Annotated in this window: 46 protein-coding genes and 3 pseudogenes (1 of these 49 running past the window's edge); 29 read left to right on the top strand and 20 right to left on the bottom strand. The window is 61.5% G+C overall.

Annotated features, from left to right (window positions below):
* Both KHO31_RS39710 and KHO31_RS17470 read right to left on the bottom strand, forming a co-directional pair.
* Positions 1-466 (bottom strand): hypothetical protein (locus KHO31_RS39710; protein ID WP_268963809.1); only part of this gene is annotated, 466 nt, incomplete at its 3' end.
* A gap of 18 nt (positions 467-484) precedes the next feature.
* A complete protein-coding gene (locus KHO31_RS17470) occupies positions 485-715 on the bottom strand; it encodes a hypothetical protein (RefSeq protein WP_201075668.1) in 231 nt (76 codons plus the stop codon).
* Between the two features lie 92 nt (positions 716-807).
* Here KHO31_RS17470 and KHO31_RS17465 point away from each other — a divergent pair, with 92 nt between their 5' ends.
* Positions 808-1,416, top strand: coding sequence for a carbon-nitrogen hydrolase family protein (locus KHO31_RS17465; protein ID WP_201075670.1), 609 nt, complete (start codon positions 808-810; stop codon positions 1,414-1,416).
* A 17-nt stretch (positions 1,417-1,433) separates the two neighbouring features.
* Here KHO31_RS17465 and KHO31_RS17460 read toward each other — a convergent pair whose 3' ends face one another.
* Together KHO31_RS17460 and KHO31_RS17455 are read right to left on the bottom strand one after the other, a co-directional pair.
* Complete coding sequence (locus KHO31_RS17460) at positions 1,434-2,768, bottom strand: MFS transporter (RefSeq protein ID WP_201075672.1); 1,335 nt, start codon at positions 2,766-2,768, stop codon at positions 1,434-1,436.
* Between the two features lie 162 nt (positions 2,769-2,930).
* Positions 2,931-4,502 carry a sulfatase-like hydrolase/transferase gene (locus tag KHO31_RS17455; protein WP_201075674.1) on the bottom strand — a complete coding sequence of 524 codons (1,572 nt, stop codon included), beginning with the start codon at positions 4,500-4,502 and terminating at the stop codon, positions 2,931-2,933.
* A gap of 183 nt (positions 4,503-4,685) precedes the next feature.
* Here KHO31_RS17455 and KHO31_RS17450 point away from each other — a divergent pair, with 183 nt between their 5' ends.
* Positions 4,686-5,216, top strand: coding sequence for a MarR family winged helix-turn-helix transcriptional regulator (locus KHO31_RS17450; RefSeq protein WP_236060766.1), 531 nt, complete (start codon positions 4,686-4,688; stop codon positions 5,214-5,216).
* Between the two features lie 14 nt (positions 5,217-5,230).
* Here KHO31_RS17450 and KHO31_RS17445 read toward each other — a convergent pair whose 3' ends face one another.
* Positions 5,231-6,520, bottom strand: coding sequence for an NRAMP family divalent metal transporter (locus tag KHO31_RS17445; protein WP_201075676.1), 1,290 nt, complete (start codon positions 6,518-6,520; stop codon positions 5,231-5,233).
* Positions 6,521-6,795: 275 nt separating this feature from the next.
* Between KHO31_RS17445 and KHO31_RS17440 the strand changes: the two genes are divergently transcribed.
* On the top strand, positions 6,796-7,143 hold the full coding sequence (locus KHO31_RS17440) for an FKBP-type peptidyl-prolyl cis-trans isomerase (RefSeq protein ID WP_236071290.1): 348 nt from the start codon (positions 6,796-6,798) through the stop codon (positions 7,141-7,143).
* Positions 7,144-7,334: 191 nt separating this feature from the next.
* On the opposite strand, the gene KHO31_RS17435 is transcribed toward KHO31_RS17440, so the two are convergent.
* Positions 7,335-7,565, bottom strand: a complete 231-nt coding sequence (locus KHO31_RS17435; RefSeq protein WP_201075680.1) for a DUF2964 family protein — start codon at positions 7,563-7,565, stop codon at positions 7,335-7,337.
* A gap of 379 nt (positions 7,566-7,944) precedes the next feature.
* Here KHO31_RS17435 and KHO31_RS17430 point away from each other — a divergent pair, with 379 nt between their 5' ends.
* Complete coding sequence (locus KHO31_RS17430; RefSeq protein WP_201076088.1) at positions 7,945-9,018, top strand: DUF6765 family protein; 1,074 nt, start codon at positions 7,945-7,947, stop codon at positions 9,016-9,018.
* A gap of 10 nt (positions 9,019-9,028) precedes the next feature.
* Here KHO31_RS17430 and KHO31_RS17425 read toward each other — a convergent pair whose 3' ends face one another.
* Both KHO31_RS17425 and KHO31_RS17420 read right to left on the bottom strand, forming a co-directional pair.
* Complete coding sequence (locus KHO31_RS17425) at positions 9,029-9,265, bottom strand: hypothetical protein (RefSeq protein ID WP_201075682.1); 237 nt, start codon at positions 9,263-9,265, stop codon at positions 9,029-9,031.
* Between the two features lie 113 nt (positions 9,266-9,378).
* Entirely contained in the window at positions 9,379-9,627 is a 249-nt protein-coding gene (locus KHO31_RS17420) for a hypothetical protein (protein ID WP_201085756.1), read from the bottom strand.
* A 171-nt stretch (positions 9,628-9,798) separates the two neighbouring features.
* Here KHO31_RS17420 and KHO31_RS17415 point away from each other — a divergent pair, with 171 nt between their 5' ends.
* The 10 genes and pseudogenes from KHO31_RS17415 (at position 9,799) to KHO31_RS17370 (ending at position 20,565) form a co-directional block, all read left to right on the top strand.
* Positions 9,799-10,230, top strand: coding sequence for a hypothetical protein (locus KHO31_RS17415; protein WP_236071287.1), 432 nt, complete (start codon positions 9,799-9,801; stop codon positions 10,228-10,230).
* A 179-nt stretch (positions 10,231-10,409) separates the two neighbouring features.
* On the top strand, positions 10,410-11,222 hold the full coding sequence (locus tag KHO31_RS17410) for an H-NS family nucleoid-associated regulatory protein (RefSeq protein WP_201075686.1): 813 nt from the start codon (positions 10,410-10,412) through the stop codon (positions 11,220-11,222).
* Positions 11,223-11,244: 22 nt separating this feature from the next.
* On the top strand, positions 11,245-11,730 hold the full coding sequence (locus KHO31_RS17405; protein WP_201075688.1) for a hypothetical protein: 486 nt from the start codon (positions 11,245-11,247) through the stop codon (positions 11,728-11,730).
* A 524-nt stretch (positions 11,731-12,254) separates the two neighbouring features.
* Positions 12,255-13,094, top strand: a pseudogene (locus KHO31_RS17400) (alpha/beta fold hydrolase); the annotation flags it as partial.
* A gap of 137 nt (positions 13,095-13,231) precedes the next feature.
* Positions 13,232-13,801: a methyltransferase family protein gene (locus KHO31_RS17395; protein WP_201075692.1), complete on the top strand. Its 570-nt coding sequence runs from the start codon at positions 13,232-13,234 to the stop codon at positions 13,799-13,801.
* A gap of 9 nt (positions 13,802-13,810) precedes the next feature.
* Entirely contained in the window at positions 13,811-15,151 is a 1,341-nt protein-coding gene (locus tag KHO31_RS17390) for a glycosyltransferase (RefSeq protein WP_201075694.1), read from the top strand.
* A gap of 98 nt (positions 15,152-15,249) precedes the next feature.
* Positions 15,250-16,761 carry a DHA2 family efflux MFS transporter permease subunit gene (locus KHO31_RS17385; protein ID WP_236060830.1) on the top strand — a complete coding sequence of 504 codons (1,512 nt, stop codon included), beginning with the start codon at positions 15,250-15,252 and terminating at the stop codon, positions 16,759-16,761.
* Between the two features lie 13 nt (positions 16,762-16,774).
* Positions 16,775-17,746: a glycosyltransferase family 2 protein gene (locus tag KHO31_RS17380; protein ID WP_201075707.1), complete on the top strand. Its 972-nt coding sequence runs from the start codon at positions 16,775-16,777 to the stop codon at positions 17,744-17,746.
* Positions 17,747-17,787: 41 nt separating this feature from the next.
* Positions 17,788-19,326: an efflux transporter outer membrane subunit gene (locus tag KHO31_RS17375; RefSeq protein WP_236071285.1), complete on the top strand. Its 1,539-nt coding sequence runs from the start codon at positions 17,788-17,790 to the stop codon at positions 19,324-19,326.
* 75 nt (positions 19,327-19,401) lie between these two features.
* On the top strand, positions 19,402-20,565 hold the full coding sequence (locus tag KHO31_RS17370; protein WP_236060839.1) for an HlyD family secretion protein: 1,164 nt from the start codon (positions 19,402-19,404) through the stop codon (positions 20,563-20,565).
* Positions 20,566-20,596: 31 nt separating this feature from the next.
* Here the strand turns inward: KHO31_RS17370 and KHO31_RS17365 are convergent, their stop codons facing one another.
* From KHO31_RS17365 to KHO31_RS17355, 3 genes are all read right to left on the bottom strand, one after another.
* Positions 20,597-21,139, bottom strand: a complete 543-nt coding sequence (locus KHO31_RS17365) for a hypothetical protein (protein ID WP_201075713.1) — start codon at positions 21,137-21,139, stop codon at positions 20,597-20,599.
* 95 nt (positions 21,140-21,234) lie between these two features.
* Positions 21,235-21,882 (bottom strand): response regulator, encoded by a 648-nt coding sequence (locus KHO31_RS17360; protein WP_201075714.1) that lies wholly within the window; start codon positions 21,880-21,882, stop codon positions 21,235-21,237.
* Between the two features lie 2 nt (positions 21,883-21,884).
* On the bottom strand, positions 21,885-23,294 hold the full coding sequence (locus tag KHO31_RS17355; protein WP_201075717.1) for a cache domain-containing protein: 1,410 nt from the start codon (positions 23,292-23,294) through the stop codon (positions 21,885-21,887).
* A gap of 284 nt (positions 23,295-23,578) precedes the next feature.
* Between KHO31_RS17355 and KHO31_RS17350 the strand changes: the two genes are divergently transcribed.
* Together KHO31_RS17350 and mctP are read left to right on the top strand one after the other, a co-directional pair.
* Positions 23,579-23,776 (top strand): DUF3311 domain-containing protein, encoded by a 198-nt coding sequence (locus tag KHO31_RS17350; RefSeq protein WP_093634922.1) that lies wholly within the window; start codon positions 23,579-23,581, stop codon positions 23,774-23,776.
* Positions 23,773-25,254 (top strand): monocarboxylate uptake permease MctP, encoded by a 1,482-nt coding sequence (gene mctP, locus KHO31_RS17345; protein ID WP_201075718.1) that lies wholly within the window; start codon positions 23,773-23,775, stop codon positions 25,252-25,254. Before KHO31_RS17350 ends, mctP begins: the two co-directional genes overlap by 4 nt.
* A gap of 352 nt (positions 25,255-25,606) precedes the next feature.
* Here mctP and KHO31_RS17340 read toward each other — a convergent pair whose 3' ends face one another.
* Both KHO31_RS17340 and KHO31_RS17335 read right to left on the bottom strand, forming a co-directional pair.
* On the bottom strand, positions 25,607-26,290 hold the full coding sequence (locus KHO31_RS17340; RefSeq protein WP_201075720.1) for a Pr6Pr family membrane protein: 684 nt from the start codon (positions 26,288-26,290) through the stop codon (positions 25,607-25,609).
* A gap of 99 nt (positions 26,291-26,389) precedes the next feature.
* Positions 26,390-26,923, bottom strand: a pseudogene (locus tag KHO31_RS17335) (OmpA family protein); the annotation flags it as partial.
* Between the two features lie 320 nt (positions 26,924-27,243).
* On the opposite strand from KHO31_RS17335, the gene KHO31_RS17330 reads away from it, so the two are divergent.
* Together KHO31_RS17330 and KHO31_RS17325 are read left to right on the top strand one after the other, a co-directional pair.
* Positions 27,244-28,257 carry a hypothetical protein gene (locus KHO31_RS17330; protein WP_201075722.1) on the top strand — a complete coding sequence of 338 codons (1,014 nt, stop codon included), beginning with the start codon at positions 27,244-27,246 and terminating at the stop codon, positions 28,255-28,257.
* Between the two features lie 72 nt (positions 28,258-28,329).
* Entirely contained in the window at positions 28,330-29,742 is a 1,413-nt protein-coding gene (locus KHO31_RS17325; RefSeq protein WP_201075724.1) for a DUF2252 domain-containing protein, read from the top strand.
* Positions 29,743-29,826: 84 nt separating this feature from the next.
* Here the strand turns inward: KHO31_RS17325 and KHO31_RS17320 are convergent, their stop codons facing one another.
* Positions 29,827-30,684 (bottom strand): polysaccharide deacetylase family protein, encoded by an 858-nt coding sequence (locus KHO31_RS17320; RefSeq protein WP_201075726.1) that lies wholly within the window; start codon positions 30,682-30,684, stop codon positions 29,827-29,829.
* A gap of 144 nt (positions 30,685-30,828) precedes the next feature.
* On the opposite strand from KHO31_RS17320, the pseudogene KHO31_RS17315 reads away from it, so the two are divergent.
* The 7 genes and pseudogenes from KHO31_RS17315 to KHO31_RS17285 all read left to right on the top strand — a co-directional run.
* Positions 30,829-30,951, top strand: a pseudogene (locus tag KHO31_RS17315) (3-oxoacyl-ACP reductase); the annotation flags it as partial.
* A 152-nt stretch (positions 30,952-31,103) separates the two neighbouring features.
* Positions 31,104-31,316 carry an oxidoreductase-like domain-containing protein gene (locus tag KHO31_RS17310; RefSeq protein WP_201075728.1) on the top strand — a complete coding sequence of 71 codons (213 nt, stop codon included), beginning with the start codon at positions 31,104-31,106 and terminating at the stop codon, positions 31,314-31,316.
* A gap of 49 nt (positions 31,317-31,365) precedes the next feature.
* Positions 31,366-32,235, top strand: a complete 870-nt coding sequence (locus KHO31_RS17305) for an NAD-dependent protein deacetylase (RefSeq protein ID WP_201108129.1) — start codon at positions 31,366-31,368, stop codon at positions 32,233-32,235.
* A 103-nt stretch (positions 32,236-32,338) separates the two neighbouring features.
* The gene (locus tag KHO31_RS17300) at positions 32,339-32,944 is read left to right on the top strand and encodes a pyridoxamine 5'-phosphate oxidase family protein (RefSeq protein ID WP_201075730.1); all 606 of its coding nucleotides are present in this window, start codon (positions 32,339-32,341) and stop codon (positions 32,942-32,944) included.
* Positions 32,945-32,956: 12 nt separating this feature from the next.
* Positions 32,957-33,598 carry a DUF938 domain-containing protein gene (locus tag KHO31_RS17295; protein WP_201075731.1) on the top strand — a complete coding sequence of 214 codons (642 nt, stop codon included), beginning with the start codon at positions 32,957-32,959 and terminating at the stop codon, positions 33,596-33,598.
* Between the two features lie 251 nt (positions 33,599-33,849).
* Entirely contained in the window at positions 33,850-35,259 is a 1,410-nt protein-coding gene (gene gndA, locus KHO31_RS17290; protein ID WP_201075732.1) for an NADP-dependent phosphogluconate dehydrogenase, read from the top strand.
* Between the two features lie 276 nt (positions 35,260-35,535).
* Positions 35,536-35,853 carry a DUF4148 domain-containing protein gene (locus KHO31_RS17285; RefSeq protein WP_201075733.1) on the top strand — a complete coding sequence of 106 codons (318 nt, stop codon included), beginning with the start codon at positions 35,536-35,538 and terminating at the stop codon, positions 35,851-35,853.
* A 292-nt stretch (positions 35,854-36,145) separates the two neighbouring features.
* On the opposite strand, the gene KHO31_RS17280 is transcribed toward KHO31_RS17285, so the two are convergent.
* Positions 36,146-36,466, bottom strand: a complete 321-nt coding sequence (locus KHO31_RS17280; RefSeq protein ID WP_201075734.1) for a hypothetical protein — start codon at positions 36,464-36,466, stop codon at positions 36,146-36,148.
* A gap of 248 nt (positions 36,467-36,714) precedes the next feature.
* Between KHO31_RS17280 and KHO31_RS17275 the strand changes: the two genes are divergently transcribed.
* The 3 genes from KHO31_RS17275 to ltaE all read left to right on the top strand — a co-directional run bounded on the left by KHO31_RS17275 (position 36,715) and on the right by ltaE (position 38,992).
* Positions 36,715-37,026, top strand: coding sequence for a cupin domain-containing protein (locus KHO31_RS17275; RefSeq protein ID WP_054041883.1), 312 nt, complete (start codon positions 36,715-36,717; stop codon positions 37,024-37,026).
* A gap of 144 nt (positions 37,027-37,170) precedes the next feature.
* Positions 37,171-37,944: a peptidoglycan DD-metalloendopeptidase family protein gene (locus tag KHO31_RS17270; RefSeq protein WP_201075735.1), complete on the top strand. Its 774-nt coding sequence runs from the start codon at positions 37,171-37,173 to the stop codon at positions 37,942-37,944.
* Between the two features lie 40 nt (positions 37,945-37,984).
* Positions 37,985-38,992, top strand: a complete 1,008-nt coding sequence (gene ltaE, locus KHO31_RS17265; protein WP_201075737.1) for a low-specificity L-threonine aldolase — start codon at positions 37,985-37,987, stop codon at positions 38,990-38,992.
* A gap of 69 nt (positions 38,993-39,061) precedes the next feature.
* On the opposite strand, the gene KHO31_RS17260 is transcribed toward ltaE, so the two are convergent.
* The gene (locus KHO31_RS17260) at positions 39,062-40,429 is read right to left on the bottom strand and encodes an MFS transporter (protein WP_201076090.1); all 1,368 of its coding nucleotides are present in this window, start codon (positions 40,427-40,429) and stop codon (positions 39,062-39,064) included.
* 746 nt (positions 40,430-41,175) lie between these two features.
* On the opposite strand from KHO31_RS17260, the gene KHO31_RS17255 reads away from it, so the two are divergent.
* Entirely contained in the window at positions 41,176-43,629 is a 2,454-nt protein-coding gene (locus tag KHO31_RS17255; protein ID WP_201075739.1) for a glycogen/starch/alpha-glucan phosphorylase, read from the top strand.
* 84 nt (positions 43,630-43,713) lie between these two features.
* Here KHO31_RS17255 and KHO31_RS17250 read toward each other — a convergent pair whose 3' ends face one another.
* The 4 genes from KHO31_RS17250 to KHO31_RS17235 form a co-directional block, all read right to left on the bottom strand.
* The gene (locus tag KHO31_RS17250) at positions 43,714-44,817 is read right to left on the bottom strand and encodes a hypothetical protein (protein ID WP_201075742.1); all 1,104 of its coding nucleotides are present in this window, start codon (positions 44,815-44,817) and stop codon (positions 43,714-43,716) included.
* 264 nt (positions 44,818-45,081) lie between these two features.
* Entirely contained in the window at positions 45,082-45,426 is a 345-nt protein-coding gene (locus KHO31_RS17245) for a hypothetical protein (RefSeq protein WP_201075743.1), read from the bottom strand.
* Positions 45,427-45,572: 146 nt separating this feature from the next.
* Positions 45,573-45,962 carry a DUF6232 family protein gene (locus KHO31_RS17240; protein ID WP_201075744.1) on the bottom strand — a complete coding sequence of 130 codons (390 nt, stop codon included), beginning with the start codon at positions 45,960-45,962 and terminating at the stop codon, positions 45,573-45,575.
* Positions 45,963-46,096: 134 nt separating this feature from the next.
* A protein-coding gene (locus KHO31_RS17235; protein WP_211623787.1) for an AraC family transcriptional regulator crosses the window boundary here: on the bottom strand, positions 46,097-46,746 show its 3' portion. 334 nt of this gene lie beyond the right edge of the window; the window shows 650 of its 984 coding nt (coding positions 335-984); the start codon falls outside the window, past its right edge — the gene reads right to left on this strand; its stop codon occupies positions 46,097-46,099.

Below are 46,746 nucleotides of genomic sequence, written 5' to 3'. Positions count from 1 at the left end.
TGGCCATGGCGACGGCGGTCACGGTGATGGTGGCCATGGCGACGGCGGTCACGGTGATGGTGGCCATGGCGACGGCGGTCACGGTGATGGTGGCCATGGCGACGGCGGTCATGGCGATGGAGGTCGCGGCGACGGCGGTCATGGCGACGGCGGTCACGGTGATGGTGGTCATGGCGACGGCGGTCATGGCGATGGCGGCCACGGAGATGGAGGCCATGGCGACGGCGGTCATGGCGATGGCGGTCGCGGCGATGGCGGTCACGGCGACGGCGGCCACGGCGACGGCGGCCACGGCGCTGGTGGTCACGGCGCTGGCGGCCATGGCGACGGCGGTCATGGCGATGGCGGTCACGGCGATGGTGGTCACGGCGCTGGCGGCCACGGCGACGGCGGCAAAGGCAGCAGCGGGCAAGGCCACGGCGGCGGCAGCGGCGGCCAAGGCGGCGGTTACGGCGGCCACGGCCACTGACGCAGCGGGCTCTCCTCAGCGCGCGGCGGCCAGCAAACGGCCTCCCGCGCTGAAGTCCCGGCCGGGATCACGCGAGCGGATAGCCGACCATCCGCTCACCCTCGCGCCCACACATTCCGCGCAAACATAAAATAGAAAAGCCGCAAAAACCCAACGCGCGATAATCCCAAAAGCAAAAAATCCCATCGACAGATTCGCCTTCAACCCAAAGGCAATTCCGTCGATGGGATGACGCATGCCATCCATGTTTAAATGCCGAGGCCTCGCTCGCCGATGAAAACGCCAAAGCTATAGCCCGGCGGGCATACCGCAACGTTCCATTTACAACGGAGTTCGCGTTGAACAACAAACAGGCCCCGCTACCGCAAGCACCATTGCGAATCGCGGCTGCACAAGCGCAACCGGTTTCCGGCGACGTAACGGCAAACATTGCCAGAACGGTCGAACTGACCTGCCTTGCCGCCGATCGTGGCGCGAAACTGGTGGTCTTCCCCGAGAAATTCATAAGCGGCTATGAGCCCGATCTGATTGCCGGCGACCCCGCGAAATACGCCTTCGACGAACACGACGCCCGGCTCGAGCCGATTCGGGACGTCTGCCGTCAGCGCGAGATTGCCGTGATCGTCGGTGCGGCAACACGTTGTGCGGATGGCGTGAGCGGCCTCCATATTTCCTCGCTGGTGTTCAATCGTTCCGGCGAGCTGATCGAGCCGTATCACAAGCAGCATCTCTACAGCAGCGAGACGAAAATTTACCGGCCGGGTACGCAAGGCTGCATGTATGGCAACGTGGTGGAGGATGCCAGCCGCGAACGGGAAGAAGTGATTACCGCGCTACTCGATCCGGCCGTACTTGCCGATGTTCGCGAACGCGAGACGGTGCTTGCGGACTTCAAGGCGCACGCCGATACGACGGCGGGTGGTTACGTGGTACATCGCCTCGACTGACAGCGCGTTGCCGCTGCTTACTTCAACGCAGCGGGCCGCACCGCGCCCACTTTATCGCGGTGCGGCGCGGGCACGGCCCATAGCAGCGCAACCATTCCCGCGATCAGGAGCACTGCAATCACGGCAAAGCCGGCGTAGACGCTGCCAGTTTCGGCCCTCAGCATCCCGACTAACGAAGGGCTCACTGCGCCGCCGATTGCACCGATCGCGGTAATCGTCGCGATACCGGCTGCAGCGGCGCCGCCATCCAGATAGGCGGTGGGAATCGTCCAGAAGATGCTCAGCGTTGCGTAGATGCAGATCGACGCGACCACCAGCAGCGCGACGGTGAAGGGAACGCTATGCGCGGCGAGCGGTAGCAGCAGGAAACTGCCGGCCACCGCGAAGCCGCAGCCCGCCACATGCCAGCGCCGTTCGGCGTGACGATCCGAGCTGCGTCCGATCGCCACGATCCCTATTGCCGTGCAAACCGAAATCGCGCCGCTCAGCCAGCCGATATTGCCGATCTGTTGCACGCCGACGTACCGCAGCAGCGTCGGGATCCAGAAGCCGACCGCATTGAGTCCCATGAATACGCAGAAATAGATCGCCGACAGCAGGTAAATGCGCGGGTTGCGCAACACGTCGGCGAGGCGCATGGGCGGCGCAAGGTGTGCGCCGCGCTGTTTTTGATCCGCTTCGAGCGCGGCTGCGACGTGGGCCTTTTCCGCTTCGCTCAGCCATTTTGCATGCGTCGGACGATCGTCCAGATAGAGCATTGCCATGACACCGAGCACGATGGCCGGTACGCCTTCGACCAGAAACAGCCACTGCCAGCCGTGCAAGCCGAGCATGTCATGGAAATGCACCATGATCCAGCCGGAGAGAGGGCCGCCTATGATGCCCGCCAACGGCACGGCCATGATGAACAGGCTCGTGATGCGCCCACGTTGTCGATTGGGAAACCAGTAGGTGAGATACAGAATGATGCCGGGGAAAAAGCCGGCTTCGGCGGCGCCCAGCAGAAAACGCAGCAGATACAGCATGCTCGCGCTTTTGACGAACATCAGCAGCACCGTCAAGCCACCCCATAGCACCATAATTCGCAAGAGCGTCTTGCGCACGCCGATGCGCTCCAGCAGCAGATTGCTCGGCAACTCGAACACCAGATAGCCGACGAAGAACATCCCGGCCGCGAGACCGAACACGGCGTCGTCGAGCTTCAGATCTTGCAGGAACTGCAGCTTTGCAAAGCCGATGTTGACGCGGTCGATAAAATTGACCACATAGCAGATGAACAGAAACGGCACGATACGCCGCGCGATCTTGCGATAAATCGCGTCATCGGGCGTAAGGGCTGACGAGCGCTGCATGGTGTCTCCTGGCGGCCTGGCACGTTGCACCGGGCGCATATGATGATTTTGTGAGGCGCTGAGTCAGACTCTGCTTGAGGTTCTGCTTGAGGTTCTGCTTGATGCTCTGCTTGAGGCCCTGTTAGAGACTGCATCCGCGCCTTTACCGCCAATTCCCTTGTACTACCACTCCCCGAAAAAGACCCCCCAGTCCTTGTGCGTGTCGGTCTTGCTTTCGACAGTCGGGTTATCGATCGTGACGCGCTGTTTCAGTGAGCCGTACCAGTCGGCGAGCTTTGCATGCATTTGCGCGTGAACGATGGCGTGACCGGCATCGGCGCCGAGATCGACGTATTCGTCCGGATCGTTCGCCAGATCGAAGAGTTGCGGACGGTAGCCCTGCCAGTGTATGTATTTCCAGCGCGTATCGCGCACCATCCAGCCGCGGCATTCATCGGGCTTGCGTTCCAGTGCAAGACGCGCGCCGCGGAAACTGTAGTCGAGTTCGGAGACAACGTAATCGCGCCAGGCTTCGGCGCGGTCCGCTTCGCCACGCGTGAGCGCCAGAACCGAGCTTCCTTCGACACGTTCTTCATGGGCCGGCAGGCCGAGTGCGTCGAGCACCGTCGGCACCACGTCGATGCCCGACACGAAGCGCGTCTCGGCGCTGCCGCGGGTGGCGTCGGCACGCGTCGACGGATCGTAGACGATCATCGGCACGCGTTGCACGGTGTCGTAGAACAGTTCCTTCTCGCCGAGCCAATGATCGCCGAGGAAGTCGCCGTGGTCGGCGGTGAACACGATCAAGGTGTCTTGCCAGCGACCGAGCCGTTCGAGCGTGTCCCATAGTTGGCCGAGATGGTCGTCGATCTGCTGGATCAAGCCTTGATAAACCGGCCGCACGGTGTTCGACACTTCTTCACGCGCGAAATTCGCGCACTCTTCATGAGCGCGATACGCGGCCACAACCGGATGTGCATTGTCGAGTTCGGCGGGCTTGCGCGCGAGCGGCAGGCATTGGTCGAGCGAATACAGGTTGTGATAAGGGCGCGGCGCGACATAGGGCCAATGCGGCTTTACGTACGACAAATGCAATGCCCACGGCGTGTCGCCTTGCTGCTCGATGTAGCGGATCGCCTGATTCGTCATGTACGCCGTTTCGGAATGCGGTTCGGCTACCCGCGCCGGCCAACGCACATTGCGCATTTTCCAACCGGAATGCACTGTGCCGCTCTCGTCTTCCACGCTGATCGCGAAGTCGCTCCACGGTTTGTCGCTGACGTAGCCGTGTTTGCGCAAAAAGGCCGGATAGCCGCTCTCCTTGCCGGGTTCGTGGTGACCGTCATAGCGGTCGAGTTCGTCGAACGAACCGGTCGAGAGGCGCTGCCCGAGCGGACTTTGACGCGCGATGTCCAGCCGCTGCATGCCGTTGCCGTCGGCCATCACGTGCGTTTTTCCGGCCAGCGCGAGCGAGCGGCCATTCAGGCGCAGGTATTCGCCAAGCGTCATTTCGCCGATCGAGAGCGGCACGCGGTTCCAGTTGGCGCCGTGACTGCTCATCGTGCGGCCGGTGTAATACGACATACGCGATGGACCGCACACGCCGGAACTGACGAAGGCATTGTCGAAACGCACGCCGCGCGCGGCCAGCGCGTCGATATGACGGGTTCGAAGGTAGGGATGTCCGTAGCAGCCGAGATGATCGCGGCGAAGCTGGTCGCACATGATGAAGAGAACGTTGCGGGTGTCCGCCATCTATAAGCACCGTCTGCGGCCTTGCGGCCTGAAGTAGAAGAAACCGGGGAGATGCGTCGATGCTAGAAACGAACCCGACGATTGACCTAATCAAATATATGTGCGGACGCACAATGCGCTGAGGCCGTTGCCGCCAAAGGGCGTCATAATGGCCGCCAACCTCTTATTAGACGTACGCTCACCGTGCCCGCGACCGACCCTCAATCGACACCCGTACTGAAGCATCCCGAGCACATCGACGAATTTCTGCTCTACCGGCTTCACAACCTGGCGCGTCTGGCGACTCAGGGTGTCGGTCTGATGTTCCGGCGGGAGCTCGGCATCAGCCGGCGCGATTGGCGCATTCTCGCGTTCGTCGGCAAGTACCCGGACGCGAGTCTGACCCGGCTCGCCGAATTGGCCGCGCTCGACATGGTGGTGGCGAGCCGCTGCGTCGCCAATATGGTGAAGAAGGGTTTGATTGCAAAAACGCGCTTGCCGGAAAACAAGCGGGTGACCGTGCTCGCGCTCACCGAAGCCGGCCGTATCGCCTATGAACAGGCACGCCTGAGCGGGCAACGCTACAACACGGAGTTCGCGGCCTGCCTGAGCGATGAGGAAGCGGTTTTACTCGACGCTTTGCTCAAACGGATGGAGCTGCAAGCCGCGCAACTGACGCAACGCGAGATTGCCAGAAGCGGGCCATTGCCGTTGCTCAGCGAGGACGTCGAATAACGCTACACGCGCAATCATGTCGGCCAGAACATGCCGACTGCCGCGAGCCCCATTGCGGCGGTGGCGATCCAACCGAGCCAGCGTAGCCAGCCGGTTACGGCGAACTGGCCCATGACTTTGGGGCTGGCCGCCATCACCATCACCAGCACCATGATCGGCACGGCCGCGATGCCGTTGATCACCGCACTCCAATACAGTGCTTTGATCGGGTCGAGGCGAATGAACGTGAGCGCAATGCCGCCGAGAATCGCCACGGCGACCACGCCATAGAACTGCTTCGCCAGATTCACCTGCAACGCGAGGCTGTTACGCCATTTCATCGTGCCCGCGGCCGCGTAAGCTGCCGAACCTGCGAGCACCGGCAACGCTAGCAGACCCGTGCCGATGATGCCGAGACTGAACAGCGCAAACGCCATGTTGCCGGCAATCGGCTTGAGCGCACTGGCGGCATCGGCGGTGGTTTTTACTTCGATGTGGTGCGCGTGCAGCGTGGCGGCGGCGGTGAGCATGATGAAAAACGCCACGCCGTTCGAAACGGCCATGCCGACCCACGTATCGACGTTGATCCGCTTCAGTTGCGCGCACGCCTGCATTGGCGCGCGTAATAGCGCTCGCTGCGCCGGTTCCGAGCGGATTTCCTCGACTTCCTGCGACGCTTGCCAGAAGAAGAGATAGGGGCTAATCGTCGTCCCGAGCACCGCGACCACGGTGGTCAGATAGTCGCCGGACAATTGAACTGGCGGCTTCACAATGCTCAGGCCGACTGCTTTCCAATCGATCGGAATCACGAAGATAATAGCGACGTAGGCGAATAACGAGAGTGTCAGCCATTTCAGAATGCTCGCGTAGCGTTCGTAGGGAATGAATACCTGCATCAGCAGGGACGCCGTGCCGAACAACGCGACATAGAGTTGGACCGGGCCGCCGATCACCAGTTTGGCGGCCGCGCCCATAGCCGCGAGATCGGCGGCGATATTCATCGTGTTGGCCGCGAGCAGCAGCAGTACCGCGAAATACAAAAGCGGAGCGGGGTAGTGACGGCGCAGATTGGTTGCGAGCCCGCGCCCTGTCACCCGTCCCATGCGCGCACTGACCAGCTGTATCGACACCATCAGCGGGTAAGTGATCAACAACGTCCATAGCAATCCGAAGCCGAATTGCGCGCCGGCCTGCGAATAGGTGGCGATGCCGCTCGGGTCGTCGTCCGCTGCGCCGGTGATCAGGCCGGGGCCCAGCCGCTTCATCCATGAGCGTTCGGCGACATCTTCAACGACAAGTTCCGGTTCCAGGTTTTCAGTGGTCATTGTCATCCGCCTGCAAAGGAACCCGTGTTGAGTCGCATATATAGACAGCGCGCGTGCGCGCCGGGTGGCGGCGGTACGCGTCGCTCGTCAGCAAGCAGCATTCTTTGTGCCACAAGCCTGGCCGCCTAATTGCCATTGCGTCCGTGACTGGCCGAATCGCCGGGCGGCGGCACGCAACATGTCATCCGCTACAATGACACGCACTACCCACCTGGAGACTCGCTTTGAAATCTATCGTTGCTTTGGTCGCCGCGGCTGTTCTTTCTTCAACGGCAATGGCCGCCTCCACCACTGAAAAATTGCCTTCCGGCGTGATTGTTGAACATCTTACGCAGGGCACGGGTGCGCAGCCGGCCGCTAACGACGTCGTAAAGGTCAACTATCGCGGCACGCTCGCCAACGGCACCGAGTTCGATAGTTCGGAGAAGCATGGCGGCCCGGCAACCTTCCCGCTCAATCGCGTGATTCCGTGCTGGACGCAGGGCGTGCAAAAGATGAAGGTCGGCGAGAAGGCCAAGCTGACCTGCCCGGCGGCGACCGCCTATGGCGAGCGCGGCGTCGGCCCGATTCCGCCGAATAGCGACCTGACGTTTGAAGTCGAGCTCGTTGGTATCGTCAAGTAATACGGCGCGAAGCGCGCTGCGACTGAACCCCGCTCCGGAGATCGAAGCGGGGTTTTTTGGGGGCGCACGGCATTGGCTCACTGAAATCTATCCGTGAGAAATCTTCCCAACCGTCTTTTCTAAAGCGCTATCTGGCAAGCTTGACGTATATTCGATAGCCGGGTTTTTCTAAAAGAAGCGAAGTTCTGGTCTTACTCGGCCGGCGTAAATAGCATCGACACATACACAAAAGTGGAAACGACGATAATGCCGACGCCGACGAACACTTTGGTGCGATTGAATTCAAGGCCGCCGTCGAGGGCCACGCCGATACCGGCGACAGAAGAAAGCGTTCCGATAGTGGCCAGCAATACGTGAAGTTTGCTGCGTATCAAGCTACGCCGCTCTGGACTTGCGCCCTCTCTCCATTCTTTGAGTTTCATTGCAGTATCCTCTTCCGCTAATGTGCAAGTGGTCAGAAAATTCAAATTAGCGGCAATGCGACAAAGTATGCCGTTTCGCATTGTGGGTGGTTGTCCAATTAGACAAAGCATATATGAGCCGCCAGACCGTGCAAACAATTGACCTGAAAATTCAGCATCTGATTGTCGCCGCGCTATTCGGTAGCACAACGTACATCGCATGGGCAGCGGGAATCGACCTGCCGAATTCACTGCTCAATATGATCGGCGGGCGGCGTCTTTTTTAAAGTTCCGCCGTACTCGGTCGTTTACCTTCTACGCGTGCGCCGGCGCTACAACAGCCGCTTCGCGCATTCCGGAAGAACGGGCTGTCATTTGTTGCGCGTCGGGAGCGCCTGCCATGAACATCGACTTTCACTACGGTGTGGTCTATATCGTCGCCCGCATCGGCGGCATGACGGCCAGCGATGCACTCACCGTGGCGCATGCCTGCCAGTATGTCGACGACGCGACCACGTCAGGAATACTGCGTTTTTCGGGCGGAGAGACTTTCGAGCGTTTTGCCACCGCGCACAAGCTATTTGACTATACCAACACGGAGAACGACCAGAACCGGCTGGTGTGGACACCCTTTCATTTTCTGCCCGCGGGTATAGGGGAGACGCTCGAAGATAAGGCGGTGTGCCGGGCGGATAGCGCCGTTGCTCGCGAGGTGGTCCGCCGGGCGATCCGGCAACGGGGCACTGACACGGCGTTATACCGTCTGGGTGTGACGCTTCACACATACGTCGATACATGGGCCCACCAGGGCTTCGCCGGTATCGAAAGCCAGACGAACCGCGTTAGCCTGCTGGAGGCGGAAGATTGCACGCGTGAAGGCTGGCTTGCCCACCTTACCCGCGCCACGCGGCATCTGGTTCAGCGCATCGAGGAAGATGTGCTGACGCTCGCACTGCCGGTCGGTCACGGTGCCGCCTTGCACTATCCCGATCAGCCGTGGGCGAAGTGGCATTACGTCGACGGCAGAAATGTACGTGTAAAAAGGCACAATCTGCCGGAGTTCGTGCAGGCGGCCGAGATGACTTGCCGTGCGGTGCGTGCCTACATTGCGGGGCGGGAAGATTTTGAATCCCTGCCCGGTTTGCCTGAAGATGTAAAAGCCGCGCTCACGAAGCTTCTCGACACCAATCGGAACCTGGATGACAACAAGCGCCTGCAGACCGTTTGCGAAGCGGTGAAAACCGGCGTCATTCCTGGCCTGGAAGAGTCGATTCCCGACTATGTCCCCAAGGGACTCGGCTCCTGGAAATACAACGCCACCGGTTTGCGATCCGACGACGACAGTGGGGACCGCCCCGAGTGGAGCGACGTCTTTGAGAAAAGTGATTACCGGCGCTTTCACGACGCGGTCAAAGAGCACCGTTTCGTGATTACACAGGAGATTCTGCCGTCGCGCGGACTGCGGATCGCTTGAAGACTCCTGGCTATTCCGCCCTCACTTGCTGACGTTGCGCGGCACGTTCTTCCGCTTCTTTCTTCGCAATATGTCGTCCCACCAGGCAGCCGCCCACCGCGCCCACTACCGCATGGTGCCCGGCATAGTGGCCGGCGACCCCGCCCACAACCGCGCCTTTCATACAGCCGGCCGCGTTCGCCGTGCCGACTGCGACTGAAGTCAGTGCGACCGCCACGAGGGCGGCCTTGATAAAACCAGCTTTCATCTGAAAGTACCCTGCTATTGAGTTTTTCGAAAGTGGCGCTTTTGCGCGCTATTTCAATAGCCGCCCCAGCGGCCGCGTTCATGCCATTCGTGTTCGCGCCATTGCTCGCGGCGCTACTCGTGTTCGCGCCATTCGCGGCGTTCGCGCCACTCCCGCGCGCGCCAGTCGTCGTAGCCGCCATAGGCGACCGCGACCGGGGCCGGACCGTAGGCGACCGGCCGCGCAACATAGACCGGAGGAGGCGGAGCATAGACGCCGACCGGAATACCAACTCCGACGGCCACATCCACGTGCGCCGATGCCACTGACGATGCCGCCAGAATTGCCAGACCAAGTGCCGCGCCAACGATCTTCTTGTTCATTTCCCTTCTCCTTGCACATCCAGGTGGGATGCATCCGATGCTACTGGGTTGCCACTGCTTTGCTTCTGACTACGGTTCGGAGTGTAGAAGGGTGGTCCGGACACAGGTGAAACAGCGCTGCGAGATTGGTAACGCGGGGTTACCAGCCAAAAATAAATGAACTGCCACCCTTTGAATCTCGAGATGCTTGCCTATAGTAGAAGCAACTATTGCCGCATTGCACAGCGGCCGGCTTTTCTTGACGTGGGTGACGGGGAAACAGAAATGACGCAATCGAACGCTGCGATCTATCAGACCCAGACTTGCACGCCGGATTCATTACGAACGCTTGCCAGCTATCTCGAGCTGGCGCTCGATAAAGGAGAAAGCGTGGTGCTGATGCGGATCGGCTCGCAGGTGCGCAGTGTTTATGTCGGCAATCCGTCCGGTGCTCTGGAGGATCTGGCGGACCACGGCGTAGTGGCCGCTTTTCAGGCCGAGGAGATGCTGGCATTGACGCAGTTGGGACTCAACCGGATAAGCGCCGACGATCAACAGTACCGGTTCATGCGCAGCGTGAGGTATATCGCCGACCGTCAGGTTGTCGTTTTTACTCCAACTTGAGCAGCTGGCCAGTAAACGAAAGGACTAAAGAATGCGGCTATCGAGTAGTGGATCCGAACGCTTCGTACTCCACTGGATGCATTCCGGTGTAAACCTGATGTCTTTATAGCCACATAGATCTGCCTTTCTCGCGCTATTCATGGCATAGTTCGATCGATTACCACATAAGGAGCAATCAAATGCCCACGTTAGAGCAAATCCAAGCAAAGCTTAAGAAGCTCCAGGCGCAAGCTGACGTCCTTATTGCCAGGAAAGCACAAGCCGCAGTCGATCAGATTCGGGAGTTGATGCTCAAGCACGGCCTGACTACTGCGGATATCGAAGCAAAGGCAAAGGCGAGACGCGCCGCGCACGCCTTGAATGGGCGTACTGCGGGTGGCAAGGCAAAAGCCGCCGGCGCAGGGAAGTCGATTCCGAAATACCGCGACAATAAAACCGGCGCGACATGGACGGGCCACGGGCGCGCACCGGCCTGGATTGCCGCCGTGAAAGACCGGACGCAATTCCTGATTGAAGGTGCAAGCGAACTGGGCTCCGTGGCAAAGGCGGCGGTCACTCACGCCAAAGCCGCAAGCAAAGGTCAGCCTAAAGGCGCGCAGCCGCCCAAGTACCTCAATCCGAAAACCGGCGCCACGTGGAGCGGACGTGGTCCGGCGCCGGCATGGCTCGCAACGGTTAAAGACCGCACCAAATTTCTGATCGATAGCGCCGCGGCGACCAGCAATGTCGCCGCCAAGAAAACAGTGACGGCGAAAAAGGCAGTAGCGTCCAAAACGGCTGCGAAGAAGGGCACTGCGGCGAGTAAAAAAGCAGTGGCAAAGAAAAGCACTGCCAAGCCTGCCGCGAAGAAAACCGCTGCAAAGAAGGCTGCTGTGAAGAAAACCGCTGTGGCGAAGAAAGCGCCAGGTCGCAAGACAGGTAGCAAAGGCAAAGCCGGTGCGACGGGCGCCGCCGCAGCGCCGCAAACCTCGTCGGTGCAAGCCGGCGCGTGAGCGCAACGGAGTCGCGAAGTAGATGACTAGTACGTTCGACTCAACCCAGCAGGAAGACCACGTCGTCCTGCTGGACACTGTTCCTCATCCGGCCGCCGACGCCGCCGAACCATTCATCGTCGCCAGTGATCGCCGGGTGATTCTGGCTTATCCGATTGCTGAATCCGATTTCGAGCGGTTTGGGCCATTCGATTCCGACGACGATCCATTTTGCACCGTGCTGTTTCCGGACACCGTGTTTCATCGGCTGGGGCCGCCTGGCGATGTCGATCTCGAGATCCATCCACTCGCTTCGCTTGGGCTCAGTGGGTACTCGGTTCACGAAGTGATGAATTCGTCGCTGGCCGCCGAGATTTCGGCCGTCACCCCGCACGGGTCCGCGCAGCGTCATTTTGTCATCACGTTTCAAGGCTCTACGTTCGAATGCGTGGCGTCGGACTATACGGTGGTCGGCGTGTATGGCGCGGGCGAGATCGCCATGCGAGAGGCGTTCTCACTCGTCCGTTAGTGCTGCCAGTAGTTTGCGCGGTCCTGGCAACGGGTACGCACACACGCAGCGTGATGCAATGCTTGCGCAACGCGATACCGTTTCCTTTCAATAAGATTTTCCCCGCCCATTTCGAACATATGCTCGATGATTTTTTTTGGCTTTTATTTTTGAAACATGTTAAAAAGCATCCCGTCATCGTATATTGACATCAAGCCTTCACGCAGTGAGGGCAGACTGGCGTCAACGAATGGCGTGCTGCAGAGATTGAAGCAACGTTTTCGCAATTACATATAAATATATTACGAGGCATCGAACGCTCGATTGAAGCGGACCTGAGTTCAGGCACGCGCCAGGGAGAGTCGGCAGGTATCACATCGAGTGATGCGTGTTTTCGGTGCAGCAGCGGTCGTCGCGGATCGGATTTGCCGGCGCAAAGGCAAATCGCATGGGCCTGATCCCCGGTAGTACGGCCGCAAGGCGTCCGCGAGTGCGGGCGCGGTATCGGTACGCATTTGCTACGCGCAAGTGCATGCGAATACGCCATGCCCATCGAAAAACTCCTTGTTCCGCTACCGGCGGGCCTGAAAGTCTACGTTGAACGTCACGTATTCGATCCGGCCTTCGAGAGTGTCATTCTGATCAACGGCGCGCTGGCCACCACGGCGTCGTTCGGACAGACAATCAAATACCTCGGCGAACGCTATAACCCAATTTGTTTCGATTTACCTTATGCGGGTCAATCGAAAGCGCATAACGTGTGCGACTTCGTTCTTACAAAAGACGATGAAGTCGACATTCTGCTGCATCTAATAGGCTTATTCGAGCCGAGCTTCCTGTTGTCGGTGTCGTGGGGCGGGGTGGCGTCGCTGCTGGCGCTCTCGCGAGCACGCACCAGCGTGAGGCGCGCGGTGATTGCGTCGTTCTCGCCGCGCCTCAACGAGGCGATGACCGCCTACGTGACCGCGGCACGCGACCATATCGCCGCCGGCGAAAATCTGAAGGCCGCGCAGCTGCTCAACGATACCGTTGGCCGGCATCTGCCGCGCATCATGAAGCTCTACAACTATCGCTACCTCTCGACGCTGCCGCGCGACGAGCAGGATCAGGTGGCGTTTCACGTCGACCAGATTCTGGCCATCCGTCCAGAGGACTATCTGCATGAGTTCCGCAACATCGAATGCGGACTGAAATTCCTCAACGGCGAGCTCGACGAATACACCACGCCTGAGGACGCCCGCTCGCTCAGCGCGCATCTGAAGCGCGCCGAGTTTCTCACGATCGAGCAGGCCGGGCATTTTCTCGATCTCGAAGGCCGACCCGCGTTGCGCCAGGTCAGGACGGCGATTCTCGATTACTTCGGCGCCGCGCCGGTGCAGGCGGCAGCCCGTGCGCTCGACTGCTTCGATGCGTTCGCCGCCCGCTCGCCCATCATGCCGGTGCAGCAACCCGTCATCGCGAGCGTCGCGAACATCGCGTTGCAGGCTGCCGCCGATCACTCGTTCCAACAGGTCGAACTACCGTGAATATCGCTCAGAGCATCGCCATTGTCGTACCGTGGGCGCTGTGGCTGCTGTATTGGGTCGCGACGTCGAACCGCGTCAAGGAGACCGCGCGTAAGGAGGCATCGCGATCGCGCACGTTACAGTCGATTCCGTTAATCGGCGGTGGCGCGCTGATTGTGCTGCCGGACTTCAATACAGCGGCGTTGTCCGTCAATCCGCATTCGATCGGGCCGCTGCAGGTTGCCGGCTTCGCCGTGCTGCTGGCTGGTCTCGCGTTTTCCGTATGGGCGAGGCTGCATCTCGGCACCAACTGGAGCGTGTCGGTCACGCTGAAGGAAGGCCATGAACTGGTGCGCAGTGGACCGTATGGACTGGTTCGTCATCCGATCTATACCGGTTGCCTGCTGGCGCTCCTGGGCGCCGTGCTGATTGGCGCGCAATGGCGGGGCGTGGCTGGGCTGCTGATGATTTTCGCGTCGCTGGCGTACAAGGTGCGGGTCGAAGAGAGCTGGTTGACGGGCTACTTCGGTCGCGCGTATTCGCAGTATCGTCGCGACGTCGCCGCGCTGATTCCCGGTCTCTTCTGAGCCATAGGCATGACGAAAGTCATCATTACCGCGATCGGCTCGGCGGGCGACGTGCATCCTTTGCTCGGTATCGGCGCGGCGTTGGCTGCGCGCGGCCATGAGATTGTCTTCTGTACGCATCCGCCGTTCGCGGAAGCGGTTACGCGGCAGGGCTTCGCGTTCGTGCCGATCGGCACCGCAGCCGAATATGAGGCCGCGATGGCGAACCCGGCGCTGTGGCATCCGCGTACGTCGTTTCGTACCTTGTGGGCGGTGATTGCACCGACGCTGCGTCCGCATTTCGACACGCTGGCTGCGCTGGTCGACAACGACACCGTGCTGGTCGGCACGTTATGGGCCTTTTCCGCACGGCTCATGCAGGAGTTGTATCGCGTGCCGTTCGTGTCGGTGCAGGTGTCGCCGTCGACCTTGCTCTCCGCGCATGCGCCGCCGACACATCCCCGGCTGACCATTCCGCGTGGCTTGCCGCTGGCAATAAAAGCGCCGCTGCTGCGGCTGATCGAGCGGCAGGCGCTCGACAAGGTTTGCGGCCCCGCATTGAATGCATTGCGTGCGGAACTGGCGCTCGCACCGGCGCGTCGCATTTTCGGCCAGTGGCTGCATTCGACCGAAGGCGTGCTGTGTCTCTTTCCGGAATGGTTCGCGCAAGCTCAGCCGGATTGGCCAGAGCCGCGCTGTCTCAGTGGTTTTCCGCTATTCAACGACACGAGCGCGCATGCATCCGATCCGCAACTCGATGCTTTTCTCGCCAGCGGCGAGCGGCCCGTGGTTTTCACGGCGGGTTCGACCTTGATCGATCACGATCGCTACGCGAATGCAGTGAACGCGGCGCTGATGGAAAGCGGGCTCCGGGGCATTCTTTTGACGCCGGATGCGCTGCCAGCCGACGCGGCCGCCGCACAGGCGGATTTGCGGGCACATGCGCGGGGTGTACTGCTCAAGCGGCGTTACGTGCCGCTGCAGAAGCTGTTGCCGCGCTGCCGGGCGCTGGTGCATCACGGCGGCATCGGCACGGCAGCGCTGGCGTATGCTGCCGGCATCCCGCAAGTGGTGACGCCATTCGCGCACGACCAGTTCGATAACGCGCAGCGCGTCGTCGTGAGCGGTTGCGGTGTTCGGCTCGATAGGCCGCTGCAGCCACACGCTCTCGCGCGCGCATTGAAGGATGTGCTCGGCAGCCCGGCGATCGCGACGCAGTGTGGGCGCATGCACGACCGGCTCGCATCGTCGCCGGATGGTGGCGAGGCGGCCGCACGCTATATCGAAGGTCTCATGCCGACCGGTGTGCGCACCCAAACCGTCGGCAACACGTCTTCGCTGGCATTGGCCTGCAGTGGACATAGCGCATGAGCGCCGCTACGCCGCTGCCGAAGCGCGCCGCGTCGGCTCACGAGGCGCATAGCGTCGGCCCTGGCCCTGGCCTCGGCGACGAGCGTAGCGTACCCGGCATGCGCGGCGCGCGACTTGCCTTGCTGACGTTCGCGCTGTCGCTGGCCACATTCATCGAAGTCCTGGATTCGACGGTCACGAACGTCGCGGTGCCGGCTATTTCCGGCGGCCTCGGCGTATCCAACAGTCAGGGCACCTGGGTGATCAGCTCGTACTCCGTAGCCGCCGCCATCGCCGTGCCTTTGACGGGCTGGCTCTCGCGGCGGCTCGGCGAAACCCGGTTGTTCCTCGGGGCAGTGATCCTTTTCACCTTGACGTCGCTGCTGTGCGGTGTGGCCGGCGACTTTCACCTGCTGGTGGTATGCCGGGCGTTGCAGGGGCTCTTTTCCGGGCCGATGGTGCCGCTTTCCCAAACTATCCTGCTGCGTACCTTTCCGCCGGATAAGCGCGTTGTGGCACTGGCGCTGTGGGCGATGACGGTGCTGCTCGCGCCGATCTTCGGCCCGGTGGTCGGCGGCTGGATCATCGACAATTTCTCGTGGCCGTGGATCTTCCTGATCAATCTGCCGATCGGCATTTTCTCGTTCGGCGTGTGCATGACGCTGCTGCGCCGCGATGCATCCGCTGCCAGGGCGGCACCGATCGATCTCCCTGGCATTCTCCTGCTGGTCATCGGCGTCGGCTCGCTGCAGACTGTGCTGGATCTCGGTCACGATCGCGGCTGGTTCGATTCGCCTTTGATCCTGACGCTCGCGATTGTCGCCGGGCTGGCGATCGTGTCGCTGTTGATCTGGGAGGCGGGCGAACGGCACCCGGTGATCGATCTGAGCCTGTTTCGCGACCGCACGTTTTCGTTTTGTGTGCTGATCATTGCGCTCGGCATGATGAGCTTCTCGGTGGTCGGCGTGATCTTTCCGCTCTGGCTACAGGCTGTGATGGGCTACACCGCGTACCAGGCTGGACTCGCCACCGCGCCACTAGGCGTGCTCGCGCTGGTGTTCTCGATTCTGGTCGGCATTTATGCGGCGCGGTTCGACGCGCGTGTGCTCGCAACTTTCGGCTTTCTCGTGTTCGCGGCGGTGTTGTGGTGGGACGCGCATTTCACGTTGACCATGACCTTCACGCAGATCATCACGCCGGGTCTGATCCAGGGCATTGGCTTGCCGTGCTTCTTCATTCCGTTGACCGCGGCGACGCTCTCGCGCGTATCCGACGACAAGCTCGCCGCGGCTTCCAGCCTGTCGAATTTTTTGCGCACGCTATCGGCGGCGTTCGGCACGGCGATGAGCGTCACGCTATGGGATAACCGCGCGCTGTATCACTACGACGTCGTTGCGCAGTCCGTGACGAAATCGTCCGGCAACACGCAGCGCTTCGTGCAGAGTCTGCACGGCATGGGCATCGACGGCGCGCGCGAACTCACCACCTTGCATCACGTCGTGCAGCAACAGGCTTACATGATGGCAACTGGCGACATGTTCTACATGGCAAGCATCACCTGTCTCGTGCTCGCCGCGATGATGTGGCTCACGCGCCCGAAGCGCAGCGCGGCGATGGCTTTAGGTCACTGAGGAGCAGCTTCCAATGACAATCCTGGGTGCAGTGATCATCCTGTTTCATCCGAGCGAGGAGCAGCTTGCGCGTGCGGTGGCGATGCGTTCGGCGTGCGACCGGTTACTGGTGGTCGACAACTCGCCAGTGCCGGATGCGCGTGCCGCGATGATGCTGGGCGAAGCGGGCGTCGCGCTGCTGCATCACGGCAATCGCAACGGCATTGCCGGCGCCTTCAACTGCGGTTTGAGCGTGCTGTTCGAAGCAGGCGTGGATGCGGTTGCGCTGTTCGACCAGGATTCCGAGTCGCCTGCCGAGTATTTCACGGTAATGCGCGATCGGTGTGCGTCGATGAGTGGCCGGGCATTTTTAGCCGGTCCGCGTATCTTCGACGAAAACGATCAACGTTTTCTGCCGGAACTCGCGACGAGCGGTTTGACGGTGGAGAGGCTGCCGATACACGCAGACGCCGCACTGCAGCGCTGTGCCTTTCTGATTTCGTCTGGCTGCGTCATCTCGCGCGAGGCGTTCGCACGGCTCGGCCGTTTCGACGAAGCGCTTTTTATCGACCACGTCGATACCGAGTACTGCTTGCGCGCATTGCTGGCCAATGTACCCGTGTACGTGGTGCCGTCACTCGTACTACTGCATCGGATTGGCTCGCGGCGCCGTCACACACTGGGCTCCCTGGAATTGACGACGATGAATCACCCCGGTTTCCGCCGCTATTACAGCGCGCGAAACGCGATGCAGCTGGCGCTGCAATACGGACTACGGTTGCCGGTGGCGATCGTGCCGAACGTGCTGACGCTCTGGCAAGTCGTGCAGATCGTGCTGCTGGAACAGGACAAGCTGGCTAAGCTCAATGCGATCGTGCTGGGCTTTTTCGATGGACTCTTCGGACGAATGGGGCCGCTTGAGCGGACGCGTCCGCGACTCGCGGCCAAAATGGCTAAGGCGGCCAACACGGCGAGCCATGGCGTGATGAACACGCCCGCGGCATGAGCGCGCGCGATGCATCGTACCTGGCACTCGTGAGGCAACCTATGCGATTTCCCATGCCGCGCGCCTTGATGCTGCCTTCGCTGCTGATTGCAGCGGCGCTGACGGGTTGCGTGAGCGATTCGGGTCTGCACGCAAACGTCAAGCCGATCAAACCCTCCGCCGATGCACTTCTCCAGACCATCGGACCAGGCGCCAACGGCGCATGGCCCACGCCCGACTGGGTCAAGCGCTACCGCGATCCGCAACTGGATGAACTGACCGCCGAGGCGTTACAGAACAATCCCGACCTGCAGATCGCCAAGGCGAGGGTGGGCGCCGCGCAGGCGCAGCTCGAACAGTTTGCTTCACTCACCGGCCTCACCGGCACAGCGGGCGCGACGGTTAGCAAGGCCCGTTTGCCGCAACCGGACGACGTGGCCAACGTATCCGTCGGCGGCCAGCAGATTCCGGTGCAGTTGTTCAATGATCCGGTGGTCTCGCCGGCTGCGTTGTTCGCAGGCTTGAGCTACCAGCTCGACTTGTGGGGCAAGAATGCCGCGCTGACGGGCAGCCTGCTGTCCACGCGCGATGCAGCGCGAATCGATGCGGAGCAGGCGCGGCTCACGTTGACGGTCGCGCTCGTGACGCTTTATTGCGAGCTCGACCGCGCCTTTGCGATGCAGGACATTCTGCTGCAAAAGCAACAGGCCGCGGAGAGCGTCGATGCGGTGTTGCGGGAGCGCGGTGCACGCGGCCTCGATAACGCGTACGACGCCGCCGACGCCGCACTCAAGCGAAGCCGTCTCGCTTCGCAGCAGGCGCTCAACGATGAACGCATCAAGTTGACCGAGTTGCAGATCGGCGTGCTGACGGGGCGCGGCGCGGAGCGAGGTTTATCGCTGCATCGTCCACAACTGGCTGCGGCTGCCGATGCACCGATGCCCGCGCAACTGCCGGTCGATCTGCTGGGCCGCCGGCCCGACATCGTGGCGGCGCGTTTGCGGGCCGAAGCGGCGCTCGCCAGCATCGACGCCACGCGGGCGCAGTTCTATCCCGACGTGAACCTGGTCGCCTTTGCCGGGCTGACAGCATTGACGCCCGCTGCGCTGTTCTCGCGTGCTGCGATGGCCGGCTCGGTAGGGCCGGCGATCTCCTTGCCGATTTTCGACCGGACCCGGTTGCGCGCGCAACTCGGAGGCGACTACGCCAATGTCGACGCCGCGGTGAGCCTCTACAACAAAACCGTCGACGAGGCGCTCGGCGAGGTCGCGCGCCAGCTGACTTCCTTGCGCACGGTCGACACGCTTGCTACCGAGCAGACTCGTGCGGTGGACGCAGCCTCACGCATCGTCGCGATCGCCGAGGAGCGGCATCGGCGCGGTATCGGCATGCAGAAGGACGTGACCTTGGCTGACCTTTCCTTGCTCGACGAACGCGCGCAGCAGGTCGATTTGCAGGGCCGCCGCCGAATGCTGCAGGTCGCGCTGGTCGGCGCGCTCGGTGGCGGCTTCGACGTACACAAGGTGGCCGGCGTACCGATTTCTCACTATCAAACCACCTTTCCCTCTCACGCACGCATCACGGACACGCACTTCGATTGAATGCACAACGATAAACAGGCACAGCATGCCGCCGGCTGGATCGAGGGGCAGGCAAATGCGGCAAACGCGGCGGGCATGACGAACGACGCGTACGATTCGAAACGGGCAGCGCGGCGGCGCCGTTTTGCCCTTTTCTTCGGCGTGGTGGCGCTCGCCGGCGTGGCGTGGCTGACGTACTGGGGTTTGAGCGCGCGCTTCTACGAAGAGACCGACGACGCCTACGTGGCGGGCAACATCGTGCAGATCGCCGCGCAGATACCCGGCACGGTCACCGATATCCTGGTGGACAACACGCGACAGGTACGCTCGGGCCAGCCGCTTGTCAAACTCGACGATGCCGAAGCGGCCGCCGCGTTCGCGCAGGCCAAAGCGCAACTGACACTCGCCGTGCGCCAGGTGGCGAACGCGACGATCTCTCGCAAGCTCTACGTGCAATCAATCGACGCGCGCCGCGCCGAACTCGCGTTGGCGCAGCGTGCGCTGGCGGCGCGTGATCATGCATCGGTCGAAGTCGTGTCGCCGGAAGAATTGGCGCGTGCCCGCGAAGCTGTAGCAGTCGCGCAAGCGAACCTCGCCTCAGCGCAAGTGCAACTCGACGCCGCCCGTGCGCTCGGCGGAAAATTTCCGGTCGAAGCCAGCCCGCCGGTTCTGCAAGCCGCCGCGCAATTGCGGCTCGCTTATCGGAATCTGCAGCGCACCACCGTCGTTTCTCCCGTCGACGGCACGGTCGGGCAGCGTTCGGTGCAGATCGGCCAGCAGGTCGGACCCGGGCTGGCACTCATGTCGATCATTCCGCTCGAGCGTCTGTGGGTCGAGGCGAACTTCAAGGAAGGCCAGATTCGCAGCATGCGCGTGGGGCAGCCGGTGCGCATCGTGTCGGATGTATACGGCTCACAAGTGGTGTATCGCGGCCGTGTGGAAGGCTTTTCGGCGGGCACAGGCAGTGCGTTTTCGATGCTGCCTTCGCAGAACGCAGCCGGTAACTGGATCAAGGTCGTCCAGCGCGTGCCGATCGTGATTTCGCTCGACCCGGCCGAACTCGCGGTGCATCCGTTGCGGCTGGGCCTGTCGATGCAGGTGTCGGTGGATACGCATGTGCGCAGCGGTCAACTGATCGGCAACGATACGCCGGCCGCGACGCAAAGCACCCGCGTTCACGATAACGTCTCGCGCGATGCGGATGCGCTGATCGCACAAATCATTCGGGACAATAGTGACCGTGGCGGTGCTGCTGATTAGATTAGCGGTTGGCGCCGCTGAGATACTGTTGCTAGTTGCCCGGATCGATCACAGGTTTGTCCGGATCTGCCAGCGTTTTATAGGGTGGCGATGCTGCGTGCGGGTTGGTTGTGGTGTCGTCGATCACGCGATCGACGTCCGCGGTTTTCGCGAGTTCCGCGAGGAACGTCTGTTTGTCGAAACCGGGCGCGACGCAGCCTTGCACATAGATGAAGCGGCGTTGCAGGGTGAGCCACAGCGTCGACTGTTCGCGCCAGTGGGTGGCGTAGTTGATATTGGTGAGACGCCGTTGGACAGCGTCGGCGATTTCTGCATCGTAAAGGTACGCGTTCGACAGCCGACAACGGCCCTCCACCCAGCAGCTATTGCCGCGCTCGATCCGGTAATGACTGTCGTCGAGCCATTCCTGCTCGGTCTCGAGGGGGCCTAAAGGCACGGGGCATTCGCTGATTGCCTTGGATATCTGAAAGAACGGGTCGTGGCCGCGATTGACGCGTTGCGCTTCGGCGTGGGCGTGCGTTGCCGCCACGCAGAGCAGCAAGCTGACCAGACGCTGTTGGATCAGGCGTTTCATCGTCTTTGGCTCCGGGAGGTTGAGCGGGGAGAGACGGATCGACGGTTTTGATTCTCGACTACGTAATGGAGATCATGCCGCGGTGGCTCATGACCTCACTGGCCCTTACGACGATTCTCGACAGCGAACTTGATCAACTCGGCCTGACCTTCGATATCGAGCTTGCGTTTCAGATTCAGCCGATGCGTCTCTACGGTGCGCACCGATAGCTCGTTGCGTTGAGCGATCTGCTTGCTCGAGAGACCTTCCGCGAGCGCATCGAGAATATCGCGCTCGCGTGGCGTGAGCCGCTCAATAGGCGATTGCATCGCCGATGCCTGAATCAGGCGCGCGCCCAGCCCCGCGCTGAAAAACGTCCTGCCTTCCAGTACCGCGCCGATTGCCTGGATGATTTCAGTGGCGGGCGAGTCCTTGAGCACGTAACCGCTGGCTCCGGCGCGCACTGCCTGGGTCACGTACTCGAGGTTGTCATGCATGGACAGCATCAGCACGCGTATCGCCGGGAATCGCTCATGGAACAGACTGGCCAGCGCGATGCCGTTCATGCCGTTCATGCCGACGTCCATCAGCACCAGATGAGGTTCCTGGCTGGCGGCGAGATCGAGCGCTTCCTGCGCATTGCCCGCTTCACCGACGATTTCGATGTTGCGCACGGCTTCGAGCCGGGCGCGCAAACCGTCGCGCACAAGCGGGTGGTCGTCGATCAGAATCAAACGTGCAATGGCGAAGGATGTTTCGTTCATGGTCAGATTTCCTGCAAGGCCGGCGATCGAGGCGCAGCCGCTACCACCGGCACGCGCGCGGTAACGATCGTATGACCGGCTTGCGAGCTGAGCGACAGCTTGCCGCCCAGTGCGTCCAGCCGTTCGCGCATATTGCGCAGACCCACGCCCGCGCGTGGACTGACGAGTGCGTGCGCGACGTCGAAACCGCGCCCGTTGTCCGAGATCGTCAGCGTGACGGCATCGTTTGATATTTCCAGCGCCAGTGCCGCGCTGGACGCGTGGGCGTGCCGCACGATATTGGTGAGCGCTTCCTGGGCGATACGGAACAGCACCGTGTTTACCGCTTCCGTCAAAGACGCCGCATGGGTGTGTGCGATCTGCGTGAAACCGATCTGGATGCCCGACTCGTCGCTCAACTCACGTGTGAGTTGCTCCAGTGCGGCCGCCACCCCGAGGACATCGAGCATCGAAGGCCGCAGTGCGTGGGAAATGCGGCGCACCTCACGCAAGGTATCGCCGATGCGCGCCACGCTGGTCGATAGCGCGGCTTCCGCTGCAGGCACACGCACGTCGCTGCGTTCGAAACGCGCCAACGCCGATTCGAGCAGCAGCTTCACGGAGACCATCATCTGACTGATGCCGTCGTGCAATTCACGCGACAGACGCGCGCGTTCGTTTTCCTGCGAGTCGACCACCTGTTGCGCGAGCCGCTTCAGTTTTGCATCGGCGCTGCGGTATTCGGTAACGTTGAGCACCAGCGCACACAATGCGATCACGGCGAGTCCGGCGAGCGCGATGGCATCGATCCATTGCATCGTGCGGTCGATGTTGGCCGCCGCGCCCTGATCGATATGCGCTAGCGTGGCGTCGACATCGTCGAGGTAGATACCGGTGCCGATCATCCAGCCCCAGCGCTCGAGCGGCACCACATAGCCGAGTTTCGACGCGAGCTTGCCCGTCGACGGACGCTGCCACACGTAACGCACATAACCACCGCCGCGCGAGGCCGCGGCGAGCAGCTGCTGGATCGTCGGCGTGCCTTGCGGATCGCGCAGCGCCCATAGATCACGTCCGACGAGATCGGGCTCGCGCGGATGCATCAGCGAACGGCCGTGCATGTCGTAGACGAAGAAGTAGCCGTCCTTGCCGAAATCCATTTTCTGGAGGACGTCGAGTGCGCGGGTGCGCAGCATCGCATCGTCGCGCGCGTTGTCGCCGCCGGCGTTGTAGAGCGGGGCGATCGCCGTGGTCGCGAGCTCGACGTAGTGTTTGAGTTCGATTTCCTTGCTGGCCATGTACGCGGCCTGGGTGGTCGCATGCTGCGTTTCGGCGAGCGCCGTGGCTTCCTGGCGCACGCCGATTTCAATGCTGGCGATGGCCGCCAGAAAGGGCACGATGGCCAGCAGGACAATCTTTGCTTTGAGTTTCATCGTTGAAAGGGCGGCCGACGGGCTACGTGGTATTACGTAGCCGGCTTACGTAGTTGCGCGCTTGTGAGGACGCTCACGAAAGCGAATACTACATCCCCACGACGTACCGTGCCTCACGGCGTGCGTTGTTGCGGTGCGCATTGGTGGGGTGTTCACGCCGGCCCTGCATTTGTCGCACAAAAAGCAAACTCTGGTTTTGCCGTCTAATATCAGGTAACCGGTTTTCCGCGTACCCGGCCACAAGTCATGGCGCGCGGTTTCAATAATAGACTCAGGAGAAGTTTGTGGAGACCTCCCAATCCGCCGGCCGTTCATGGCTATGGCTTATCTTGCTGATCCCGTACATCGCGTTGCTGTGGTTGCCGTTTTATAACGACACGCGTCCCTCGTTCGCCGGCTTTCCGTTTTTCTACTGGTATCAGTTCTTGTGGGTTCCGTTGACCTCGCTACTGATTTACGTTGTGTACCGAGGTGTCAAATGAGCGACGTGAATCCTGTGAACCCGGTCGCGATGACCGTCTTTATCGCCTTTTTTGTTCTTGTCACGGTGATTGGTTTCTTTGCCGCGCGTTGGAAGCGGGGCGACCTGACGCAATTGCACGAGTGGGGCCTGGGCGGTCGCCAGTTCGGCACGGTGATTTCGTGGTTCCTCGTGGGCGGCGACTTCTACACCGCCTATACCGTGATCGCGGTGCCCGCGCTGGTGTATTCGGTGGGTGCGTATGGCTTTTTTGCGCTGCCGTACACGATCATCGTCTATCCGTTCGTGTTCGCGGTGATGCCGAAGCTGTGGAAGATCGCCCAAGCGAAGAATCACATCACGGCCGCCGACTACGTGCAAGGGGAATACGGCGGCAAGTGGTTCCCCGCTGCGGTCGCGATCACGGGCATTGTTGCGACGATGCCGTATATCGCGCTGCAGCTGGTGGGTATGCAAGTGGTGATCAAGGGGCTCGGCGTGACCGGCGAAATGCCGCTGATCGTCGCCTTCGTGATTCTTGCGCTGTACACGTATGCAAGCGGCTTACGGGCGCCGGCGATGATCGCGTTCGTCAAGGACATCATGATCTACATCGTCGTGATCGCGGCGGTCTGGCTGATTCCGGCGAAGCTCGGCGGCTACGCGCATGTGTTCGATGCCGCCGATACGTATTTCAAGGCCAAGGGCGGCGCAACGGGGATCATTCTGAAGCCCGCGCAGTTTACCGCTTATGCGTCGCTTGCTTTGGGCTCGGCATTGGCGGCGTTCATGTACCCGCATACGATGACGGCGGTGTTGTCGTCCGCGTCGGCGAACACCGTGCGCAAGAATGCGATTTTTCTGCCGGCGTATACGCTGTTGCTGGGGTTGATTGCGTTGCTCGGTTATATGGCGATTGCGGCCGGCGTGCATGTGAAGTCGGCGTCCGATATGGTGCCTGCGCTGTTCAACACGCTGTTCCCGTCGTGGTTCGTCGGCTTTGCGGCCGCGGCCATTGCAATCAGCGCGTTGGTGCCCGCTGCGATCATGTCGATTGGCGCGGCTAATCTGTTCACGCGGAATTTGTGGCGTCCACTTGTCTCGCCGAATATTACGCCTGAGGCGGAGGCTTCTACCGCGAAGATCGTTTCGCTGGTTGTGAAGTTCGGCGCGCTGTTGTTTATCGTGTTCTTGCCTACGCAGTATGCGATCGATTTGCAGTTGCTGGGCGGGGTCTGGATTTTGCAGATTTTCCCGGCTATTGTGTTTTCTTTGTACACGCGGCGGCTGAATACGCCGGGGTTGTTCCTTGGGTGGCTTGTGGGGATTGTCCTCGGGACCGGGTTGGCTATTTCGCAAGGGCTTAAGCCGGTGTTTGCTTTGCATATCGGTGATGCGACTTATCCGCTTTATATTGGACTGATCGCGTTGGCGGCTAATGTTGTGGTTAGTTTTGTTGTGTCGGTTTTGTCGCCGCGGAGGGTTGTGGCAGCTGTTTGAAGTTGGGGTGTTTGGCTGGCGCTGTTGGGGGGGGTATTCGGCGGCGCTGGCCTTTCCTTGAATTGGTAGTGGTCTATTAGTGTTGCCCCTGTGCGGGGCGGCACTTACTTTCTTTGCCGCCGCAAAGAAAGATAAGCAAAGAAAGCGGCTCAACCCGCCAATTCTTAAGCGGGTCCCCCGCGCAGTTGCGGTAGTGGTGCATCTGGAATCCGTGCTCTCGCACATTCCGCCCCGGTGACAAGGCAGTCATACTTCCGGCGGCGCTGCGCGCGCCGATGAGTGCTTCATAAAACCATGGGTTGTTCAGTGCCTATGTCTGTGACGTGCGATGGCTAGCCGGCGGCGTACTTTTTTAGCGTCTACGCCGAAAATTAATTCCCACGAACACGGCCATCAACATCACGAAGCCGCCGAACAACAGGGCAGAATTGACGACAACATGCCTGACCCCAAGCACGTCAACGTTGATGAAGGGATAGGGATAAAAATCCGACAAACTTCCGCGCCAGAAGGTAACGGCGAGATAGGCGACGGGGTAGACCAGCCATAGCAAACAATGCCGCAATCGCAGGTGAAATCGCGGTACGAATAGCACCCAGTACAGCGCCGCGAGCATGGGCAAAACGCTGTGCATCGATTCATTGAGCAGCAGCCGATAGGCGGCAGGCGACCATAACCCGCGCAGAAGAAGGTTATAGGCGATCCCCACAAAAACCATGTAGACAACGACCGCGGTCACGACGGTAGGCTGCCGGAAAAAACGCACGATCGCCGAACTGCGCCCGCGTAGCGCCACGCACGTAAAACAGACCGCGCAGGCCAATACCGTCAAATTGGTGAGGTAGCTGCTCATCCGCGCAATCCCATCGAGCACGCTGAGCCCGCGGGCAAGCGTGTGGTCAATGGTCAGCTCGGCTTGTGCAACAAGGGAAATCCACGCGAGGACGGCAATGATCGCCGCCAGCGTCACGGAAGATACGCTGGGCGTATGGAGCGGAAGCTCGGGCTCGTGTTGTCGAGGAGGGGCAGGGCGCATGCAGACGATTCTATACACACCGTATTCGCTTTGCACCAGGCACCATCACTCGCGCGAATCGAGGCCGATCTGAATTCAACCTCTGCCCGATACAAAACGCTATGGCCTGCTACGCGAAACGCTAACCGGCTGCAAACGCCCAATGACCTCGGGAATCGCCGAACTCGGCGGCGAAGTCTCATCAATCGCGGTGCGGCCGCCGTCATGGAAGAATGCAAGTTCGGCAGCTTTATTCAGCACGAGGATGCTGATGCGCCGATTGGTCGGTTCGTCAGCGATATTGCTGTTCAGCGGCAACACATCGGCGAGCCCGCGCACCTGCAGCAGCTTTTCGCCGTGCATGCCGCCAGTTACCAATGCGCGGCGTGCGGCGTTGGCTCGGTCTGAGGACAACTCCCAGTTCGAATAGCCCTCGGGTCCGGCCGTGTAAGGCACCGCGTCGGTGTGGCCGGCAATCGATATGCGGTTTTCCACATCGTTAAGCGCAGCGCCAATTTGCGTCAGGATCGTCACGGCGTACGGCTGCAACTTCGAACTGCCGGACGGAAACATCGGCCGGTTTTGCGAATCGACGATCTCGATGCGCAAGCCTTCATTGGTGATCGAAATGCGAATCTGATTCTTGAATGCCCTTTTCTCTGAAGTGCAAGTGCACGTGGAAAATAAAATATTCACCAACTGGTTAGTCCATCAAATCGAATTCCGGTAATTTTGTCCTCATAGTGGCCAATCGTTGCGCCTGCAACCAAACGCGGATATTCGCGGACAAGATGATTGAGGACGGCGCGGCGCGGACGGTTTATCCAAAATGCATGGCGTAGCATTTTTACCGGGCGGTCTGCTAGCATTGCAAACAATTTGTAACGAAGCCGGTCCCGGCGCTCAAAGCCGCCACGCGGCTTCTCGTCGGATCACGAATGCCGGCAGTGACCCATCCGGAGATGCAAAAAAGCATGCGGAATCTGAATTCTGCCGCGAACCTTAAGCTGGCAATCAAAGCGGCTTCCTGCGTTGCCGGTCTCGGACTCATGTTCGCGTCCAACGCGGCCCATGCTCAGGAGTTTTCTCTTTTCGGCGGTGGCTCGCGCGCGGGCAACACGAACACCTACACGTGGGCATTCAATTATCAGGAAGGACTCGGGCAATACTTTGCCACGAGCTTCACGTGGCTCAATGAAGGGCACATTCCTGATCATCATCGCGACGGCCAGATGATTCAGCTATGGGGCCGTATTCCCGTGGGGAACCCGCAGTTCGTCTTGCAGGCGGGCGTCGGCCCGTACCGTTACTTCGACACCACCACGGCCGTGCAAGGCGGAAGCTATTCGGACACCCACGGCTGGGGTGTCGTGTATAGCGTGCGCGCGGCGTACTACGCGTCGAGCCGCTGGATCACGCAACTGCAGTTGAATCGCGTGCATGTGCAACGCGGGCCGGATGCGACAAGCGTGATGTTCGGTATTGGCTATCAGCTCGATGCCCCGGGCACCCCCGGTCCGCGCGACTGGGCGAGCGGCAGTACGCACAACGTCACCAACAACGAGGTCGCGGTGTACCTCGGCGAAACCATCATCAATTCGACCAGTTCGCCGACTGCGCTAGGCGGCGCGATTGAGTACCGGCGCGGTCTGGCGAAATATCTCGACGTGACGGTCGGCTATCTTCACGAAGGCAGCAGCAAGGCGGCGCGCCGCGACGGTTTCACGAGCCAATTGTGGGCGACCCGTGCGTTCTTCAATGATAAGGTCTCGCTGGGGCTCGGCGTCGGCGCCTACTACGCGATCAACGAAAACGAGAACAGCCTGACGCCGGGGCCGGGCGCCGGGAAGTTTTCCGGCCTTGTCACGATCGCCAGCTCGTATCGATTGACCGATCACTGGGATACGCGGATCGAATGGAACCGCGTCGTGACACGCTATGATCGCGATTCAGATGTGATTTTCGGCGGTGTGGGCTACCGTTGGTGATGGCTCACTGTGCCAGCAGAAGCAGTCTTCTATAACCGATAGTCAACAATCATACAAAAACCGGAGAGGCGCATGAAAGCCAGCACCATCGCCGAGCGGGAGGCCCGTGGCCGTGCCGCCCGTGAGCACTCGAAACGTTCGAGCCATCGTACGGTAGGCGAATTGCATCGCAACCCGATCGAGTTGCTTAAGCAAAGCAGCGAGGGGCGAGTCGAGAAGCTCGTGCCGCTGCGCTACGGGCGCATGTCTGTGTCGCCGTTCACCTTCTTTCGCGGTACCGCCATCATTCAGGCGCACGACCTGAGTCAGGTCGCCGACACCGGCCTCTCCATGCCGATTTGCGGCGACGGCCATCTGATGAATTTCGGCGGGTTCGCGACGCCTGAGCGTCAGCTCGTATTCGATCTGAACGACTTCGACGAAGTCGCGACGGGTCCTTTCGAATGGGACCTGAAACGCCTGACCGCGAGCCTCGTGGTCGCCGCGCGTCACATGCGCCTGAGCCGCGGCACGGCCGAGCATCTGGTGATGACAGCCGCCACCGAATACCGCGACCGCATGGCGCAATACGCGCAGTGTGGCGCGCTCGAACTCTGGTACGACCGCATCACCTTCGACCTGATGGCCGAAACGGCGTTGACACCGGAGCGCCGCCGCATCGTGCGCCGCGGCATGGAGAAGGCGGCGAATCGTACCCACGAAAGCCTGATGGAAAAAATGGCCGAACGCGACGGCGACCATTGGACGATCCGCGACGCGCCGCCGGCGCTGTTCCACGTGCTAGGCGCGAACACGCTGTTCACGCCGGAAGAAGCCGAAGCATTCAGAGGCGCCAATTGGCGCAAGATGCTCGAACGCATGTGGGGCGAGTACCTGAAGACGATGTCGCACGACCGGCGTGACCTGCTCAGTCATTTCACGGCACAGGACCTGGTGTTCAAGGTGGTGGGCGTCGGCAGCGTGGGGACACGTTGCCTCGTGATGTTGAACGTCGATCATATGGGCAAGCCGCTGTTCATCCAGATCAAGGAAGCGCGGCCGTCCGTGATCGCCCAGTACTACAAGTCGCCGCATGTCAAGCACGAGGGCGAACGCGTCGTGCAAGGGCAGCGTATGTTGCAAGCCACAAGCGATATCTTTCTCGGTTGGGCGAGCGGACCACTAGGGCGCCATTTCTACTTTCGGCAACTGCGTGACATGAAACTGTCGGCGAACATCGAGTTGTTCGACACGGACCTGCTGGAAGGTTATGCGAAGCTCTGCGGCTGGATCATGGCGCGGGCGCATGCCAAGGCGAGTGGCCAGGCGATCGAAGTCAGCGCGTATATCGGCCGTAGCGATCAGTTCGCGGAAGCACTCACCGGTTATGCCACCAGCTACGCGGACCAGGTGGAACGTGACTACGACGTGTTCCTGAAGGCTTGCCGCAGCGGCGAGCTCGAGGCACGCACGGACGAGGACATGGCGGCGGATTTCCGCGTGTAGCCGTGGTGTTTGCGTGGTGCTTGTACGGCGCCTGCGTGGCTCGCTGGGTGTCGGCGGCCGAGCCGCGCGGAAACAGCGCTCGTTTCAGTCGTCGACACGCGCTTCGCGCAGCGTAACGAAGCGCAAGTGCTGGCGGCGAGCCGCGTCGATCACGCGCGGCAGGACCGTGAGTATCAGCGGTTTGCCCTCTATTGTGAGCGCGGCATTGCCGTCGTGCAGCAGCAGAATGTCGCGTGGGGCAAGGCCGTTGAGCAGCCGATGCGCGACGACTAGCGGATCGCGCTCGCGCGTGTCGTAGCCGCGCCGTGTCCACGCCGCGAGCCGCAAATCGAGTTTGCGCAGCACGGGCTCGAGAAAAAGGTTGCGCAAGCCCGCCGGGGCGCGGAAGAACATTGGTCGTTCGCCGCTCAAGGTCTCGAAGGTCCGTTGCGCAGCCTCGATTTCGCGCGTGAGTGCGCCCGGAAACGTGACTGAAAACGTGTGCACGTGAATCTGCGAATGGTTTTCCAGCGCATGGCCGCGCGCGACGATTTCGCGTGTGAGCTCGGGGTAGCGTTGTGCGTTCGCACCGATGCAAAAGAAGGTCGCGCGCACATCGAAGGCGTCGAGCAGATCGAGCACTTGCGGTGTGACGACCGGGTCGGGACCGTCGTCGATGGTCAGCGCGATCGCGTCTGCGTTGCGCCCGTCAGCGGGCAGCCGCGTCCAGTTCGGGCCCAGCAGCGAGGTGCGCGGCAGCAGGCCGGCCACGGTGAAAATAGCGTGATTCACGAAGATCGCGGCCAGCCACCACGGCCACGCGGCGGGCGCCAGCAGCCATCCGCCCAGCACGAAAACGTGCCATGCGGCGGTGGCGGTGAGCATCGCGGGATAGCCGGTGCGCGGCCAGCGGCGCTGCGGCGAGATCTCACCGCCTTGCGGCGGCGTGAAGAGTTCGTTCATAAAGCGTGCTTCCTGTCTCCCTTCCTCCGTCCTGGGAAGGCCTTGAATCGCGCGCGTGGCGCGCAACGGCAAACGATACCATTGATGCGCAGTTCGACGCTGTTGCGGACGGTAACCAGAAGTAATGAAAGCACGCTGAAAGACGAGTTGATGGATGTGCAGCACGTTGCCGACGCCGTGCTGCAGATGGCGGAGTTGCCGCTGTCGGCGAATGTGCAGCTCATGACCATCATGGCGAGCAAGATGCCGTTCGTCGGCAGGGGCTGAGCGCGGCGCTGGCCGTTCGTGCCGTGAGCGGGTTGAAGGGACGGGCCAGAGGCGACAGTTGATGTCGCGGGTTGATGTCGACCCGCCGCCGCACGCATCGCGGAAGATCAACTTATACTGAGCGCTTCCCGCCTTCCGGAAATCGATTCGCCGTGCCCCGAGCCACACCCAAGGACGACCCGCAGCCGGTGCCGCCCGTGCAGCCCGATCTCGACGATTGTTGTCATAGCGGCTGCAATCCGTGTGTCTTCGATCTCTACGATGAAGCGCTCGAACGCTATCAGTTAGCGCTCGCCGAGTGGCAAGCGCGGCAGACGGCGCAGAAGGCGCACGTGCGACCGAGCAAACCACGCACGCGCCGCTGAGCGGCGTTCAGGTTTCACGCCAAGGCCGCAGCCATACCCTGTCCCCGCCATGACCGACCTTCAGCCTGCGCACATCGAACCCTTCAACGAATCGCACACGCTGGACGACCTGCATACCTTCGTGCAGCGCTATCCGCGTTTGTTCGTGCTGACCGGCGCGGGGATCAGCACCGACTCCGGCATTCCTGGCTATCGCGACGACAACGGCGAATGGAAGCGTTCGCCGCCGATCACGCTGCAGGAATTTCTCGGCACGACCGCGATGCGCCAGCGTTATTGGGCACGCAGCATGGTCGGCTGGCCGGTGGTGGCCGACGCGCAGCCGAATGCCGCGCATACCGCATTGGCCCGCCTCGAGACCGCAGGTCATGTGCCGACGCTCGTCACGCAGAACGTGGACGGTTTGCACCAACGGGCGGGCAGCCGCGAAGTGATCGAACTGCATGGCGGCATCGACGGTGTGACGTGTCTGGACTGCGGGATGCAGCATTCGCGCGCGTCGATCCAGCGGACGCTCGAAGCCGACAATCCCGCGTTGCTGAACGTCACCGCCGAAACCGCCGCCGACGGCGACGCACATCTGGAGTGGCACGATCTCGAAGCTTTCCGCATTCCGGCGTGCACGAACTGCGGTGGTTTGTTAAAGCCCTCGGTGGTGTTCTTCGGCGAAAGCGTGCCGCGCGAGCGTGTCGAAGCGGCTTCGCATGCGCTGGACGCGGCCGACGCGGTGCTGGTGGTCGGCTCGTCGCTGATGGTCTATTCGGGCTACCGCTTCTGCGTGTGGGCGCAGAAGCAGGGTAAGCCGATTGTCGCGATCAATCTGGGGCGCACGCGCGCCGATGCGCTGCTGTCGCTGAAAATCGCCGCGCCCTGTGCTGACGCGCTGACCGCGCTGGCAGGTCGTCTGGCGCTCGACTGAGCGGGCCGCCAGGGTCGCGCGCGGCTCGCGTAAATCGCCGATAATCTCATTCCCACGCAGCACAGCTCTCACGAAAAGCAACCGTCCCGCCAAAGGAACGCCGATGTTGACGACGATCGAACAGCTCGAAGCAATCTACGGTCAGCCCCACGAACGCGCAGTGCGCAAAGAGATTCCCTACGTCAACGAAGACTATCGCGCATTCATCGAAGTCGCGCCCTTCGTCGTACTCGCCACCGCCGGTCCCGAAGGCCTCGACTGTTCGCCGCGCGGCGACGCGCCGGGTTTCGTGCGCGTGATCGACGAGCGCACGCTCGCGCTGCCGGACCGCATCGGCAACAATCGCATCGACAGTCTGCGCAATATCATCGCCGAGCCGCATCTGGCGCTACTGTTCATCATTCCGGGTGTCGGCGAAAGTTTACGCGTGAACGGCCGCGGGCGCATTTCCAACGATCCGGAATGGCTGGACAGTTTCGCCGTCGAAGGTAAACTGCCGCGCACCGTGCTTTTGATCGACGTCGACACGGTGTACTTTCATTGCTCGAAGGCGCTGGCTCGCTCGAAACTGTGGGACCCGGCGCATCATGTCGAACGTTCGCGTCTGCCGAGTGCGGGCGAGATCCATCGGCGCATCAACGGCGCGAGTTTCGATGCCGTGACCTATGACCGTGAACTCGCCGAACGCGTGCGCACTACCCTGTATTGAACCAAGGTGAACATGACTGATTCCCATCCGGCGCTGCGGCAACACTCGCCGTCTGCCGAACGCAATCGCGAACCGATCCTCGCTGTATTGCGTGAAGTGCTGCCGGCCGCCGGCCGCGTGCTGGAAATCGCGAGCGGCACGGGTCAGCACGCTATCTGCTTCGCCGGCGCGTTGCCTGGGCTCGACTGGCAAACGAGCGATCTCGATGCGGATGCGCGTGCGTCGATTGCCGCATGGATCGCGCATAAGGGGCTGACGAACGTGCGCGCACCGCTCGCCCTGGATGTGCATCAGCCGGATTGGGGTGTGAATCCACTCGATAAGCTCGACGCCGTGGTCTGTATCAACATGATTCACATCTCGCCGTGGAGCGCGACGCAGGCACTGTTCGCCGGCGCGAGCCGCCACTTGGCCGTTGGCGGTGTACTGTATCTGTACGGTCCATACAAACGCGGCGGCGCGCAAACCTCGCCGAGCAACGATGCCTTCGATCAACAATTGCGCAGCCGCGACCTCGCGTGGGGCGTGCGCGATATGGAAGCCGTGGTAGCGTTGGGCGCATCGGTCGGACTCGTGTGCGACGAGCCTATCGCGATGCCGGCCAACAATTTCAGTCTCGTTTTCAGGAAACGCCCGGACGCGGCGCAGGTCTGACAGACGTTCGGTTGCCTGCGGTGCCTGTGTGGCGTCGTGCGGTGCGTCATAAAGCGCTTCGGCAAGTGCTGCATAAAGTGTCTCGTGAGGCCCGTACGCAGTGGAAAGCCCCGTTCGTTGAGTGCCCATAAGTGCAAATGAGCGCCAGCGAGCGGCAAGCCGGCATTTCTTTTATCCTTTCACCCTCGACGTCCCGCCGACGTTCCTTCCGGCGCGGCGTCTCGACATTATTTGGACTCTGGAGAATTCACATGGGCAAACAGGCAATCGGCGTGGTGGGGCTGGCGGTCATGGGCCGCAATCTGGCGCTCAACATCGAAAGCCGCGGCCACGCGGTGTCGGTGTACAACCGTAGCCGCGAGAAAACCGACGAACTCATCGCCGAATATCCGGACCGGAAGCTGGTCCCGGCCTTCACGCTGGAAGAGTTCGTGGAGTCGCTGGAAAAGCCGCGCCGCATTCTGCTGATGGTCAAGGCAGGCGAGCCGACCGATGCCACCATCGCTTCGCTCAAACCGCTGCTGGACAAGGGCGACATCCTGATCGACGGCGGCAATACGCATTTCACCGACACGATCCGCCGCAATCAGGAACTGGCAAAAGCCGGCCTGCATTTTATCGGCACGGGCGTGTCGGGCGGCGAAGAGGGCGCATTGAAAGGCCCGTCGATCATGCCGGGCGGCCAGCGCGACGCGTATGACCTGGTTGCCCCGATCCTCACCGAAATCGCCGCCAAAGCGCCGGACGGCGAGCCGTGCGTCGCCTACATGGGACCGGACGGCGCGGGCCACTTCGTGAAGATGGTGCACAACGGCATCGAATACGGCGACATGCAACTCATCGCCGAGAGCTACGCAGTGCTCAAGCAGGTCGTCGGCCTGTCAAACGAAGAGTTGGGCAAGGTCTACACCGAATGGAATCAGGGCGAACTCGATAGTTACCTGATCGAAATCACCTCGAAGATTTTCAGCAAGAAAGACGAGGAAACCGGCAAGGATCTGGTCGACGTGATCCTCGATCGCGCGGCGCAGAAGGGCACAGGCAAGTGGACCAGCCAGAACGCGCTCGACCTTGGCGCACCGTTGCCGCTGATTACGGAAGCCGTGTTCGCGCGTGTGTTGTCGTCACTGAAGGATCAGCGCGTGGCCGCAAGCAAGGTGCTGGAAGGACCGGCGGCCAAGCCGCTTGGTGCTGTGCGCGATGCGTTCATCGAATCGGTGCGCCGTGCGCTGTACTTCAGCAAGGTGATCTCGTACGCGCAAGGTTTTGCGCAACTGCGCGCGGCATCGGAAGAGTACAAGTGGGATCTCGATTACGGCACGATTGCCAAGATTTTCCGCGCCGGCTGTATTATCCGCGCCCGCTTCCTGCAGAAGATCACGGACGCCTATACGAAAGACAAGGCAATCGCCAATCTGTTGCTCGATCCGTACTTCCGCGACATCGCGAAGAACTATCAGTCGGCGTTGCGCGAGGTCGTGATTGCCGCCATCAATGCGGGCGTGCCGGTGCCGGCATTCGCGTCGGCGGTCGCGTATTTCGACGCGTATCGTTCGGAACGCCTGCCGGCGAATCTGGTACAGGCACAGCGCGATTTCTTCGGCGCGCATACGTTCGAGCGTATCGACAAGCCGGGCAGCTTCCACGCGAACTGGAGCTGAGCATTTGAATCGTGGCCCGGTGCGCGCTTGCCGTAAGGCGCGCCGGGCTGCGTGAACGATTGAAATCGCAATGCAAATCGAGACGGGCAATTATTGCTGAAAGCTATTAGACAGATAGCGTGGCGGCGTAGTACTCCGCCTACTGTTGCGAAATTCGAAATAGAGTTTCATCGATTAAGGGGTTTCCCCTAGATGTCGACACTCCTAAACTCCTACTTAAGCGTTACGGACAACAGGTCCAAAGCGCATTAAATACAAGTTCTGGAGGTTTACATCATGAAGACTCTTATCTCTGCAGTTGTCGTCGCCGCCGCTCTGGTCGCTCCTGTTGCTTCGTTTGCCCAATCGAACCAGCCGGTTACCCGCGCTGAAGTGCGCGCCCAACTGGTGCAACTCGAAAAGGCCGGCTACAACCCGATCGGCGATCATGTCGACTACCCGGCCAACCTTCAAGCTGCACAAGCTCGCGTCGATGCACAGAACGGCACCACTCAAGCTGTGAACAGCGGCTACGGCGCACCGATCGCAGGCAGCTCGCAAGCCGGCCGTCCGGTGAGCGGCAACGACCGTAACTCGGTCTACTTCGGCAACTAATTTGTCGAAGCTGATGCAAGCGCTGTCTGATTAACAGGCAGCGGGCAATAAAAAACGCCGACCGGATTACCGGGCGGCGTTTTGTCGTTTACGGCTCTGCCCAGCCGCTAGTCCACTGGGTCCAAAGCGCGATTCAACGATTCAACGATTCGGCAGATGCGGAATCCCTTCGTTGCTGGTTAGATTGAGCTGATGAGTCAGCCATCTGCACACCGCGCGCGCTGACCTGCGGCGCTTGGCTGTAAGTGCCGGGGTGCGCGGCAGTGCGGATGCGTTTTCCGCGAACGCCGTTTTAATGCAGGGAGCGATGCCGGCGGCCTATTTCATCGAATAGCGCGCGGCTTGGTTCCAGGGCAAGCAACCAGGATTCGTCGTAACCGCTGAGATTGTCGAGCGCCTCGCGCAGCCGTTCGATCGCGACGGCGGGAATTTCGACGCTGGCTTCGACGCCGCTCGACAATCCCGCGATGCTGGCCAGCTGGACCAGCGCGTCGGCTGCTTCGGCAACGTCTGCCGCGAAAACAAGATGTGTGTTCAACAACTCGACCAGACCGGGCGACGCCGCAATATCGTCCACGTTGAGTTGCACGGCCAGAAAGGTGGCTTTGTTCATCCCCAACTCCTCGTAGATCCAGGCGTTTTGCTTACGGTGCGTTGCGGCAGCATGACTGAGTATAGGCGAGGGTTGAAAGGATTCAATAGTCACACGAATACGGTCGTGCGGCCTCGTGACCACGGTCGTGCCTGCCGCAACACCTATAATGGGGCCGGCCGAAACGCATGATCCAGCCAGACTGAGTGGTTGGGTATGCGGCACGGATAACGCGTCGACAGCGTCTGCTTCTCAACCTGCTATTCACCATGAAGATCATTCGCAGCAAGAGCTTCACCGCGACGCGTCCGTGGGGCGCGCTAGATATCGCCAACATGGGCGGCATCACGACGCGCCTGCATTGGACCGATCAGCCATACAAGTGGCATGTCAATGACGGTGAGGAAGTGTTCGCCGTGCTCGACGGCCGCGTGGAGATGCGATACCGCGAAGGCGGCGTCGAGCAGTCGGCCATTCTGGAAACGGGCGATGTGTTCTACGCGTCCGTGGGCACCGAACATGTCGCGCACCCGATCGGCGTGGCGCGCATTCTGGTGGTCGAGGCCGAGGGTAGTGTTTGACGTTCCAGGCCGATGCTGTGGCGAAGCCGTTGCCGGTGCGCATGGCAACATAATGGACAAGCGCCGTGGTGCTCGCTTCGTGCGGCACGACAAATGCTCCGGGCTGGTTGAATCTGATTGAATCAAAGTGTCGAGGAAAATCACATGACAAGACAATGGCAGTTCACGGCGGCCCGATTGCTGATTGCAGCCACGCTCGGCGTGATGTTCAGCGGCTGTACGTCGATGCCGTGGGAAAGCACGCCGTTCTACAGCAGCGCGCCGTCCCGTCCGACTACGCTTGCCACGGTCCCTGTGCCGGCCGGTTACTATCGCGCCAATCCGGGTGACACGCTGGCGGGCATAGCGTCGGCGTATGGCCGCAAGCCGCAGGAGATTGCGGCGTGGAACGGCCTCGCGTCGAACTCGGCGGTCAATCCAGGCCAGGTGCTGCGGGTTGCTCCGCCGATGGCATCGGGTAGTGTGGTGACACCGCCGGTCAATGTTGCCGGTCAGAGCGGTTCGGTCGCGACGCCTGGCGCGTCCGGCGCTGCCGGCGTTCCGCAGCAAGGCGTGCTGCAATGGCCGTTGCGTGGTCCCGTGCTGAAAGCCTTTGCGCCTGGCAAGTCGAACGGCATCGTGATCGGCGGCCATGCGGGCGATCCGGTCAAGGCGGCCGCTACCGGGCGGGTGGTCTACGCGGGCACGGGTATCGAGGCGTACGGTCCGCTCATCATCATCAAGCACGACGACTCGCTGATTACCGCCTACGGGCAAAACAGCACCCTGCTGGTCAAGGAAGGCGACGCTGTCGCACAAGGGCAAACGATCGGCGAAGTCGGTGTGGATAGCCGGGGTGTGGCGTCGATCCAGTTCGAAGTGCGCCAGAACGGTCAGCCGGTCGATCCGCTTGCGTGGCTACCGAAGTCGGGTGGATGATGTCATCCACACACAAACCGGGACACACAAGGTTCTCACCATGATTGATTTGCGCAGCGACACCGTAACCCGTCCGACCCCGGCCATGCTCGCGGCGATGTCGGCCGCCGACGTGGGCGACGACGTATGGGGCGACGACCCTACCGTGCTGCGTCTGCAAGCAACGGTCGCGGAACGCGCCGGCAAGGAAGCCGGCTTGTTCTTCCCGAGCGGCACACAAAGCAACCTGGCGGCGTTGATGGCGCATTGCGCGCGCGGCGACGAATACATCGTCGGCCAGTTGGCGCACACCTATAAGTACGAAGGCGGTGGCGCGGCGGTGCTCGGCAGCATTCAGCCGCAGCCGCTCGAGAATGCCGCCGACGGGTCGATTCCGCTCGAGAAGATCGCCGCCGCGATCAAGCCGATCGACAACCACTTCGCGCGTACGCGGCTGCTGGCGCTGGAAAACACCATCGGCGGCAAGGTGTTGCCGGCGGGTTATGTCGAAGAGGCTGTGCAACTGGCGCGTCAGCGCGGGTTGTCGACTCACCTCGACGGCGCACGGGTTTACAACGCGGCCGTTGCATCGGGCAAGCCGGTCGCGGCGCTGTGCGAACTCTTCGATTCGATCTCGATCTGCTTTTCGAAGGGACTGGGCGCACCGGTCGGCTCGGTCCTGGTCGGGAGCCAGGCGCTGATCAACGTGGCGCACCGCTGGCGCAAGGTGCTGGGCGGCGGCATGCGGCAGGCCGGCGTGCTGGCGGCGGCTTGCCTGTACGCGCTGGATCACAACGTCGAACGTCTTGCCGACGATCACGCGAACGCCGCGCATCTGGCTGCCGGTCTGGAAGCGATCGACCATGTCAAGGTGCAGTCGATCGCGACCAACATGGTGTTCGCACAGTTTCCGCAGCAGCATTGCGCACCGCTCGAAACGTGGCTCAACGAGCGCGGCATCCTTACGCAGATGCTGTACGCGTCGCGATTCGTCACGCATAAGGACGTGTCACGCGCGGATATCGATACGTTTATTGCCGCAGTGAAGGGGTATTTCGCCGCGCATTGATCGACTGGTCAAGCAGGGAAAGCGGGTTGAAAAAGCGGGCGCACTGCCACAGCAGTGCGCCCGCTTTGTTTATTCCGCCGACGCTTTCGCGTGCACACCCGAGCGGTGTGACGGCGCGAACAGCCGCAGTCCGCTCGCAAGGCTCGCCGCGCCGGCGAAGAATGCGCCTGCGCTGAGCGCGAGTGTCGGCCCATGCCGGCCGGCGATGCCGAAGCTGAGCGCGACCAGCGCAGCGCCGGTGGTCTGTCCGAGCAGCCGGGCAGTTGCGACAATGCCGCTGGCGCCGCCGCTACGCTCGGGCGGCGCGCTCGCCATCAACGCCTTCAGATTGGGCGACTGGAAAAAACCGAAGCCTGCGCCGCAAATCGCCATCCGGATGCCGATGTCGAGTACATGCGGATGCACCGGCAGCAACGCCAGCGATGCCATCCCCGCTGACATTACCGCAAGGCCGATCGCACCGAGCAAGCCCGGGGGATAGCGGTCGGACAGACTGCCCGCCAGCGGTGCGGCCAGCGCGACCACCACGGGCCACGGCGTCATCAGAAAGCCGGTCTCGACCTGGCTGCGATGCAGCACGTCCTCGAAGTAAAAAGGCAGCGACACGAACGCCAGCCCTTGTGCGGCGAACGAACATACCGCGGTCACCGCCGACAGCGCAAACACCGGCCGCTTGAACAGATCGACGGGCAGCATCGGCGCCGGGTGACCGGCTTCACGGCGAATCAGCAACACCCCGAACACCACGGCGATCGCCGCCGCGCTCAGCACCAGTTGCGTCGACGCGCGCTGGGCCGCTTCGCCGAGCGCGAAGATCAGCGCGGCGAAAGTGATCACGTTGAGAAGCGCCGCAATCGGGTCGAAGTTGTGCTTGCCGCGCTCGGTGTGGGGCAGCGCGGGCCACGCGAAGGCCAGCGCCAGCAGGCCGAGCGGCACGTTGACCGCGAACAGCCACGGCCAGGCGGCAACGGACAAAATCAGCGAGGCCACCGTCGGCCCGACTGCGAACGACACGCCGACGATCAGCGCGTTAGTGCCGAGACCTCGTCCGAGCCGATGCGGCGGGTACAGATAGCGGATCAGCGCCGTGTTGACGCTCATGATCGCGCTCGCGCCGAGACCTTGCAGCACGCGCGCGGCGGCCAGCATCGGCAGCGTCGAAGCGAGCGAACACGCCAGCGACGCGAGCGTGAACAGCGCAATGCCGCCGATATAAATCCTGCGATGCCCGACGATGTCGCCGAGCGCCGCGAGCGGCAGCAGTGTCGCGACCATCGCGAGCTGATAGGCGTTGATGATCCACACCGACGCGGCAGGCGCCGCGTGCAGATCCGCGGCGATGGCGGGCAGGGCCGTGTTGGCGATCGCGGTATCAAGCGTGGCGAGCGCAACCGCAAGCATGATTGCGGCCATGGCGCGGCGGTTGGCGGCGGACATCGGGCCGTCTGCTGGAAGGGTCTGGTCGAGCGTGGCGCCACGGGTGGCGCTGGGTTTGTCGGACAAGGCGTGGCTCGTCGGGTTATGCATGCCGCAGCGCCGGACACGTCGGAGGGACAGCGCGGCGCGCAAGCGGCAGGGTTGCGTGGAGGGGACGGCGCGCGGCCTGAGTCCAGCAGTCAGGGCGACACGCGTGGCGAATGTAGTGATTGTTACAGAGACGTGGAAATCGTGCTGCGAGTCCAGCGGGGCGGGGCGCTATATTGGGTTTCGATAATGCAACTAACGGTCAAGCTCGCGCGGCCTCTTCGAACCGGCGCGCTGCCGCGTTGTCACACACCACTCGGGCAAAACGGCTCAGCAGACGAGGCGCTCCGATTTGACCACGGACCGAACCGGTCAACGCATTCATCAGCAAGTCACACGTCGAAAAAATAATCGAGTTGCCTCCTATGGAGGCATGGAGGCGCCTTCCACTGTCCGCCATTTGTTTTCCTGTTTTGCGGGCCGATGCACGCTCGCAGTGCTGCGCACAGGCCGGCCTGCACCGCGTACGTGCGCAAAACCGGTGAAGCGCCGCGTATCGGCGGGCATGGCATGTGCGTGAGCACCCGCTCGCGCTCGCCGGTGTGCGTGAGTCGTAAAATGTCGTACTCTGTTTGTTAACCCGCCTGACCGACACGCGCCTCCCGTCCGTCATCTATGCGGTTCGCGTATGTCGCGTCGTTTTTTCCCCGGAGGCCTCGATGACAGCCGTCGATCTGGAATTCGACCAGCTCAACAGTACCGTCGACGCGCTACGGCGCTCAATTTCCAATCGCATGATGTACGGCGTCGGCAAGGACGCCGTCACTGCTCACCCGCATGACTGGCTGCACGCCGCGGCGCTCGCCGTGCGCGACCGGCTGGTCGCGCGCTGGATGAAGACCACGCGCCTGCAGTACGAACAGGACGTCAAACGCGTCTACTACCTGTCGATGGAGTTCCTGATCGGCCGCACGTTTACGAATGCGTTGCTCGCGCTCGGCATTCACGATCAGATGAAGGAGGCGCTCGCGAGTCTCGGCGTCGACATGGAGATGCTGATCAATATCGAGCCGGATGCGGCGCTCGGCAACGGCGGCCTCGGGCGGCTCGCCGCCTGTTTTCTCGATTCGATGGCGACGCTCGGCATTCCGGGCTTCGGCTACGGTATTCGTTACGAATATGGCATGTTCCGCCAGGAGATCGTCGACGGCGAACAGGTCGAAGCGCCGGACTACTGGCTGCGCGCCGGCAATCCGTGGGAGTTTCCGCGACCTGAGATCAAGTACATGGTGCACTTCGGCGGGCGCACGGTGCAGCGTGGCGAGCATGTCGAGTGGATCGATAGCGAGCATGTGAACGCTACGGCCTACGACACGGTGATTCCGGGTTACGCGACCAGTGCGACGAACACGCTGCGCCTGTGGTCCGCGCGCGCAACCGAAGAGCTCGACCTCGGCGCGTTCAACCGCGGCGATTACCGCAACGCGGTCGACACCAAGAACATGTCTGAGAACGTGTCTCGGCTGCTCTATCCGGACGATTCGACGCCGGCCGGCCGCGAACTGCGGCTGCGTCAGGAATACTTCTTTGTTTCAGCGACGATGCAGGATCTGATTCGCCGCTATCAGCGCACGCATAGCACGTTCGGGCGCTTCGCCGAAAAGGTAGCGGTGCATCTGAACGATACGCACCCAGTGCTGGCGATTCCGGAGCTGATGCGTTTGCTGGTGGATGTTCATCATCAGCCGTGGGACAAGGCATGGCAGCACGTCACCAAGATCTTCTCGTACACGAACCACACCTTGATGCCCGAAGCGCTCGAAACGTGGGATGTCGAAATGCTCGCGCGCTTGTTGCCACGGCATCTGGAGATCATCTTCGAGATCAATGCGGGCTTTCTCAAGCATGTCAGCGAGCAATCAGGACATGACGGCGAGATGATCCGCCGCATTTCGCTGGTCGACGAATATGGCCAGCGGCGTGTGCGGATGGCGTATCTGGCGATCGTCGCGAGTCACAAGGTGAATGGCGTATCGAAGCTGCATTCGCAATTGATGACACGCGATATCTTCGCCGACTTCGCGCGTATCTATCCGGACCGTTTCACCAATGTCACCAACGGCATCACGCCGCGGCGCTGGCTGGCGCAGGCGAGTCCGTCGCTGTCGTCCCTGATCGATCAGCAGATCGGCACGCATTGGCGCAGCAATCTGTTCGAGCTGGAACAACTGCGCAATCTGCGCAACGACAGCGCGTTTATCGACGCCTTCCGCGAAGCGAAGCGGCAGAACAAACTGCGGCTCGTGCAGCGACTCGCACATCACACGAAACTGCACTTCGATCCCGATGCGTTGTTCGACCTGCAAGTCAAGCGCATTCACGAGTACAAGCGGCAGTTGCTGAACGTGCTGCACGTGATCGTGCGCTACAACCAGATTCGCGCGAACCCCGAGCGCGATTGGGTGCCGCGCGTGGTGATGTTCGCCGGCAAGGCGGCATCCGCGTATCGCATGGCGAAGACGATCATCAAGCTGATCGGCGACGTCAGCGAGAAAGTGAATCACGATCCGTTGATCGGCGATCGCCTCAAGGTGGTGTTCGTGCCGAACTACGGTGTGAGCGTAGCCGAGTTGATCATTCCGGCGGCCGATCTGTCCGAGCAGATTTCAATGGCCGGCACCGAAGCGTCGGGCACCGGCAACATGAAGCTCGCGTTGAACGGCGCGTTGACGATCGGCACGATGGATGGCGCCAACATCGAGATATGCGACGCAGTGGGGCGGGACAACATCTTCATCTTCGGCCATACCGCTGACGAAGTGGACAGCCTGCGCGCCAGCGGCTACCGGCCGCGGCAAGTGTACGAGGAGAATCCGGAGCTGCATATGGCGCTCGACCAGATTCGCACGGGCTTTTTCTCGCCAGACGATCCGCTGCGCTTTTCGGATATTTTCCACACGTTGGTGGATTGGGGCGATCACTATATGGTGCTCGCCGATTTCGCCGCATTTGCAAAAGCACAGGACGAGGTGGATGCGCGTTTCGTCGACAAGCGCGCGTGGGCCGAGAGTGCGATCGAGAACGTCGCGGGCATGGGGCAGTTTTCGTCGGACCGCACCATCGGCGAATATGCGCGCAATATCTGGCACGTGAATCCGCTCAGTATGGAATGACGCGGGCGCGTCTGTGGCGCTCATTCAATGAAAAAAAGGCCGTGCGAAATTTTTCGCACGGCCTTTTTTATCGATCAGTGAATCTCACGGCGCGAATCGTTCACTCTCTTTCGCTGCGTGCAAACCGAACTGCCCGCGCGGGAAGTCGAACAGCACGTCGATGTTCTGCATCGCCATCAAACCGACCACGATGCGGTTCGCGTCCGGCTTGGCCTTGACGATTGTCACCTGAGCGGTTTCGTAACGGTGCACCCACGGTCCAGTGCCGATCGCCGTCTCATAGTTGCCCTGATCGAGCACATTGCCGACATCGCCGTCACCGGTCCAGTTAGGCGCTTTGTCCGTCTCGATGCGGATCATGCCGGTGCTGCCGGTTGCGAACACCAGCGGCGCGCAGAAGGTCATCTTGCCGCCCACATTTACGCAGCCTCGCGGCCATTGCGCCGTGCCGTCCTTCGACACCGTCATCGGCACCATCGTGTAGTCCTTCGTAATCGTGCTTGAGGGGCTCAGCACCATGTACGGCTTCGCGAAGTTCGAATGCACCAGATATCGTTGGCCGATGTTGCCGGGCAATGCGCGCAGCGGTTGCGTGTAGCTGTTGTCGTCCGGCTGCGCGGCGCCGACGCCGACGATGCCGGAAAACGCCCAGCCGAATTCACCCGTGTAGCCATCCATGCCGACGCACTTCCGCGCGTTCGGCAGGCAGCGCACGACGTCCACCGCTTGCGCGGCGATCGGTGTTGGCGTGGTGCCGGCCACGCTGAACGGCACCTTGACGGCCGAGCCGAGAATCTCGACGCCGTTCGCGAATGACAAGGACGTCACATTCCCGCCGCTTGCATAGTTCGAACCCGGCAGCACCGACTTCAATACCCGTGCGCCTTGCGTTCCCGTGTCGAGCGCCATGTACACCGCTTTGCCGTCGAGCTGGACCGGCAGGCCGAGGCGTGCGTGATCTTCATCGGCACGCTCCACGTGCAACGGAATCAGCAGGCCGTCGTTGCCGCCGTTGATCAATGCGGCAGTGGAGGCGGGTGGCGTCGGGGTGGGGAAGGTCGTGGAACAGCCGGTCAGCGCGGCGAGCGCGCCGGCTGCGACCAGCGCCGCTGCGGCTGAACGACGAAATTGGAGACGGAAATGAAGACCGGCATGCCGGCGCGCGGCATCGAGAGACGACAGGAACATAGGATCACGCTTTGCAAAAAGGGCGGTCCCTGGCGAAGGCGATGCATCGTGAGCTGCGGGTTGGACAACTCGGACAGCACTGGAGGCAATCTCACTGGATTGCCACGGCGTGAGCGGGGAAACCGGGACGCTTGCGGGGGCCTGCGGGAGGGGACACGCGATAACAGGAGCGGCGACTCTACACGGCCACCCATGGGCAATTGCAAAGATGTGTAAAGATTTGGGGTGCGGCTAGCCAGTTGCCCGCGCAAGCGTTGACCTATGTCAATAGATGCGCGGACGGCGGATCACGGTGGCTTGCGCGCGACCGAGCGTGGCGCGGTCGAGGGCGGTCGTCAGCAGGCCGATCACGTCGTCGAGCGTACGCGAGGTGACTTCGACACGAAAGGTAACGCGCTCGTGTTGCTGGTCGACGGTGACGACATAGAGCCGTAGATCGTCTCCCAGGGCGGCATGCAACGCGCGCCGTCCATGCGCAGATGAAGTGCCGGGCACGGTGACGTCGATGATGACGAGCGGAACGACGACATGCGTGCGGCGGGGAATGTGTGATTCGCGCGGTGCGCGCGGGACGGAGATTCCAGGCGTTGCGACGGACGTGAGCATCATGATTGCGCCGATTCGGCGAGGCGGCGCGCGTTGTTGACACCCAACCACTCTAGCGGCGCGCGCCTCAACGACGCGCAAAAGCTGCCGCGTTACGAATCAAATTTGTGTTAACGCGCCACGCCTGGCGTTTTGCGGACGGCGGCCGCTCAGGCTTTCGTTGCCGCAGCGGCTGCCTTCGCCTCGTGCACGGCCGCGCCGACGCGCTCGACGAATTCGCGATCGGTGCTCATGAGTGCCTCACGCAGGCCATTCGCGGTCTGCACCATCAGACGATGCGTGACGTCCTGGGTTGCCCAAGTGAGCCAGCCGACCACGACCAGCATCGTGCCGCACACCATGCCGACCGGCGAGCGAAATATCCCACCGACAATAGCGCCGACGAGTCCAAGCAGCGAGATCGCACGCGGCAGCGCTTTGTTTTTCGGCACGGTGACGACTTGCACGTCGACGATGTCGCGCAGCGGAAAGACCTGGCCGGCCGACGAGAGTGCGTTACGCGTGACCGACACGCCGCGATCATTGAAAGGAGTTTCCATCGAGTCAGGTGCAATCGGTAGCAAAGGCCGCAGCGTACCAGACTTCAAATGCCTGAAGTTGCGGGATTTTTGCGCCTGCTGATGCCTACTGGTTGAATCCGCTCAGTAAGAGGCGCCGATACGGCCGGCTACCGCTATTCAGCGTGAAAATATCGGTGGTCGTTCAGGCGCATTTCTTGGGGTGTCATCTCGTATGCGCGGCGAAAGGCACGCGCAAAGTCGGATGCACTTTTGAAGCCGACTGAATAGCCAACATCCTTGATCGGAACGCTCGGAAATCGAACGAGTTCGTCTGCCGCGGCGCGTAAGCGAAGATGACGGATATACGCACCCAGGCCACCTTCATGTTCGAATAGCCGATAAATCGTGCTGCGCGGGAGCCCCAGCGATTCAATTACACTATCGGGAGATAGTTCGTATTCCTGTAAGTTTGCGCGAACGTAGCGTCGCGTATAGTCGAACATGAGCGCGCGGCCGACGGCCCGCTTGTTGCCACTCAAACCAGCCTCTTCGCCGAATGCGGCCGCGATCAGTTCAACGAGGCCGGCGAGCTTGCGATGACCCTCCTCGAACGGCATGTACCGGAAGTTTTCGATTAGCGTCGTGGCCCGCTCGACGATAAGCCGCGTGGCAGGCTTGCTCGGGTCGAGCGCGCGTCCGTGTATGGCTGCCGGATCAGAGAACACGTGCTGCAGCAGGTTGGAGGGCACAACCAGCGTGATGTACCGGCACGCCTGCCGACGCAAACGTACGGGTTGTTCAAAGTCCGTGGCAAGTACGCTGC

This window comes from Paraburkholderia domus, assembly GCF_905220705.1.
Lineage (GTDB): Bacteria > Pseudomonadota > Gammaproteobacteria > Burkholderiales > Burkholderiaceae > Paraburkholderia > Paraburkholderia domus.
Note: the sequence above shows the minus strand (reverse complement) of the source record. Positions and strands in the feature narration are given on the sequence as shown.

What these genes read in the sequence shown, in the direction of transcription:
- KHO31_RS17470 (WP_201075668.1), bottom strand. Translation starts at nt 715, where the DNA reads ATGGATGGCATGCGTCATCCCATCGACGGAATTGCCTTTGGGTTGAAG.
- KHO31_RS17460 (WP_201075672.1), bottom strand. Translation starts at nt 2,768, where the DNA reads ATGCAGCGCTCGTCAGCCCTTACGCCCGATGACGCGATTTATCGCAAG.
- KHO31_RS17455 (WP_201075674.1), bottom strand. Translation starts at nt 4,502, where the DNA reads ATGGCGGACACCCGCAACGTTCTCTTCATCATGTGCGACCAGCTTCGC.
- KHO31_RS17445 (WP_201075676.1), bottom strand. Translation starts at nt 6,520, where the DNA reads ATGACCACTGAAAACCTGGAACCGGAACTTGTCGTTGAAGATGTCGCC.
- KHO31_RS17440 (WP_236071290.1), top strand. Translation starts at nt 6,796, where the DNA reads ATGGCCGCCTCCACCACTGAAAAATTGCCTTCCGGCGTGATTGTTGAA.
- KHO31_RS17435 (WP_201075680.1), bottom strand. Translation starts at nt 7,565, where the DNA reads ATGAAACTCAAAGAATGGAGAGAGGGCGCAAGTCCAGAGCGGCGTAGC.
- KHO31_RS17430 (WP_201076088.1), top strand. Translation starts at nt 7,945, where the DNA reads ATGAACATCGACTTTCACTACGGTGTGGTCTATATCGTCGCCCGCATC.
- KHO31_RS17425 (WP_201075682.1), bottom strand. Translation starts at nt 9,265, where the DNA reads ATGAAAGCTGGTTTTATCAAGGCCGCCCTCGTGGCGGTCGCACTGACT.
- KHO31_RS17420 (WP_201085756.1), bottom strand. Translation starts at nt 9,627, where the DNA reads ATGAACAAGAAGATCGTTGGCGCGGCACTTGGTCTGGCAATTCTGGCG.
- KHO31_RS17410 (WP_201075686.1), top strand. Translation starts at nt 10,410, where the DNA reads ATGCCCACGTTAGAGCAAATCCAAGCAAAGCTTAAGAAGCTCCAGGCG.
- KHO31_RS17405 (WP_201075688.1), top strand. Translation starts at nt 11,245, where the DNA reads ATGACTAGTACGTTCGACTCAACCCAGCAGGAAGACCACGTCGTCCTG.
- KHO31_RS17390 (WP_201075694.1), top strand. Translation starts at nt 13,811, where the DNA reads ATGACGAAAGTCATCATTACCGCGATCGGCTCGGCGGGCGACGTGCAT.
- KHO31_RS17385 (WP_236060830.1), top strand. Translation starts at nt 15,250, where the DNA reads ATGCGCGGCGCGCGACTTGCCTTGCTGACGTTCGCGCTGTCGCTGGCC.
- KHO31_RS17380 (WP_201075707.1), top strand. Translation starts at nt 16,775, where the DNA reads ATGACAATCCTGGGTGCAGTGATCATCCTGTTTCATCCGAGCGAGGAG.
- KHO31_RS17375 (WP_236071285.1), top strand. Translation starts at nt 17,788, where the DNA reads ATGCGATTTCCCATGCCGCGCGCCTTGATGCTGCCTTCGCTGCTGATT.
- KHO31_RS17370 (WP_236060839.1), top strand. Translation starts at nt 19,402, where the DNA reads ATGACGAACGACGCGTACGATTCGAAACGGGCAGCGCGGCGGCGCCGT.
- KHO31_RS17365 (WP_201075713.1), bottom strand. Translation starts at nt 21,139, where the DNA reads ATGAAACGCCTGATCCAACAGCGTCTGGTCAGCTTGCTGCTCTGCGTG.
- KHO31_RS17360 (WP_201075714.1), bottom strand. Translation starts at nt 21,882, where the DNA reads ATGAACGAAACATCCTTCGCCATTGCACGTTTGATTCTGATCGACGAC.
- KHO31_RS17355 (WP_201075717.1), bottom strand. Translation starts at nt 23,294, where the DNA reads ATGAAACTCAAAGCAAAGATTGTCCTGCTGGCCATCGTGCCCTTTCTG.
- mctP (WP_201075718.1), top strand. Translation starts at nt 23,773, where the DNA reads ATGAGCGACGTGAATCCTGTGAACCCGGTCGCGATGACCGTCTTTATC.
- KHO31_RS17340 (WP_201075720.1), bottom strand. Translation starts at nt 26,290, where the DNA reads ATGCGCCCTGCCCCTCCTCGACAACACGAGCCCGAGCTTCCGCTCCAT.
- KHO31_RS17330 (WP_201075722.1), top strand. Translation starts at nt 27,244, where the DNA reads ATGCGGAATCTGAATTCTGCCGCGAACCTTAAGCTGGCAATCAAAGCG.
- KHO31_RS17325 (WP_201075724.1), top strand. Translation starts at nt 28,330, where the DNA reads ATGAAAGCCAGCACCATCGCCGAGCGGGAGGCCCGTGGCCGTGCCGCC.
- KHO31_RS17320 (WP_201075726.1), bottom strand. Translation starts at nt 30,684, where the DNA reads ATGAACGAACTCTTCACGCCGCCGCAAGGCGGTGAGATCTCGCCGCAG.
- KHO31_RS17305 (WP_201108129.1), top strand. Translation starts at nt 31,366, where the DNA reads ATGACCGACCTTCAGCCTGCGCACATCGAACCCTTCAACGAATCGCAC.
- KHO31_RS17300 (WP_201075730.1), top strand. Translation starts at nt 32,339, where the DNA reads ATGTTGACGACGATCGAACAGCTCGAAGCAATCTACGGTCAGCCCCAC.
- KHO31_RS17295 (WP_201075731.1), top strand. Translation starts at nt 32,957, where the DNA reads ATGACTGATTCCCATCCGGCGCTGCGGCAACACTCGCCGTCTGCCGAA.
- gndA (WP_201075732.1), top strand. Translation starts at nt 33,850, where the DNA reads ATGGGCAAACAGGCAATCGGCGTGGTGGGGCTGGCGGTCATGGGCCGC.
- KHO31_RS17285 (WP_201075733.1), top strand. Translation starts at nt 35,536, where the DNA reads ATGAAGACTCTTATCTCTGCAGTTGTCGTCGCCGCCGCTCTGGTCGCT.
- KHO31_RS17280 (WP_201075734.1), bottom strand. Translation starts at nt 36,466, where the DNA reads ATGAACAAAGCCACCTTTCTGGCCGTGCAACTCAACGTGGACGATATT.
- KHO31_RS17275 (WP_054041883.1), top strand. Translation starts at nt 36,715, where the DNA reads ATGAAGATCATTCGCAGCAAGAGCTTCACCGCGACGCGTCCGTGGGGC.
- KHO31_RS17270 (WP_201075735.1), top strand. Translation starts at nt 37,171, where the DNA reads ATGACAAGACAATGGCAGTTCACGGCGGCCCGATTGCTGATTGCAGCC.
- ltaE (WP_201075737.1), top strand. Translation starts at nt 37,985, where the DNA reads ATGATTGATTTGCGCAGCGACACCGTAACCCGTCCGACCCCGGCCATG.
- KHO31_RS17260 (WP_201076090.1), bottom strand. Translation starts at nt 40,429, where the DNA reads ATGTCCGCCGCCAACCGCCGCGCCATGGCCGCAATCATGCTTGCGGTT.
- KHO31_RS17255 (WP_201075739.1), top strand. Translation starts at nt 41,176, where the DNA reads ATGACAGCCGTCGATCTGGAATTCGACCAGCTCAACAGTACCGTCGAC.
- KHO31_RS17250 (WP_201075742.1), bottom strand. Translation starts at nt 44,817, where the DNA reads ATGTTCCTGTCGTCTCTCGATGCCGCGCGCCGGCATGCCGGTCTTCAT.
- KHO31_RS17245 (WP_201075743.1), bottom strand. Translation starts at nt 45,426, where the DNA reads ATGATGCTCACGTCCGTCGCAACGCCTGGAATCTCCGTCCCGCGCGCA.
- KHO31_RS17240 (WP_201075744.1), bottom strand. Translation starts at nt 45,962, where the DNA reads ATGGAAACTCCTTTCAATGATCGCGGCGTGTCGGTCACGCGTAACGCA.